Source organism: Sagittula sp. NFXS13, from assembly GCF_040148795.1.
Taxonomy (GTDB): Bacteria; Pseudomonadota; Alphaproteobacteria; order Rhodobacterales; family Rhodobacteraceae; genus Sagittula; species Sagittula marina.
In genome coordinates, this window is the sequence record NZ_JAGEMH010000008.1 from 1 (window position 1) to 54491 (window position 54491).

Genomic DNA, 54491 nt, shown 5'->3' on the forward strand with positions numbered 1-54491 from the left:
TTGGCCTGACGGCCAATGCGCCTTGGAACGTGCTTGCTATTTGAGGGCATCACGCCCCAAGGCGCACGCACCAAACTGGCCTACTTTTGCTCCGCCCCGCTGGCAGGCTTTTGCGCCGCCGTTGACAGGGTGAAGTCGGTTTGGACGCGGGACGACGGTTTTATAGCTCGTTCGAACAGCAGAAGTCCGTCTTCGCAGAAGTCTTGAGTGCATGTGCTATTGCTGGCGAAAAGATAATCTCGGTCCATAGCGTCCGCTGCGCAAAAGTCGTCCTCGACATGATTGAGGCAAAACTACCCGTCGGGAGCAGCCGCATAGTGCTTCATTGGTTCACCGGATCAGCCGCAGAGGCACGCCGGGCCGCAGAGATGGGATGTTACTTCTCGATCAATGCCGAAATGCTACGCAACGATCGATCTGCAAAGCTTGTACATTCACTCCCCAAGGGGCGTATTCTGACGGAGACAGATGGTCCTTTCACTCGTGGAGAATCGAGTGAAGGAGCGCCAGCTGACGTGAAGCCTGCGCGGGATGGTCTAGCAAAGCTGTTCAGCTTGGAGCATGAAGAGGTGGACGTATGGCTTAACGAAAACTTACGGGCACTTCTCAGCTAAGGATCATCTATTCTGTGCAGTCCGCGCTCATGAGTAACTGCCCATCACACAGCAGCATTCCTCCTATAGCACGGGCCAAACTAGACTTGCATTGAACGTGAGGGGCTCTTGGTTGTTGGCAAGTAGATGATGACTTATTCGTTTGGGAACGTCCGCTTTCGGTAATCTTCGCGTCAGAGCTCGCTCTTGCCGCAAATATCCGCCTTCCGCCCGTTTCCGTTAGACGTCCCGCAGTCCCGGCATGGATCGTGCTGCCCTGGTAACCGGCTTACTCGCGTCCGTAAGGGGATCGCTCAACGGACGTTTTGGTTTCGCCTCGCGCTCCTTCTGCTGTTGGGAAAACTATGTCTCGATAGGGTGGTACGATTTGTTTATCGCTGAAGGGGCCGCTTGCGTTACGCTTGCCCCATGACAAACCTACGTATTGGCTATGCCCGCTGCTCCACCGACGCTCAGGATCTCGCCGCGCAGCGCGCGGCGCTGGAAATGCTTGGTGTCGCCTCCGAGCGAATCTACACAGACCATGGACTGACCGGCCGCAACCGCGACCGGTTCGGGCTTGCCCAGGCGCTGGCCGCCGTGCGGAAGGGCGACACACTTGTGGTGCCCAAGCTTGACCGGCTGGCCCGCTCGGTGCCGGACGCGCGCGACATCGCCGACGGGCTATCTGAGCGCGGGGTACGGCTCGCGCTAGGAACCACGATCTACGACCCAGCCGATCCGATGGGGCGGATGTTCTTCAACGTGCTGGCGACCTTCGCCGAGTTCGAAGCCGACCTAATCCGGCTTCGCACCCGCGAGGGCATGGCGGTGGCCCGCGCCAAAGGGAAGCTGAGGGGCAAGAAACCAAAGCTTTCCGACCGGCAGGCGGCGGAGCTGACACGGATGCACGCAACTGGGGATTATTCGGTGTCGGACTTGGCCGAGCTCTTCTCTGTCTCGCGACCAACCGTCTATCGCACGCTGGCGCGGCAGGGGCCGAAACGCTGATGGCCGACGCCCCCTGCCGACCCTTTACAGCCGACCCTTCCAGCGACGGCACGGAGTCTACCGTGGGCAGGATAGGGCGGAAAGCGGTCATTCGCTGCAAGACTTTAGAATGTCCGCTTCAAAACATATATTGAAGTCATCATATCCCGCATGACAGTACCTCGTAGTGCCAATCTCAGCCGATTGTGTTGAAAAATTCGGGCGGGCTCAAAACGGCCTGGGTTTTTAGAAGGCTTTTTTTTGCCGGCGGGTATAGCACCTCATTCAAGAGATGTATCCGACCTCCGGCAGGGTAATACCCTGGTCCGACGTCTGCCGACGCGGATCGAAGGAATTTTTTTCAACACAATCAGCCCAAAGATTTCGTTGGGACCATCCGATAAAAATAGTTCAACCTAAACTGATCAGGTGCTTGCCCATATATTGAAGCTGGGCGCAAAAAACCGATATCCTAATCCTAGGTCGTGTTGACAAAAGACGTAACCAGAGGCGGATGGACGCGATGTCTATGAAGGCGAGGAAGCTCTCCGCAGTCTTGTCGTAGCGGGTTGCGACACGGCGGGCGTTCTTCAGCTTGTTGAAGCATCGCTCGACGAGATTGCGCAGGGTGTACAGCGAATGATCGATGCCGATGCGCATCTTTCGAGACTTGCGCATCGGGATTTGTGTCAGCACATCCCGCGCGTCCATCTTTTGGCGAATGCTGTCAGCATCATACCCCCTGTCTGCCAACAGGACGCTCGGCTCGGGCAAGTTATCGGCCATGACCAGATCGAAGCCCAGATAGTCCGACGTCTGGCCCGGTGTGATCTCTGTCCTCATGGGCAGGCCCGCTGCATTGACGCGGAGGTGGATCTTGGTCGTGAAGTGGAAGGTGGGTCAGAAAACTATCCAGTGGATCGTTTTCCCGCCTGACCGTCGAGAACGGCCAAAACCCTGCCGCAGAGTCCCCCACTTGCGCCCGCTGCCTGGTGATGGGTGCGGATGACGGTGCTGTCGACCATTTGCAAGGCGTCCTGCGCGACACCGCTTTGGTTCAGCGCGTCCATAATGTCCTCCCAAAGCCCCCCCCAGCGTCCATCGTCGGAACTGTCGGTAGACGCTCGACCACTTGCCGAACTCTTCGGGCAGGTCCCGCCACGGAGCACCAGTGCGTGCAATCCAGAAAACTCCATCAAGAACAAGGCGGTGGTTGGTAGGTTTGCGCCTGTTCGGAGCGCGGACGGCCAAGATGAACCGTTCAAAGAACGCCCATTCCTCGTCCAGCATCAGGTGTCGCGCCAAGCTGATTTCCATCGCAGATACAAGCTTGAATCACGACTGAACCCTCGTGTGAATCCCTTTTGTCAACACGTCTTAGGTGATCTCCATCAACCCTTTATCAATGAGCGGTAGCATTAGACTTTGGAGCTCCCAAAACGGCTCATTTAAGATCTCTGCAATGTCAAGAATGCTGTGTTCTCCATCACAATAAGAGATCATGTTCATCATTACGCGCACACTGTCCGCAGATCCCTTCGCAGAAATGTTTGGGTACAGGCCCCGTTTGCCGAGTTGCGGTTCTCCAAGGGTCGTTACGCGTGGCTTCACATTCTGTTCTAGGATGTTGATTGCACGTTGAAGCGCGTTGAAACCACCAGCTAACCCTCTGGGCGTCACGACATTGACGAGATCATCTAGTGAAGTGTGATATTCAGGGTATTGCCCATATTTAGAACGCATAATTGTCGCGACGGGGAGGTCAACTCCGGGCGCACAGTACTGGCGTTCGTCGCTACCGCGATCCAGCCACGTGTATGACTGATAATCTGGTTCAATGTGGGAAAGAACGTGTTTCGCAACGCGGTCTGAAATCGTGCGGCCATTGCGCGATGGCAAGTAAGAGTAGCACCGGTCATCCCCAATGCAGGTCACGTTAAAGCCCGCGTAGACTTTTGACTGCATGGTTTCGAGATTCCGGCTCAGATAGATGATCGACCCGATGGTTTCTGGTATGAAGACGATCCGGTAAGTATAGCGCCGGTCGGGCATCGAAGTAATCCACCTTGCCAAGGCAGCGGTAACCATTGGCCCGGACAATTCGTTATTTGCCATGGACGGATGGCAAATATAGGTGGACAAGAATATCTCTTCGTCTGTTTCGCCTGGAATTATCAGATCTGCATAGTTTAGAACACCTGGGGACAAATCGGCATCAATACAAACATGGTATTGCCCCGGCTTGAGTTCATCGCGCATGACCTGTGATAGGCAAAAGCCCCAGCGTCGTTTGTAGTAGCTTGTGACATATGGAATTGCGTTTGGCTGGTCCGGCAAAGAATACAAATGCGTGTCCAGTTCTTCGAGCGATAGCCACGTATCAACGGGTTCCGAATACCCAAGGACATGAAGATTATTCACTTTGAAATCGACAATACGAATTCCGTCTTGATCCTCAATATAGGCGTCACGAATTGTCCATTCATCTGGAACAGTCCAATCGAAGGCGTCCGTCCCAGACGTAATGCCATGTACCGTCAGGTCGGGCAGCTCTTCGCTCAATAGGCGCAACGTTTCCCGCGTTCCCGCTCCGGTCAGAGACCGTGCAATTGGCCATAAACGTCGTGCGAAGGCATGGCACCACTCACCAACCCCGTTTGGAAACAGCGCATCGTCTTGCCCGTTTCTATTCGATTGCATAAAGAAACTCCCCGGCCTGACCGGCTTCAATAACTGATGCCACTTCGTCAAAAAGAGCGCGTGCGCTGATGGTCCGCATTCCGTGCCCAACACCGGGGCGATCACCTGTGTAAAGGCCCTGATCCCAGAGGCGCTCACCCATTCGGTCGACACTGGTTACGACTCCATTTTCAATGTCGCGAACGAAGATCGAATACGTTTGTGTTGACGTCTCACCATCTTGGTTTGTGTATGATGCTGAGAAATTCTTGTGATAGCGGTACGGTACAGCCAGAGTTTCCTCAACGTGATGATAAAACGTCATCGCATTCTGATCAGGTAGGTCAATCACGGCGATCTGGCCGTCCAACTCCCTCAGCATAGCAAAGGGCGAGTCCGCGCCGTAGCCGGAGCGATTGTTTACCCCTGAAAATCTTTCGGCCTGCGCCCCGATGGCTGCAAATCCGTATATTGGGTGACAAGTCCGAACTGCGCCCGGCCACGTCCGGCCGAATTCCGACAAAGCGCCCATATGGCTTGGCGTCGTGGCGAAATCAAACGGCGTACCCTTGGTGAAGTCAAAGTTGAAGAGCGGCAGCAGAAGTGTGCCATCTGGACCAAGCTGCGCCAAAAGATCGTCGATAACCTCTTTGGGGCCACAGCGTTCTCTATTGAACGTTCGAGCCATTGAACTGTGAACCAAAAGCACGCTGCCGTTTATAATTCCACTCCCTGAAAACATTCTGCTTTACCCTCTGCGTTCCATTAAGCTTGAGGTAGCATGAACTTCATGGTCTTCACAATGCTAAGGAGATTTTCAGTTATTAAGTCAAATATATTTCAGTACTGAAATTTTAGCGCCCCACTCCTGAATTACTTGTCGCCGGTGCGGTTGGCAGCATCCTACATGTCGGGATCTCAAAGCAGGCGTTAGCGTTAAGTCCGTCGAGTGACCGGTTTGGGCCGCGAGCGACAGCCGGCCCGAGCTCCCATGGTCTGCAGCGCGAGGGGCGACCAGGCGCTTGGCCCCGCGCAGCGAAGGTCGGGAACGAGCCCATTTTGACCTAATACTTGTCTGATCTGTTCGACATCCAAGTCCGATACCGGCTTTCAAGATCACTTATCTTGCCTGGTCGTAGGCTTATTACATCGAAGCCTCCGTCATAGGGCGCTAACACCGTTTTAGTGTTCACTGAGAATAGAACTGCCCTTTCTTGGTCGTTTGCAATCTCACTAAACAATCCGTCAAGAGATCGTGGTTTCCAATCATGTACCGTCGCAAAGAACGTTGTCTCGGATTGATCTGCAGTATCTTCGCTGCCGTCGATCCAAGTCATGGCCTTAGTCATTAGCATGCGGGCTGGTAAGTCATTGTCTCTATGCGTCGAGTCAGTGAAACATCCAGTTACCACCCATACGCTTGCATGATCTCCAAAACACTCGCGAGCAAGTGTGTTGGCCCTAGATAAAACAGTGTCCCACTCTTTATCGGTATCGGCATATCGCTTACTTTTGGGGAGTGCATGAAATCTCGTCCAGTAGTCGAAAAAGTCATATCTTAAAACGTGCCCGAGCGGCGGCGTCTCACCGAATGAGCGCCGCCAAACTTGCGAGAATTCGGCTGAAGGTTGTGGTGAAGTAAAATTAGACATGTTCGTTTGATAGCTCAGAAGTGCCAACTGCAGCAATGTCCGCTCAACAGACCTTACGAACCCGCTAGGGTTCGAACGCGCGGCGAACGGCAGCTTTGACGGACTGGGCTGCAACATTAGAATCCAAGACTGAAGGTCGGCTCAGGCCCGGGAGTGACGACCGCTGGAGCCTGCCAAGTGTTCGGCTCACCGCACTGCCGCAGGTCCGCTTCGAGCCCATACCTAAAGCAACGGCTCAAGCTCCTTGTCACTTATTGCGAAGAAACAGCTGCGTTGCTAGCGTTCTACCAAACAATAAGGAGGACAGGCGTGTGGGATTTCGAATTTGTTATCTTGCCACCAAGGCATCACCAGAAGAATTATCAGAGGCTTTGAACTTGGTCATTGGTGACCCCGCTCCTGAAATGCCAGATGGCGAATGGTGGATCGCAAAATTAAAAAGAAGCGGCTGGACAATTTTGTGGTCTGAAGACAAAGGATTCGGCGAAAGCACTGTCGAGAAAATCGCTGAGCTATCGAGAAAATATGCCACATATATTTGTGAGGTGAACGAAACGGTTATGTGGAGTTCGGCAGCGTTTTGGAAGGACGGCCAACAGATTTGGAAGGTCACCCATGCAGGCGATGGTGAGGACATTTTCGACTTGTCAGAAACTGGCGCGCTGCCTGATGGCTATCTAAACCTGAAACAAACGCACACATTAGCCCAACAGAATGATGGCGATGATGTCGACCACATATTTGAGGTTCCGCTTGACCTAGCCGCATTGGATTTCGGCTTCAGGCACGAAAGCTATTTGAAACAGAAGGACGTTGAATCTTTTCTGACCATAAAGGTCCCAAAGAAAAAGGGCTTACTTTCGCGTATTTTTGGACGCTAGATTGAACGGCAAAAAAGTCCCGCACTGCCGACCTTCACCCACGAAAAATGCTGCGCGATGCGCGAATGGCTGCTTCGGTGACAGTGAGTTGCCGCATCGACGGTCGCTTCGAACGGCCGGTCTGGGCCGCGAGCGACGGCCAGCCCGAGCGCAGGGCCTGCCGTGCGAGGGGCGACCAGGCGCTTGGCCCTGCCGCGCAGCGGAGGTCGGGAGCGAGCCCATTTTACTGAAGCTGCGCGATGCTCGAACGGCAGCTTTCCTAAAACGATCTGTTTATCATGAAGACACCCAAGCCACCGAACAGAGAGCCGAAGACGGCCTCACTTGCTCGCTGCAAACGGCGGTAGATCCCTCGCGCTTGGCCGGTCGAGAATATCCATCCATAGGTTCCGTAGATCACGAATATGATGACGGCAGAGCCTGTCGTGAAGAGGATGAGATAGGACCATTGGGTAATCGCTGGGCCGACGAATGTCGAAAGCGAAGCCCACAGAAGTGCGACCTTTGGATTCGTCGAGGTCACAGTCAGGCCATGCAGAAAATCTCCCAACGGCCCTTGCCGGGATTTTGGTTCGATCTGCCCGCCTTTACCGGTGAGCGCTGCGCGCCAACCCTTGATGCCAAGCCATGTAAGGTAGGCCCCACCCAAAAGCCCCAGGATTCCGAGGAGTTGGGGGTAGGTGCCAAAGAGGCGGCCCAAGCCGACAGCCGTCAGGAAGGACCAGAGAAAGGCGCCGCACGCCAATCCGCTGGCAACGATCAACGCAGACTTCCTGCCGGAACCAAGACCCCGAGAGGCCACCGCGACAAGGTTCGGTCCTGGCGAGATCGCCGCTGTTGCCAGCGCCAGCCAAGTGGTTGCTATTAGAGAGATCATGCGTGCTCCTTTCGGCTGTCTGTGGGCGCTTCGTCCCGGTCGAACATGCCGTAGTCGCGGATCACGCTGGCGATCCTCAACCGGTAGTCATCGAAGACACCGCTGCGCCCTTTCGCCTGCGCGCCTCGATGAGCATTGAGATTGCGCCAACGTGCAATCGCATCTTCATCCTCGAAGAACGACAGAGACAGGATTTTACGCGGGTCGGTGAGGCTCTGGAACCGCTCGACGGAAATGAAGCCGTCGATCTCATCGAGCATCGGGCGCATCTCGGCAGCGATGTCGAGATAATCATCCTTGCGGCCCTCTGCGGGTTCAACTTCGAAGATCACTGCAATCATGCGCTGTCTCCGTGCGGTGCAGAGGCGAGCTTGAGCCAGGTTCGATCTTCTCGGAGCAGAAACCTCTCTTTCTGGGCGAACTCATAGTTCTCTCGGCCAAGCGGATCGGCGGCGAGGCGCGCGCGATAGGCTTCGTAGTCCGCCAGGCTCGCAACATTGTAGATGCCGTAGGCAAGCGTCGATGACCCCTCATGCGGGGAATAGTAACCAATCAGATCAGCGCCGCAGCGCGGAATTGCTTGGCCCCAGTTGCGGGAATACTCCTCGAACTGGGCCTTCTTTGTGGGATCGATGTGGTAGCGGATGACACAGGTCAGCATCATGGATTCCTTTAAGTGTGTTTTCCCGATCCTAGACGTTTGCCAACCGTAGATGCTTCGATTAGGGTCGAACTATGAGAGAAGGTCCAGACATTGCACATATCGCTGCTCTGATTGGCGACCCGGCCCGCGCCAACATGCTGACCGCGCTTATGAGTGGAAAAGCCCTGACAGTAAGCGAACTAGCCGAAGAAGCTGGGGTGACGATCCAGACGGCCAGCTCGCACCTGTCCAAGCTCGATGAGGGCGGCTTGCTGCGACCCCGAAAGCAGGGACGGCATAAGTATTTTTCGCTCGCTAGCGACGAGGTGGCACATGTCCTTGAGGGGCTGATGGGGCTCGCGGCAGGTTCGGGATACCTGCGGAAGCGCACTGGCCCCCGAGATGCGGAACTGCGCCAGGCGCGAGTTTGCTACAACCATTTAGCTGGGGACATGGGCACGCAAATGTTCGACAGCTTAATTGCGCAGGGCCATTTGGTTCTGGATGGTAAAGAGCTGATTCTGACTGATTCAGGTGCTGCATTCGCCTCGGAATTTGAGATCGACGTAGAGGGTCTGTGTAAGGCGCGCGCTCCGGTTTGTCGGGAGTGCCTCGACTGGAGTGAGCGCAGATCACATTTGGCGGGCAGCTTGGGCCGTGCATTCCTCAACCGGTTCGAGAAGTTGGCTTGGGCCAAAGGCGATCAGAAAACGCGAGTGGTGACCTTCTCTCGAAATGGCGCAGAAGAGTTCAAAAAGCTCTTCCCGGTGAGGTAGAACCGTGTCTGCTTCTTCAAAGCCGTCATTGGCGCAGTCGCAGCGAATTGGCGCTTTGTCCCGCAGTGCTGCCCTCTGACCAACAAAATGCTGCACAATGTGTCGAACGGCTGCTTCGGGGAAGCTGCAACGCAGCGATTAGAGGTCTGGCCTGCGGCGGCAATGGGCCGCGAGCGACGGCCTGCCCGAGCGGCCAGGGCCTGCCATGCGAGGGGCGACCAGGCGCTTGGCCCTGCCGCGCAGCGAAGGTCGGGAGAGAGCCCACTTTTCTGGATGCTGCACATCGCGCGAAAGGCCTCTACCCATCTTGGCGTGTTTCAGCGCAAATTTGAACCTTCCAAGTCAGTGGCGGCCTGTTTCGCTTGCATGTCCGCCAGCATCCGAACGCGCGGTTCATGGCGCTTGCGATACAGAAACCGTGCCCAGAGCGCGAAGGCCCACGACATCCAGCCCGCGTCGATTTCAATGACGTCACGCAGCCGGGATCCCGATGGCTGCGGTTCGACGGTCAGCGTGTGGCACCACGCCTTGACGCCTGCGCCCTTTTCGAAAGACCGTAATATCATGGCTTTGTCATCACATTCCAAGACTTCCATGAAATACGGCTGAGGTGGCAACTTGCCGAACAGCGACACCTGCACAGTGATCTTCTGGCCCTGATGCACGCGACCGCTCGGCAAGCCTTCGAAGGTGACAACGCCTTTCATGATCTCTTTGAGAGCATCGAGGTCCGTTGCCAACGCCCAGACCTCCTTTGCCGGGGCTGCGTGTTCGTGCTCTAGGATCACGGTCTTCATAGATGCTCCAATAGCCTATAAAGTTTTGCCCCCTGGATAAAACGAAACCGGATATCGAAGCAACGAATTGAATGGCTTCTTCGTCCCGCACTGCCGACCTTCACCCACGAAAAATGCTGCGCGATGCACGAATGGCTGCTTCGGTGACGGTACGTTGCCGCATCGACGGTCGCTTCGAACGGCAGGTCTGGGCCGTGAGTGTCGGGCAGCGGGAGGCCGGAGGGACCATGCGGTTTGTCTGCTTCAGCAGTTTCGCCACGGCATCTAGAGATGACGGTCAATTTGCCAGTTGCTTACAGACAAAGTCGGCGCGTGTTACAATGTCGGCGCGCGGCAGCTCCGTGATTTCGTATCCGAGGGCGGTGTAGGTCTCGCGCATGACGGCGCAGGTTGCCTCGGCCTCGGCGCTGGTCTGTTTGCGTTCGGCGTCTTGAGTGAAGATTTCGTCCCAGTAGGGCGCAAGGAAGACGCGGGCGTTGTAGCGGGCTGCCTTGGCCGCTGCGGCAAGGTGCGGCGGCACGGGGAGGCCGCAGAGCGTCAGGTAGCCCAAGGTGTCGGGAATGCCTCGGTCGAAGATCACGGGCCCTGTGAGCGTCTGTGCGGTGCTATAGGCGCTCAGGTCGCGCTCAAGCATCCGTTCAGCATAGGCCCTGCGATCCGCCCAAGGCAGGGCGTCTCCGCCGCGGGCCACCTCCTCGCGGATGATCGCGCGGCCGGATTCGGGGATTGTGTGAAAGCCGCGGCGGGCAAGCTCGGTGATCAGGCTGGTCTTGCCCGCACCGGGGCCGCCCGTCACGACGAAGAAACGGTCGCTCATGGGCCATCCTCGGGTTTGACAGGGGAGGGGCTGCGAAGCGATCGACACGCCAGGAGCGGCGATCAAGGCAGCATGGATGCTCGTAGGAAAAACAGCACCGGTCTGCGCGGCAGAGGCAAAACCTCTGACGAGAAAGGCAGAACTATCTGGTGCTTTTCAACACGGATGCGAGCTGCCCTTGCGAGATCGAACCTCCGAGCTCTTGCTCACCATGCGATCGCTCAACCAGCTGGTCCGAGATGCCACCCGCTCAATTGGTCTACGGAAGCTCGTTTCCATGTTCGACATCTGCCCAATGCTTGTTAACCGGCATACGGGCTGCCCGCTTTGCCATTTCCTCAATCTGGATCGGTCGAAAATCCCACTGGTCGACGCCGACATTTATGCTGTTTCGCGAGCCTGCCCATTGGTCGTGGACGTGGCCGAACAGCTGCAGGGCGCCTCTGCGTGCGCCGTTCCAGGTGATCATCGGATAGTGGCACAGGACGAGGCTATGATCTCCGTCTTGGATCTCGGCCATGTACTCGGTGCTGGCCCAAGGGAGCGAGATTACTGCTTCGTCGTCGTGGTTGCCAATGATCAGATGCTTGCGGCCGGGCAAGCTGTGAAACCAGCTCTCGAACTGTGCCGTATCATCAGCACGGCCAAAGGCGAAATCTCCCAAAATCCAGAGGTCATCATCGTGCGCGACGCAGGCCTGGAAGTTGGCAATCAGGGTCGCGTTCATCTCTGCCGTTGAGGCGAAGGGGCGCTTGCAGAACTCGATGATGCGGTGGTGGCCGAAGTGCAGGTCGGCCGAATACCAGTTGGCCATACCTGTGCCCTCCGTGTTCGTCAGACCTCAGTTTAGGGACGAGATCATACGGGCGCAAATGCCTGTCAGTTCGAAAGGATTCGTGACGGTGAGGTGTTCGGGATGTCAGCAGATGCCAGTCTTGCCCGAGCAAGATGCCAAGTTGGACCGAATAGGTTCCAATCTTCGGCGAACATTACATTTGAGGGTACTGGCTGGGGTGGTAGGATTCGAACCTACGGTACACTGTACCAAAAACAGTTGCCTTACCACTTGGCTACACCCCAACCGTGGGGCGTTCTCTAATAAAGCTCGCAGAGACGCGCAACCCCTCTTTCTGCAAAAATCTCATTTCTTTTCACCAATCGCTTTGGGCACCTCCGGATCGCCCTCTGCGTAAAAACTGTATCGTGCACGACCAGCCCGTTTTGAGGCGTAAAGTGCCTCATCCGCGCGTTCCACGACAGAGGCAGGCGTGACCTCTTCGCCCATGCAAATCGTGATCCCGATGCTCGCAGAGATCCGGCAGACCGCGTCATCGTAGGTCACCGGCTCTTCAATCCGTTTGATCAAGTGTACAGCCAGCTCCGCCAGCCGGGCCGGGCTGGTCAGGTTGGCGAAAACGATGATGAACTCGTCACCGCCAACGCGCGCAACCAGGTCGTCTTTGCGCGTCTCTTCCAGCATGACGCGCGCAGCCTGACGCAGAACGTGGTCGCCTGCCGCGTGACCATGCGTGTCGTTCACTTGCTTGAACAGATCGAGATCCAGGTGCATCAGCGAAAACGCCTGCCGTTGGCGGATAAGCTTGTCCAAATGGCCGTCAAGCGCGCGCCTGTTTCGCAGGCCTGTCAGGGTGTCCGTGAAGGCCCGCTCCTCCGCCAGGATCATGGCGTCCTGCAGACGTGTGTTCAGGCTGCGCGAGGCATTGATCGCAAGCGCCTTCGCTTCCATTAGCCACAGCATTTCAATCGACAAATCGGTTGATGCGAAATCCGTGCTGGTCAGACGATAGCGGCGCACCGCATCCACCACCGCAATGCCGAAGCTCAGGTTTACCACCGCCCCACCATCACCTGTGCCGACGACAGTGCCCTTCAGCTCCATATCCGTGTCGCGCACCCGAAGGGACAGTTTACGCCCCTGCGCCTCCAGCAACGCGGCCATGGTGCGAATAAGGCGCGGACGGTAGACCTCGAACTGCTCCAGAAAACATGCGCCCTCCAGTGGCGTATCGCTCAGCTTGTGCAGCGTCGGCCCGGCCTGCCGGATACACCCCAAGGGGGACAGAACCGCGTGCATGGGCAACAGCGCATGCATGGCCTCTTCAGGCAGCGTCATCCGGCGCCTCCCCTTAGCGGCGTTCGTCCCGCCAGGTCGAATTCTCGCCCCTCAGCGAAGGCTGTTTCGAACAAGGAGATTTCGACCACCTGCACCTCGGCTGCAGTCTCCGCACGACTGTCGAGCAGCACCAGCGCGCCATAGTCATCCGCAATGGCACGCAATACGCCGACCATCACATACCCAAATCCCGGCAGACCCGGCCCGACCAGCAAGCGATACTGGTTTTGCCCGTCATCGTGCATCTCGAGAGAGGGCAAATTCAGGTCGGCAACCACCAGACGCGCCCGGTCCGGCAGATCATCAAGCGAATGCATGAAATCAATGTAATCCACGCCGCCAAAGCGCAGCAGACGCCGCAAGCCTTCGCTGTTGGGGTGAGACACCAGATAGGTGCCCACATCCTCCAGAAAGACGTCCCGGGGCTTGTGCATCACGTCCTCTGACGCAGTTATCACCGCATCATATGTCTCCGGAGGGTAGATCAACATCGCCTCGAAATCGACGATTTCGAGATTTGCCCGGCCGGATATATCCAGCCAGGCCTCCGGCCCATATGTGTCTTGCACGAAAACCTGAAAGGTTCTCAGGATCAGCCCATGCATTGCGTTGCTCCGTCAGTCCGGACCATCTGACCCGGCGGGTCTTAACGCAGGCATAACAGTTGCAAATTGTATGTATTTTCCGCTTAGCTTGCGCCGTCCAGCCAGGCAGGCAGATGGCCGATGTCAGGCAGCACGGTTTCCGCATAGCGTCCCAGCGCCGCGCGATCCGCCATGCCCGTCAAAACCGCCACGCGCCGCATGCCTGCCCTTTCCGCCGCGATCAGGTCATGGCGGCTGTCTCCCACCATCACCACCTCCGCCGGGGCCAGGCCCATGGCGTCGGCGAACGCAAGCAGCGGATCCGGCGCTGGCTTTGCCCCGAAACCGCTGTCGGCGCCGGCAATGAAATCGAAATGATCCTTTACGCCGACGGCGGCCAGGTGCGTGTACGCAACCGCTTCCGAGTCGTTGGTCATCACCCCCAGCTTCAGGCCACGCGCGCGCAACCCCTCCAGAAAAGGGACAAGCGGCACGGCCTCGACCAGCGGTGCCGCCTCGGCTTCCGCGTCGATGGCCGCCACCAAGGCGCCGACCTTTTGCGGCAGGACCGATGCCAGCAACAGCGCCACCTCCCGGTTGGTGCCCGCAATGGCCGGGCTGTCAGGCCGGTAGCGCCCCAACCGCAGGTCAAAGCCGATCACTTCTGCCGCGCGCGCCGTCAGCACCGCATCCCCGCGCCCCAGCCGCTTTAACAGCCGCGTGGCAAAGGCGTTCCACGTGCCGCCAAAATCGAAAAGGGTACCGTCCTTGTCAAACAGCACCGCGCGCACTTCAGTCATGTCCAATGCAGTTGCTCCCCGCCCGGCAACGCCGCGCGCGCCTCTGCCACTACGGTATACGACAGGCTGACCGAATCGCAAAAGCCCACGATCCACGCGTCATCCATCATCAAGAAATCCAGCACCGATCCCTGAAACACCGGATCTTGCACGCCCTCGCGAAAGTCCGCTTCAGACGCGCCTGTTGCGCCCATGAAGACCGGCAAAAGCTCGTCGTTCGCGGCCAGCCAGGCCACGGCCTGCACACCGATCATTTCAGCACGATCTTGCGTAAAGCTCATGTTCTCATCACCTAAAGAAAGGGTTTGTTAACCAATTTCGACCAAACATTACGTTAATAGAAAGTTCAACTCGTGGACGCCTTTTCCATTTCAACCTCGCCAACGACTGCAGGAGGCAGCGCAGCGCATGACAAGCCGGATTTTGGTCGTCGACGCCGTGCCAACCAACCGCATCATCCTGAGGGTGAAGCTGTCGGCAGCCTACTATGACGTTGTGCAGGCCTCCTCCGGCACCGCCGCGTTGGACATGATGCGCACATCTGCACCCGACCTTGTGATCACGGCATCCGAGTTGCCGGACATGTCAGGGCGCGATCTGTGCGCGGCTATCCATGAAAAATCCGCTCGCCGGCGCGGTCCGGCCACGCCGGTGATTATCACCCACAACGCCAATGACAAGGCAGGGCGCATGGCCTCTCTTGCCGCAGGTGCGGATGATTTGCTTGAACGGCCCATTGATGACCTCGTGATGCTGGCGCGGTTGCGGTCCCTGCTGCGCGCACGTGACGCCGAAGCGGAACTGCGACTGCGCGATGACACCCGCCGCGCGCTTGGGCTTGAAGAGCAAGCCGCGGAATTCGCCACACCGGGTCGCATCCGGATCATCAGCACCGGCCATCAGCCCGAGATGAGCACGCTCGTTCACCAGCTTCAGCAACGCACCGAGCATCGTATCGAACTGGTGGGCACCGATGACCCGCTCAAGAACGCAGTCCGCGCGCCGGATGTTGTCGTCGTGGCCGAAGCCCAGGGCACGGAGGGCACCGGGCTCTCGCTGCTGCCCCAACTGCGCGCGAACCGCTCCACACGCCATTGCGCGCTGATCTATGTCGCCCAGTCCAACCAACGTAGAGAAGCGGCAACCGCCCTAGACCTGGGCGCGAATGACCTGATGGTCAGCGGCTTCGACGTCGAGGAACTGTCCATCAGGTTGAAGAAGCAGATCACCCGCAAACGGACCAACGACCGTCTGCGCGCCAATATGCGCGACGGCCTGCGGGCCGCGGTCATCGACCCGCTCACCGGGCTGTACAACCGTCGATATGCCCTGCCCTATGCCACCCGCCTGGCAGAACGCACCGCTGTGAGCCGCAAGCCCTATGCCATCCTCCTCGCGGATCTCGATCACTTCAAGCACATCAATGACGATTACGGCCATTCCGCAGGGGATGTCGTGCTGGCGACCGTCGCGCGCAGGATCAAGGACAACCTTCGTGCCGGGGATCTTACCGCCCGCTGGGGCGGCGAAGAGTTCCTTGTCGCCATGCCGGACACAAACCGTCAGATCGCCCAGCGCACCGCTGAACGGGTGACGGCGCTGATCTCCGACACTCCGATCACTTTGCCCGACGGGCAAAACATTCCCGTCACACTCTCCGTCGGCGTGGCCATCGGTTATGGCGCAGACGACCTGCCGGAGGAGTTGATTGCCAGAGCGGACAATGCGCTTTACGCGGCCAAGCATCAGGGCCGAAACACCGTGGTCATGGCAGACACGGTGACCGCCCTGTCCCCCCGCGAAGCCCCCAAGGCGGAGTACGGCCCGATTGATGATCTGCCGCAGACCGGGACCTACGGTCCGGCACTTCCGACGTTGCGCCAAAGCTAACCGCACGATCGGCTCAGTCGCGCCCCTTGTGATCCCGGTCGGGCGCGCCCCGACGCTGAAACCGTTCCAGGGATTCTTCCAGCCGATCCGCATAGGCCGCGCGCTCCTCGGCCGTCATGCCCGCCACATACTCGGACAAGACCGACTGCCCCCGGGCGCGAATCCCTGCACTGCGCTCCGCCTGCGCCGCCAGCACGGCCTCCAGCGCCGCCGGATCATAGGGGTCCGACCGCAACACCGCCGCAGCCGCCTGATACTCCTGTATCATCTGCGCGCGCAGACCGCGCATGTCACGCCGATCTTTCGGGCCGGCGCCGCCACGCCAGGTGTCCCGCAGTTCGTGCCGCTGGTCCTGCGTCAGCGCGCGGATGTAGGGCATCACCGCATCGGGACCGCCCGACCTTTCATGCGGCGGGGATGTCGGCCCCATCCAGACAAACCCCGCAACAGCGCCCACAACCACAAGGTTCACGGCCAGCGACGCCAGCAGCGCCAGCCGCACACCGCGCCCCACCTTGCCGGTCCGGGCCCCGGATCCCTGATCGCTCATGCCTTATCCTTCCAGCAATGCCAGCTCGAACCCGGACAGCGGGTCAACGCCCATCTCCCCCAGATCCGCGTTGCGGCCCCACAGATCGTCCAGCCCAAGGCCCGTTGTCATGGCAGCAGGCGGGCTGACCCCCAGCCAGACGCCAACGGCACAGGCCGTCACCAAGCCCGACAGACCGCGCCAGCCGCCCAGCGCCGGCCACAGCTGCGCCCAAAGACCCGGCCGCGGCTCTGGCAAATGCGCGCCGGCCATCGGCATCTCGGCCAGCGCCTGTTCGGTCAGACGGGCCATGAAATCGCCGGACGGCACCGGCGCATCGTCACGCGCTGCGGCAAAGAGGCCCTCCAGCCCCGCATCATCCGTCCGCTCTGTGTGTCCGTCAGTCATCGTCTTCATACCCCAGTTCAGCCCGACGCCCGGCCAACACGGCCTCAAGCGCCCGTTTCCCGCGCGCGGTCAAAGATTCCACGGCGCGCGCGCCAATGTCCATGATCTCGGCAATCTCCGGGTTCGACAGCCCCTCGATGTGACGCAGGATCACCGCCTGTTTCTGGCGATCCGGCAGCGCGTCCAGCGCCCCCTGCAAGGCTTCGGCTCGCGCCCTTTGCTGCATCTGCGTCGCAACGGAAGGCGCCGCATCCGCCATCTCGGGCACGGCGTCGATGTCCGCGCCGATGCGTTTGCGTTTGCGCATCCGGTCGATGCACAGGTTCGCCGTCACACGATACAGCCAGGTCGTCACCCTGGCCTCGCCCTTGCGCCACTCCGGCGCGGCCTTCCACAGGCGCAACAAAGCCTCCTGCGTCACGTCCTCCGCGTCCGCCCGGTCGCCGCCAAGCATCCGGTACGCATGGGCCAGCACACGCGGAGCGAGGCGCTGGGTCAGCGCGCGCGCCGCCGCGGCGTCGCCTCTGGCATAGGCGGCCAGCAACTCCTCGTCAGCACGTTCGCTCATGGCGTCGTAAGGCATCCCGTGTTCATCGCCCTTGCGCTACCGCGTCCCGGCCCGCAGCACAACGCTGCGCGCCGCAGGGGCCGCCCCGTCACACGGTTCGGCCCCCTGTCTGGCAATCCGGCTCAGTCGGTCTGCTCGGGCTGTTCTTGCCCGTCGCGCGCGCCATGATCGCCCCGGCGCATATCGTCGCCACCGCGCTTGTCGTGCTTGCCACCGTGACGCATCATCCGGGCCTGCTTCATCTCTTCGATGCTCAGCGCACCGTCTTTGTCGGCATCCAGACGCTCCAGCATCTTGGCAAATCTGTCCGCAGGGCGCCGCGCGCTCATTTCCTCCTGGCTCAGCAAACCGTCACCGTCGGTGTCGAGCCGCTCGATCATGGCGGCGCTGCGCGCCTCACGGCGGGCGGCCTCTCGTGCGGCTTTGCGGGCTTGCGCCTGTGCGGTCAGTTCTTCGGCGCTCAGATTGCCGTCGCCGTCGGTGTCTGCATCGCTGAACCGCTGCGCCGCTGCGGCCGCCATTTCCTCCTCGGTGATCTTGCCATCGCCATTTGCATCCGCCTCGGCGAACATCTCCTGCAGGAACATCCCACGCGGGCCCGCACCGTCACGGCCCTTGCCGCCACGCTCATGCGCCATGGCCGCGCCGGAGGCGCCCATCGCCACGAGAAGGGCACCGGTGATCCAGAACGTCTTGGTTTTGGTCGTCGTCATTGTGTTGTCTCCGTGGTGGTCTCAAGCTGTTTCATGAAACGCCGTCCTTGCGGTCCTTCGGGCCTGCCGTTCGGCACCGCCCATCTCCCCGGCGTTTCTGCAGATTTCCACGAACCAGCTCGCCGCTTCCGTCGCACGTTCGCGATAATTTTCGCTCACAACGGCATCACGAAACTGGCATCACGCCCGGTCCTGCCCCTGGCGTCCCTTGGGCGCCCCGCGTGTGACACGCCGCCGCAAGGACACTGCGACCCCTTCCGAAAGTCGTAGACAACGGTCATCCTTCGCTCTCGTGTGAAGGAAAAGGACGCATGGCACATCAGGGTAACATCCCCGAAGACACATCTATCTGGCCAACGGTCTGGCGCGGCTGGCGTCGGCGCTGCCCGCGCTGCGGCTCTGGCCCAATGCTGTCGGGCTACCTGAAGGTGCGCGACAACTGCCCGGTGTGTCGTCAGGAACTGAATCACCACCGCGCCGACGATGGCCCCGCGTATCTGACGATTCTCATCGTCGGGCACATCATGGCGCCAATGTTGCTGTGGGTGTTCGAGGTATGGCGTCCGGAACCGCTCATGCTCTTCACCATATTTGCAATTGGAAGCGTCACGCTTTCCCTCTACCTTCTGCCTCGACTGAAAGGCGGCATGGTCGCGTTCCAATGGGCGCGCGGCATGGGCGGTTTCGCCAGCGCCGACAGTCGCCCACAGCCGAGGCACGACGACCAATGACCACCCCCGCCCCCATCGACAAGACCGCCATACGTGACGCCGCAACAGTCATCGTGATGCGCGACCGGACCACCCGGCCAAAGGTTCTGATGGGGCAACGCGGGTCCAAAGCGGCATTCATGCCGAACAAGGTCGTCTTTCCCGGCGGGGCCGTCGATCCCGCCGACGCACAGGTCCAGCTGTCCCGCCCGCTGCCGCCGCTCTGCGCCGCCCGCCTCGAAGAAGACGCCAAACCCGGCATCGCCCGCGCGTTGGCCGCTGCCGCCGTGCGCGAGCTTTGGGAGGAAACCGGCCAGATTGTCGGCCACCCCGCGCCCTGGCCCGGCGATGTTCCCAACGACTGGCTGACCTTCGCGGGCACCGGCCATCGCCCCGTGGCCGACGGGCTGCAATTCGTGTTTCGTGCCATCACGCCGCCGGGCCGCCCGCGCCGCTTCGACGCCCGCTTCTTCCTGCTCGACGCCGAAGCTCTGGCCACCGATCCCGATGACTTCAGCCGCGCCACGGATGAGCTGTCCCACCTTCAGTGGATCGCCGTGGACGAGATTCGCAATCACGACCTGCCTTTCATCACCGAAGTCGTGCTCGCCGAAGTCACCGCCCGCGCGCATGACATCACCCCCCCGGATTCGGTCCCATTCTTTCGCAACGACGATGAGGAAAGCCTGTTTCTGCGTCTGCGCGGGCACCCGATGGCCGACTGACAAGCCGCACGCAAGCCGTCGGCAACCGGATCGCCCGCCCCGATCAAGTGCCTGTCCCGCGCTGTCTGACGATGGCAAAGCCTCTGGCCCTCCGCCCGCCAGCGTTCTATCACTTGCGCCATGTTGAACACGCTCGAATACGGCGCCGATCACGGCGGCACGCCCGTCCTCATCGCCCATGGTCTCTTTGGCTCCGGTCGCAACTGGGGCGTCATCGCGCGCCGCCTTGCCGACAGCTATCACCTGCTGACCCCGGACATGCGCAACCACGGTGACAGCCTGCACAGCGACAGCCACGGCTACCCCGACATGGCGCAGGATCTGGCCGATCTCATCGATGCCCACGGCGGCCGCGCCCATGTGATCGGTCACTCCATGGGGGGCAAGGCCGCGATGGCGCTCGCCCTGCTCCACCCGGAAAAGGTCGCCTCCCTCATGGTTGCCGACATCGCGCCCGTCAGCTACGGCCACTCGCAACAGCAGTACATAGACGCCATGCGCGCCGTGGATCTGTCACAGGTCGAAAAGCGCTCCGACGCAGCCGCGCAACTGGCCGAGCATGTGGACGATACATCCCTGCAAGCTTTCTTCACCCAGTCGCTCGACGTGAAGGCGAAGGCGTGGAAATACAATCTCGACGCGCTGGAGGCCGAGATGCCAAAGGTGCTGTCCTTTCCTGATCTGGACGGCCTGTACGACGGCGCGACCTTCTTCCTGTCGGGCGGAAAATCAGATTACGTCCTGCCCGAGCACCGCGATACCATCCGGGCCTACTTCCCCAAGGCGCGCTTCGCCAAGATGCCCGACGCGGGCCACTGGCTGCACGCCGACGATCCGCGCGGCTTCGAGGCCTCTGTGCGCGCCTTCCTCAAAGCGGTCGCCTGACAGAGCGCACATTCAGTGTTTTCAAAACTGCAGGCCAGCGTTTTGATATCCGGGATCGCTCCGCCGGACAGGCATTAACCATGCGGCACCGCAGGCCGCATGACGCAGCGCTCAGCCTTCGAGTATCCGCAACTCCCCCTCCAGCCAGGGCAGGCTCGCCCAGGCGGGGCCGATCACCATGTCGGACACCAGCATCTTCATTGTGTGCGCCACATTGCGCGGCACATCGTCGGTCCAGTCACGTCCTGCAAACAAAGAGATCTGTCGCGCGAAAGGTGCAAATGGAACCGGGTGCACCTCCAGCCGATCATGTAACCGCACCGCCCGCATATACCCCAGGGGCGTGGTCAGCGCCCAGCCGGTGCCACGCGCGGCGAGCGTCATCAGCGACAGATGCGCGCCGATCTCGAACCGCTCCGGGAAGCTGAGTTTCAGACGCGCCAAATGCGATTCGATCTGCCGACCGATCAGCTGCGCCCGGTCATAGCGCAACAACGGCAAGGCCTGCATCAAAGCCTCAATGCCCCCCGCTTCAGCGACGGCGCCCTTGGCACAAACAAATATGTAGGGGTCTCTCACCAAAGGATATTCCACCACGCCGGGCATGACTTCCCCGCTGCTGGCCGCAATCGCCAGGTGCAGGTGGCGGGCGCGGATTTCTTCGGAAATCTCGTGGCTCGGCGCGGTGATCAGCTTGAACCGACATTTAGTCATGCTTTCCGCCAGAAGCGTCACCAGACGTGGTGTCAGATCGTTGTCGAAATCGTCGATCACGCCAAGGTTCAGCGTCGACAGATGCGCCAGGTCCATGACCGTCAGCTCCGATCCGGCAAGGCGCAACTCCCGCAGCACCGACCGCGTGCGCTGCAAAAATGAACGCCCCGCAGAGGTCAGCATCATAGGGCGCCGCCCGTGGTCCACCAGGTCGACCCCAAGCGCGGTCTCAAGGTTGCGCATCTGCTGGCTGACAGCGGGTTGGCTCAACCCCGTCACCTGGGCCGCCCCGGCGACGGAGCCATGCTCCGCCAGCGCCTCGAACACTTCGAGCCCGCGCAGCGTCACCCCCTTCATAATCATGTGCCAATCCTTTCACGCGTCACATTCAGCATTCTCAAATCCACGTGTCCGTCAAGAAGCCTGCCGTGCCGCATCTGACAAAAGCTGCCCCGGCTTGCGACGCGGACATCCGCACCTCCCTTTCAAATCATCCCCGCACGCCTGAAAACCGGCGGCGCGGCAGAAGCGAAAGTTCATGCCCCGCGCCTGAATGGCCAGACCGAATCCATCGTGGTCGTGTCAAGGACCATCGTCGCTGCCTGCGCTCTGGACCCGGACGATCTGCGCACCGCTTTGATCTGCGGCACGCCAATGTCCACAACTGTGCAAAAGCACAAGGCGCCTCCCTCTTCCAGTTCGAGACTGAGCTACAAACGACGCGTTAGCCCCCGCAGCCTGCCGTGCAAAACGCCGCAGCCTTAAGGTCCAGGTGGTCGATACGCCCATATGCCAACCCGCTCATGGCGGCCCCCACCGCCACAGCCGACGGTGTGCCGCAGATCACCGCCGCCGCATGGTTCGTAAAACATTCATCCGACACCCCTTCGGGCCATGCGTCTTGTCGGGACTGGCGCAATCCTTTGTGGCGGTGGCGTGCGGGCCACCGCAGCTTTGACTTACGGGCTGTTCGACACGCCGCGCGCCCATGTCCTCACCAACCCCGACAACGCGTATGAGCCATAGGCCACACGGCTCGGAGCATTTGCATCTGCACTGAACTGCACCGACCTCGCGCACCGGACGTGCCTGCGCACTGCATTTGCATCGCGGTTCCCCGGGGCGCTGATCCTCGTGGCATCAGACGACAACGCCGCAGGCCACGCCCGTTTGCTGCCCCAGTCAGCGCCGCGCGGCACAAGGGTGCAATATTCGTGCACAAGTTACTGAAAACCGTGACCTTCCAACGCGCCGATCCGCAGGCCCTGCCCGGTAGCGCACGCCCCGCCAGCCGTATCCGCCATGGCAAATGCAGGACAGGCCGCGCGCTTAACGCCGAAGCCCGCCTGCTGCGATCCGTTTTTGCCGCGAGCTAGATCACAGACCTTTGCAGACCCGCTCGGCTTCGCCGCTGAACCCTTTGTAGCGCTTCCAGAAATCCTCGTGATGGGGGTTGTCCGACTGGCGGATCACCTGCGCCTCGTGCGGATCGCCAAAGAAGCCCGCCGCCATCCGCTGGTCCGACCGGGAGCGCAGCGTTTCATCCGCCACCGCCTGCAAGCAGCCACACAGCCGCGTATTCGCCGCCTTGCGTCCGCTGGTCATGCATGCGCGGGAAATCTGTCCCGTGGAAAACGCCTGTCGTTCTACCGATACGCCGCGCTGATTCCGGCTGTCGGACCCGCTTCCGCAGGCCGCAAGGGCAAGGCACGCGGCCAACCCGAGCATCATTCTTGTCATTCTACCTGTCCTCTTTGACGGGGGTGGCTTTGCCATCTCACCCGAAACTGCCCTCTGCGCCTATCATGGCAGAGGGCGGGAGAACCTTCAACAATTCGCGAGCGTGGTGTCCGCATCTTCGGCCTTGACCAGATCGTCCAAAAGCTTCTGCGCGATGGCGTGATTGGACTGCGCCTCCTCCGACTCGGGACGTAAATTCAGTGCCTGCCGCAAGGCCATCTCCGCCTGCATGGGAAACCCCTCGGACATCAGCGCCGCGCCGAACAGCTTCCACAGCATGTAGGAGGCCGGAAAAGCCTCCAGCAGCTTGCCCACTTCCTCGACCACCACGTCACGCGCGTCCCGGTCATAGAGTGAAACCAAGTCATCAAGAATCCCCTGCGGGGGATCAATCTGCATCATCTCTGTCATAAGCCCTCCGATCCGGAGGCAGGTTAAGCGACCTTGGGTAAAGATCGGATTACCGTGTCACAAGAAGCACCTCTACGGCACGTCGCCACTATCGTCCCCGTCAAGTCCCACAAACCATTTCGCAATTCGCCCTCCCAGCTTGACCAGCCAGTCCGCGCGCTTTTCGTTCTTTTGCCCCTTGTCGATAAACTGACCCAGAACCGTGAGCCAGTTTACAAGCCGCGCTCGCCACATTTTCGGGGGATTGTCGGTCTTCGCGACAATCTCCACCATCTCCTCAAGCTCGGATTGCGCTTTTGGCGTGGTCAAATCCGCAACGACTGACGGGACCTCCAGGATATCCGCTCGCTCCGCCGGCGTAGGCATGCGTCGGGTCTCCAACGCAGCCAGTCGCCCGATGCGGGCGCGGATGACCTCGTCCTCACCGCAGATCTCTTCAACCGAGACGTAAAGCGTATTCTTCAATATAAGCAGCGCCGAGGTTTCAGGGTAGATATCCCCGATCTGCCGGTCCAAGCTCATCAATGCGCTCCAAAAACTGGTCGCGATCACGCTGGGCTGATCGCCGTGCCGCTCCAACGCAGTCCGGATCAAACCAGTCTCCACCGAGGTCTCGGACAAGCCGTTCCCGGCATCTGAGGCCAAAGCCGTCAGCAGTGCCACGTCGACCTGACCGCAGGCAAAAGCCAGTGGCTCCCGTCCGATGGATTGATCCATTTCGATATCTACAAGACCGGCGGCGTTTACCACCGGACGTGGACCCACTTCCGTACGGAAGGCTCGCTCGATCTTGGCAATCGCCTTGGCCACATCGTCGATCCCGGCGTCCCATGTGTCCTTCCGGATCAGCGCAACTCGTTCTTGCAGGGACCAATCGAGGGGCGTGCCCAGCAGCATACCGTTGTACCACCGGGCGAAAAAGTCAAAGCGGGGATCTGTATCGAGCAGCGATGGCCCGAGATCGTTTGGACGCAGCCCGTCGGGTGGCGCAAGCCCGTGCCAAAGAGGCTGAGCAAACGTGCCCTGCACGGAAAAATCACAATCGGCGAAGGCGGCGGCGGCGGCGGAACGGGCGGCGGCGGCGGCGGTGGAACGGGTAGTGGCGGCGGCGGCGGAACGGGTGGCGGCGGCGGCGGTGGAACGGGTGGTGGCGGCGGTGGCAGCGGATTTGATTTCGGGGGTTGGATAGTTGCTCGCAACCCCCGAAATCAGACTACGCCGAGCTGTCAAGAGGACCAAGCGTATTTGCGCCTCACGCGCTTTCTCTGTGTCCTTCCATAAGGAGAATGCCGAAAGAATGGGCATGACACGCAGCGCGGCACGCGTTGCGATCGCGACGCAGACCTCTTGGCTTTGCGTCTCCAGCCATGCTTCGAATTCGTCGTCATCTGTAAACTGGACGGCCCACTCGCAAAATTGCCCCGACGGCAGATTACCGCCCCGTTCCCATATATCAACCCCGCCTCTCCGCGCGGTCACCCGCATAGGCACCCGCGGGGCACTTGCCACCTTCGGCGCTCCGGGGCTCACCCCCTTGCTATCCTCCCCCATCCACGGCATATGCACGGATCAAACCTCAGCCCTTCCCCGAAGGACTTCTTCGCCATGAGCACCCCCCAGAACCTGATCCGCAACTTTTCCATCGTCGCCCATATCGACCACGGGAAATCCACCCTCGCCGACCGGCTGATTCAGCTGACCGGCACCGTCGCGGAACGGGACATGAAGGCGCAGATGCTTGACGCCATGGACATCGAACGTGAGCGCGGCATCACGATCAAGGCCAACACCGTGCGCATCGAATACCCGGCGAAGGACGGCAACACCTATATCCTGAACCTGATCGACACGCCCGGACACGTGGACTTTGCCTACGAGGTCAGCCGCTCCATGCGCGCGGTCGAAGGGTCCTTGCTGGTGGTTGACGCCTCCCAGGGGGTCGAGGCGCAGACACTGGCCAACGTCTACACCGCCATCGACGCGGATCACGAGATCGTCCCCGTGCTGAACAAGGTCGACCTTCCGGCGGCCGAGCCGGAGCGCGTGGCAGAACAGATCGAAGATGTGATCGGCATCGACGCCTCTGACGCGTGCCTGATTTCCGCCAAGACCGGCATCGGCATTCCCGACGTGCTGGAGGCCATCGTCACCCGCCTGCCCGCCCCGCCGGAAAAAGACCCGAACGCCCCGCTGAAGGCGATGCTGGTGGACAGCTGGTACGACCCCTACCTCGGCGTCGTCGTCCTGATCCGCGTGATGGAAGGCACCATCCGCAAGGGTGACAACATCATGATGATGCGCACCGGTGGCAAATACGGCGTCGACAAGCTCGGTGTCTTCCGCCCCGCCATGCAGGACGTCAAGGAACTCGGCCCCGGCGAGATCGGCTTCTTCACCGGCTCGATCAAGCAGGTCCGCGACACCCGCGTCGGCGACACCATCACCACAGAGAAGAAGGGCGCGACAGAAGCCCTCCCCGGCTTCAAACCGTCGATCCCCGTGGTCTTCTGCGGCCTCTTCCCCGTGGATGCCAACGATTTCGAGGACATGCGCGACGCCATCGAAAAGCTCGCCCTGAACGACGCCTCCTTCACCTACGAGATGGAAACCTCCGCCGCCCTCGGCTTTGGCTTCCGTTGCGGTTTCCTCGGCCTGCTGCACCTCGAGGTCATCCGCGACCGCCTCGAGCGCGAATACAACATCGACCTGATCACCACCGCGCCGAGCGTGATCTACCACGTCTACATGAAGGACGGCGAAAAGGTCGACCTGCACAACCCCGCCGACATGCCCGACATGTCAAAGGTCGATCACATCGAGGAACCGCGCATCAAGGCCACCGTCCTTGTGCCCGACGAATACCTCGGCGACGTGCTCAAGCTCTGCCAGGACCGCCGCGGCATCCAGCTTGACCTCACCTACGCCGGCTCCCGCGCCATGGTGGTCTACGATCTGCCGCTCAACGAGGTGGTCTTCGACTTCTACGATAGGCTCAAATCCGTAACGAAGGGCTACGCCTCCTTCGACTACCAGCTGGTCGGCTACCGCGAGGACAACCTCGCCAAGATGCAGATCCTCGTGAACGACGAGCCGGTGGACGCGCTTTCCATGATGGTGCACCGCGACCGGGCTGACATGCGCGGCCGCGCCATGTGCGAAAAGCTCAAGGACCTGATCCCGCGCCACATGTTCAAGATCCCGATCCAGGCGGCCATCGGCGGCAAGGTCATCGCGCGCGAGACCCTCTCCGCCATGCGCAAGGATGTGACCGCCAAATGCTACGGCGGCGACGCCACGCGGAAGAAGAAACTGCTGGAGAAGCAGAAGGCCGGCAAGAAGAAGATGCGCCAGTTCGGGAAGGTCGAGATTCCGCAAGAAGCGTTTATTTCGGCCTTGAAAATGGATGACTGACCAAAGCTACCGAAGAAGAATACCCGGATTGACACCAGAATTGGCGCTGACACCCACTGGTACGCTAGTGGACATTGCCATTTAGAGTTGCAAATGCGCTTGCACCATGCATGATCCAAAGAAATTTCTGAGGGGAATTCATGAGAAAGCGCATTGCCACCTTTACAGCTATCAACGTCGCAGCAAACCCTCATCCGGAAGGCACATACCGACGCTTACTCAAAGATGCTGCGCGCCTCGACGGGGCGAACTATGGAAGAAACTGGTATGCGAAGCTAACACCTCCCTCTAAAAGCAAAGACGGTTTTTTTCACGGCAGAATCGGAGTCTGGCATCACCTAGAGGGGAAGGCCATCAAGCAAAAGTCTCTGGAACAACAAGATGTTCAGGACATACTCGTCGAAGGCGCCGACGGCTTTGGATTCCCCTCCAAAGTTTTCTCATGGACCTTTCGAGAAGCTGATCATGTCCTTTTTTCTGAGCTTAAAAACAACGATGGCGATAGCATTACCGCGACAGCAATTGGCAATGCATTTCGCGAAATCCTTACAAAAGTGGCCGTTGACAGGGATATAGATATATCCGTCACGATCTTGCCCGAAAAAGGCACAGTGCAAAAAATTTTCAAAATGCAGGAGATAAAGACGCTTGAGGTGTCTTTTTCCCTGCCAAATGGGGACGATCTCTCCGGCGAGAAAAAGAACATAATCGACAAGCTGCGAGAGAGAAACATCAAGAAGCAGCAAGCGAAATACACCAAGTCTTCTGACGCTAAGACGATCACTCTGGATGATGACCTCCGTGCTGAAATTGAACTGGCCTCAGAGAATGGGAAGGCACGTGCCGTGGGCCTCAACAGAAGAGGCGAAAAAGATGACATTGACACATCCATGCGACCAAAGATCATAAAGAGAGAGATAGAGGCTGCAGAAAGCAATACGATCTTACTTCGCAGCGTTGCCGCAGAGGTGGACTAGTGAGCGCCTACAAATCATATTGGACAGCATACGGAGGCCTGATCGCTCTCTTCAAGTCACCCTATATGCTGGCTTCAATTATATTCACGCTCTCAACAAATCCGCTTTGGTTTAAGCCAGACGGCCACACAGCCTCTGAGCTATGGGCTAACATCGTTTTCTCAACACTTCCGAGTCTTACCGCCTTTTCACTTGGGGCAATCGCAATATTTATCGCACTTACAAAAGGATTGTTTTTGGAGACAATTCAAGAAGGCGGGGAAAGCAGTTTTTTCATGAAAGTGGTCGCCGCTTTTTTTCACTTTATCCTTATACAAATTTCCGCTTTGCTCTCTGCCATTCTATTCTCAGCATTTCCAAATAATCTGACAAGTGGCTTCTCATACTTCCTATTTATTTACGCCATTTTTGCGGGCCTTGCGGCTGCCGCAATCCTTGTGGATGTTGCTGAAATTAAAAACCTTGCTGATCCGCTGGAGGACGAAAAGGATGGTTAGAGCGGAGATTGAGACGACCAGTTTTCACACCACCAACACCGGGTCTCTCTCCCAAGGGTCCCGCCCCGCCTCCATCTGCCGCCGCAGCATGCGCGTCCGCAGGCCACCGCCGCAGTCCAGACCGCGCTCCAGCCGAGCCAGTTCCTCCCGCGCCTGGATCTTCTTTGCCAGCGCGTGTGCCTTGTACTCCGCCTGCATCCCCCGCGCCTTTTCCTCGACAGAGGTCGCCAGCAGCGCGTCCAGCACCTTCAGCTGATACAGCGGCACCACCGCCGACACCACGCGGCCCCGACGTTTCAGCCAGATCTGCTCGCCGCTCTCCTCGACCCAGCGCAGCTGCTCTGCCGCCGTGGCGCGGAACTCCGTGATGCTCATGGCTTTGATGTTTCCGATCATGGTTTTCTCCAAATCTGCGCGCGCATCCGGGGCCCCACGGCCCATAATATGCGCAAAGGTTACCAACCGACCGCTTTTCTCCGCCAAACCGGTCGGGACTCATCTTAAGAAAACCTTGCCCAAACCCGGTTATCCCACCGCACGCCCCATCAACCCGGCATAAAAGCGCCACCGTAGCCACGCCTCAGCGCTCCACAGATGGGCCATTCACTGGATGGTAAGACAGATTACCGGGGCGCAGCTGCCAAGGCGTCTAGCAGCCCCTCAGCGCAGCGCTCGATCAGATCCAGCGTGCCATCGAAATCCCGCGTATAATACGGGTCCGGCACCGTATTCGTTCCGCAGTCGGGCGCGTAATCGGTGAACAGCACCACCTCCGCCCCGCCCTGGGGTCGCATCCGCTCCAGATGTGCCAGATTATCCGCATCCATTGCCACAAGCAGGTCAAACGCGGCGAAATCCGGGCGCGTCACCTGCCGTGCCCGCAGGTCTGACAGGTCATACCCCCTTGAAATCGCAGCACGTTGCATCGCGCCATAGGGTGGCTCTCCCACATGGTATGCCCCCGTCCCGGCGCTGTCACAATCAAGGTTAACATCCCTCAGCGCTGCTTTACGTTTCACCACACCTTCGGCCGAAGGAGAGCGACAAATATTGCCAAGGCAGACAAAGAGGATACGCTGGGTCATACCCAAACCTACGCCGCCGATAAAAAATTCTCAAGGCCACCAACCCTATGTCAGACCACGAAAAAATCGTCATCCTCACCGGCGCGGGCCTCAGCGCGGAATCGGGCCTGTCAACCTTTCGCGACGCGGGTGGCCTCTGGGCACAGCACCGGATCGAAGACGTCGCCACCCCGGACGCCTTCGCAAAAGACCCCGCCTTAGTGCTTGATTTCTATAACAAAAGGCGCGCCCAAGCCGCCGCGGCCCACCCCAATGCGGCCCACTACGCACTTGCCGACCTCCAGCAAAACCACCCCGGCGAGGTCATCCTCATCACGCAAAACGTCGATGACCTCCTCGAAAAGGCCGGCGCCCAGCCCATCCACATGCACGGCGCCCTAGCCTCAGCGCTTTGTTTTCATTGCAAAAATCGCTGGACTTTTACGGGCGACATGCACCAAACGACGCCCTGCCCCGCGTGCGGCAGGCAGACCGTGCGTCCCGACATCGTCTGGTTCGGCGAAATGCCCTACAGCATGGATGACATCCTGACGCACCTTGAAACCTGCACCCTCTTCGCCAGCATCGGCACCTCTGGCAGAGTTTACCCAGCCGCGGGGTTCGCGCAACTGGCACAAGATATAGGGGCACAGACAATCGAGTTGAACATGGAAGCCACCTCCCCCCAATTTCACGCCCGCCGGATCGGCCCGGCGACAGACACACTGCCGAAATGGGTTTCAGATCTGCTTCAAAGGTAAAAGCGGGGCCTAAGCCCCGCCCTCTCGGATCAGTGATCCATCTTCATACCATCGCCATGATCCGCGCTATCATGCTGCATCTCGGAGCCCGGCTGGCGCTCCAGATCGACCGGTACGTCAATCTCGATGTCGCCCGCTTTCTCGAAAGTCAGCGTGACCGTCACCATGTCCCCTTGGTTCATCGGACGCTTCAGCCCCATAAACATCACATGGTCGCCGCCGCGGGCCAGCGCGTGTGTGCCACCCGCTGGCACGGCAAAGCCTTCTTCGACCTGCATCATTCGCATCACGCCTTCGCCCATGTCTTTATGGGTGTGCAGCTCGACACGGGCGGCGATGTCGGAGGCCGCACCGACCAGTCGGTCATCGCTGTCTCCGGTGTTTTCGATGACCATGAAAGCCGCGCCGGCCTTGGCAGTTGGGCCGGCAGCGCGGGCATAGGGGTCGGCCACCGAAATATCGGCAAATGCGGGCAAGGCGAGCGTCAGCGCAACGGCGCTGCTCAGGAGGGATTTCAACATGTCTCTTTCCTTTTCAATTGTTCGATTATCTTTGAGAATCAAACGGAAAGAGGCGGCCCCCGCGCCGTTGCGCGCGGCACATCGCGGCCCGATCGCACAGTCACCACGCTGACAGGGCGATCGCGCGCCCAAACCGCGAGCGGCACAAGCAAAACGTGGCCGTCGGACAAATCCGACACCAGTGTCATGACCCCATCGGGGCAGAGATGCACATGTGTGACGGGAACGCCGTCGGCATCGACCTGCACCGACACGGTCGTTAAGCCGCGACACAGTTCAACTGTCCCGACTGGGGTCGCTTGTCCGCGCGCAATGCCCGCCGACACGCTGGTCACCACCAGCGTCAACGACAGCAAGACTGCCAAGGGGAAGCGCATCACGAACATGCGCCGGATATACCTATGCCGCACAGCTCTGTCATTCCCGAAATGCAATCAGCCCCGGCCATCTCTGACCGGGGCTGTTGCAAAATCTGTAAGAAAACTCAGGCTGCAGTCTGAGCCTTGGAGATTTCTTTTTTGACCTTCAAAGCGCGGTCAGACAGTTCAATGTCTTTCGCTTTCGCCAGAAACTTGTCCAAACCACCGCGGTGGTCCACTGAACGCAGCGCATGCGCAGAGATGCGCAGCTTGACCCCACGGCCGAGAGTCTCGGACTGCAGGGTCACATCGTTCAGGTTCGGCAGGTAACGCCGCTTGGTTTTGTTGTTGGCGTGGCTGACATTGTTGCCAACCATCGGGCCCTTACCGGTCAGTTCGCAAACACGCGACATCGCTTCGTCCTCATCTTAGTCGGCCAAGGCAATGCCCACGCCGTTCCAATATCAAAAGGCGCCGCCCGTTTGTGTTCGGGGGGCGCCCGGAATCTCGTATCGACGGCTTCTAGGCAGAACCGGGGGAATCGTCAAGTCCCTTGCGACATTGCCTGTGCCCGTGTGTTTGCGCGCACCGCCAGGGCCTCTCTATCGCGCCATCTTGCCTGCTGTGCAAGGTGCTGCCAGTAGCTTTCAGACCTATGTCGCACCGCGCGATGCATCTGCCCGATGGCGCGCGGATCCGGCAGCCCTCCGGCCAATTCGGTTTTGAGCCAATCGAATCGTCCGTCCTCCCTCATGGCCCGCGTGGCCGGATGCCCGCCGTTGGGCAACATCACCAGCGTCAGATGCGGATAGAGCTCACAGATCATTCGCCCATGCCGCAGATCAAGCGGCTTGAAGGGGTCGACCAGCACCGCGCCGCGCACATTCGTGCCACGGCCCGCCAATGCCCCAAGGCAACCATCCCAGCCCCGCGCCTCCGCGCGATAGCGTTTGTCCCACGCAACCAAAGACCGATCAATGGACACCTGAGGCGAGATCGCCAGCATGCGCTGCACCTTGAGCACCGATGCGAACCGCAACGCCCCATAGCCGCCCATGGAAAACCCCATGGCAACGACCTCTTCGTACCGGCTGACGAAATGCGCCAGCTGCTCCTCCAGCGCCTCGGTATCGGAATTGATGAACCAATCGTTTTCCCGCGACTGAAGATGAAGATGGGAAAAACCCGCGCGCAGAAACCCCATGACAGAGCGCGCGTCGTCGAATTGCCCCGGCTGTCCGACCCGCTGCCGGAACGTCGCCAAAAGCTTGCGCCGCCGTGGCCGAAAAGCCGTCGCCCGCAGGCACGCCCCCTCGAACACGGCGTGCGGCTTCATGTCTGTAAATGATCCGCAAGCATGGTCTGCGCTGCGTTTCCCGGCGACAGTTTGCCCTCGGCCACCTTCTGCGCAAGCGCAGACATCGCCTGACGCGCAGACGGCGCCCGCAAGCGGGCCAACAATCCGTCGCGCACCTCGGCCTCGAACCAGAACCTCGCCTGTTCTGCGCGCCGCCCCGCGAAATGCCCCGTCTCGCGCCGCCATTCGGCCAGCGTTTTCATCTCTTCCCAGGCATTTTCCAGCCCGTCTTCTTCCACCGCCGACACCGTCAGCGCCTTCGGAAAGCCTTCGGGATCCTGAGGACGCTTGCGCAGCAGCCGCAAGGCCCCGGCGTAATCCGCACAGGTCCGCACCGCCTGCCGCTTCAGTTCGCCATCCGCCTTGTTGATCAACAGGATGTCCGCCATCTCCATGATGCCACGCTTGACGCCCTGCAACTCGTCGCCACCCGCCGGCGCCAGCAACAACATGAACAGGTCGCACATTTCGGCCACCATGGTTTCCGACTGGCCGACGCCCACGGTCTCGATCAAGATGACGTCAAAGCCCGCGGCCTCGCACAGATCAATCGCCTCCCGCGTGCGCCGCGCCACACCACCCAGATGGCTTTGCGAGGGGGATGGCCGGATAAAGGCGTTCTTGTCCCGAGACAGCCGCTCCATCCGCGTCTTGTCGCCCAGAATCGACCCGCCAGAGCGTGCCGAAGACGGGTCCACCGCCAGCACCGCCACCTTCAGCCCCTGAGCGGTCAACATCATGCCGAACGCCTCGATAAAAGTGGATTTTCCCACGCCTGGCGTGCCTGACAAGCCGATGCGCAGCGCGGGCTTGTCGGCCATGGCCACCGGCCCCTTCAGCCCCTCCAGCAATTGCAACGTCTGCGCCCGATGGTCCGCGCGCCCCGATTCCACCAACGTGATGGCACGGGCCAGCGCGCGGCGTTCCCCCGCCAGCAGGCGGTCCCTGAGATCATCCATATCCATACCGCTTTCATCCCGCGCCTTCGCGCAAAAGTCCAGCCGCACAAGCGCCGACGACGCGGCCCCGCCGATAGGCATTTCCGCAGACCACCACAGGTCAAAACCCACCCTCCGCACGCGGCAAAAGGCGCTCTGACCGCGCTTGACCCGGACATCATATCCCGACGCCGGATCGTTCCGAGGCCACCCGTAGCCCCGCTACGTACTCTCCTCGACACCAGAGAGCGCGCCGTAAAAGCTCAAAGGACCAAGAGGAACGCGGCCCAAATCCCTCAGACCGAAACAGCGCAACGGAGCCGATATCACCAAGGCGTCTATCCTTAGGGAATACCGCAACGGGCGCAACGCTGGCCAAACCTCCCCCTCGTCGCTACATCGCGACACATGACACAGGCCCGCCTCCCCATCGACGACGCCCTCCCCGCGCTGCTGGACGCGCTGCGCAGCCGTGGCCGCGCCGTGCTGCAGGCCCCGCCGGGTGCAGGCAAGACCACTCGCGTGCCGCTCGCCATGCTGGAGGCCGGCCTGACACAGGGCCGCATCATCATGCTGGAACCACGCCGCCTTGCCGCCCGCGCCGCCGCCCAGCGGCTGGCAGAACACCTGGGGGAAGTGCCCGGTCAAACCGTCGGCTACCGCATCCGGGGGGACTCCAAGGTCTCCAAGCACACCCGGATCGAAGTCGTCACGGAAGGCATCCTCACCCGTATGATCCAGTCCGACCCAGAGCTGGCCGGTGTCGGTGCGGTGCTTTTTGATGAATTTCACGAACGCTCGTTGAACGCCGATCTTGGGCTGGCGCTCTGCCTCGAAATCACCGGGGCGCTGCGGGATGACCTGATCCTGCTGGCCATGTCTGCCACGCTGGACGCAGCCCCCGTGGCGTCCTTGATGGACGCCCCCATTGTCACCTCCGAAGGCCGCGCTTTCCCGGTGGAGCCGCGCTGGCTGCCTGCGCCTTTGCCGAAGCGGTCCCGGTTCGATGATGCAATGGTCGACCTCATCACGCAGGCGCACGACGAAACGACAGGCGGCCTCCTGGCCTTCCTCCCCGGCGAGGGCGAGATCCGGCGCACCGAAGCCGCGCTGAAGAAACGCCTGCCCGCCAGCACCCACATCCGCCCCCTGTTCGGAGCCATGGATCTGAGGGACCAGCGCGCCGCCATCCGTCCCGAAACCGAAGGCCGCAAGCTTGTGCTCGCCACCTCCATCGCGGAAACCTCGCTCACCATCGAGGACATCCGCGTCGTGGTCGACGGCGGACGCGCCCGGCGCGCGCGCTTCGATCCCGGCTCCGGCATGTCGCGGCTCGTGACCGAAAAAGTCACCCGCGCCGAGGCCACACAGCGCGCCGGACGCGCGGGCCGTGTCGCTCCGGGCACCGCCTACAAGCTCTGGACGAAGGGTGAGGAGGGCGCGCTAAGCCTTTTTCCACCCGCGGAAATAGAGGCCGCCGACCTCTCCGCGCTGGCGTTGGAGCTGGCGCTGTGGGGCGCACAGCCCACCGATCTGCCCTTCCTGACCCAACCGCCCGAGAGCGCTTATGGAGAGGCCGTTGGCTTGCTGAAGATGCTGGGCGCGCTGGACGATCATGGGCGGATCACCCCGCACGGGCGGAAGTTATCCACATATCCACTGCACCCACGCCTTGCCCATATGCTACAGGTTTCGGGGAAAAATGCCGCTCCGCTCGCTGCTTTGTTGTCCGAACGCGATCCGCTCACAGGTGCGCCCACAGATCTGACACTGCGCCTGGACGCGCTCGACGACCCCAAGCGCTTCGCTGCTGAAAAGCCCTATTCCATCCACAGGCCCGCGCTCGAACGCATCCGGACCGAAGCGCGGCGCCTGTCAAAGAACACGAGGATAACGTCTGATCCGCCTGAGCAGGCTGGCAAAACACCATACGGCGCCGCCGAGATGGCCGCGCTCGCCTACCCTGACCGCATTGGCCTGCGGCGCAAAGGCGACGCGCCACGCTTTCAGCTGTCTGGCGGCAAGGGCGCGGTGATGATCGAGACCGACCCGCTCGCCAATCAGCGTCTCATTGTCGTGACCGACACCGACGGCAATCCGCGAGAGGCGCGCATTCGGCAAGCGGTGGCCATTTCCCTGTCCGAGGTGCGCGCGCTCTTCGCCGATCAGATCGCATGGATCGACAGCTGCGAGTGGTCCAAACGCGAGCGCCGCGTGGTGGCCCGCCAACAAGAACGGCTCGGTGCCATCGCTCTGGATGATCGCATCTGGAAGGACGCCCCCTCCGACGCCATTGCCCGTGCCATGCTGGACGGGGTGCGCGATCTGGGTCTCAGCCTGACGGACAAGGACCGCCGTTTTGTTGCGCGTGTGGAACTGGCCCGGGACGCTGGACACGCGCTGCCGGACATGACGGCAGAGGCCCTGCTCGACAGCATTGAAGACTGGCTGCTCCCTTTTCTGGACGGCGTGAAGACACGGGATGACTGGAAACGGTTTGACTTGCTCAACGCCCTGCGCGCCCGGCTTGACTGGGGCGAGATGCAGGCGCTGGACGCCGCAGTGCCTGCGCATTTCACGACCCCGCTGGGCCGCCAGATCCCCATCGACTACAGCGGCGACGCGCCAGAAATCAGCCTGCGCCTGCAAGAAATGTTCGGCCAGAAAACCCACCCTCTGGTCGGGCGCACGCCGCTGAAGGTCACGCTGCTCAGCCCCGCGCGGCGTCCCGTGCAGACAACCATGGACCTGCCGGGCTTCTGGGCCGGGTCCTACGCCGATGTGCGCAAGGACATGCGCGCGCAATACCCCAAACACCCCTGGCCCGAAGACCCGACAGAGGCCGATCCCACCCTGCGTGCCAAACCGCGCAAATAACGCTCGCTTTCGCGCAGAGAACCGCGCAGTCCCGGAAACGCCCCGCTTTTGCCCGCTTCGACTCGCGCTGCGTTAACAGACGCGCCGCAGTGTGCCGAAAATCTTCCGGTACAAGGACGTCGATCATGCTTGCCCCCGAATCTCCGCTGTCGCGACAGCACCGCCCCGTGCCGCGCTTCAACTCTCAGCCATACAGAGCCGCTGCAGCCACGCTGCGTCCGGATGACCGCACCGCCAACGCATCGCTTTTGGTGTGGGGCGCCGTGCTGGTCCTCGTGCCCGCCTGCTGGACCGCGACAATCGTCTGGGCCGCGGAACGCCTGTACTAGCTTCCCGCCCTGTGGCGTGGCGCAAACGTCACGGTCGGAAACAAAACACGGAAAATTAACCGCTCTTTGGCACGATCTCGGCAACGGACACCGAGACAGGAGGCCAAAATGTCCCGAACAGTGCTCACCGACTCTTTCTTGGATCAAGCGGCCATGGCGGCGATCGCACAAGATCCCGAAAGCCCAGTCCGACAGACGGCTCCGGCGCCCTTCGTCCCCTATCGCGGCGCGCGCCAATGGGAGGAGGAGCACCCGGCGCGCCCTGTGATCTGGGCGCTGGTTGGGACAATGGTGCCGGCCTTTTGGGCGGGCACGATCTACTGGCTGACGCAGGCCGTATACTGACCGCGCAACGCCGCGCAGGTCAGGCTAATACCCGACCTGCCAGAGGGTCTCACCCTTCGAGACAGTATTTCATGATCGCCTTCTGCGCGTGCAGACGGTTCTCGGCCTCGTCCCAGATCACCGAGTTCGGGCCGTCCATCACGTCGGAGGTGACCTCTTCCTCGCGGTGCGCCGGCAGGCAATGCATGAACAGCGCATCGGGTTTGGCGTGGTTCATCAAATCACGGTTCACCTGATAGGGGCGCAACATGTTGTGCCGCCGCTCCCGCGCGGACTGGGCGTCGTGCATGGACACCCACGTGTCCGCAACGATCAGATCCGCGCCATCGACCGCCTTGGCCGGGTCACGCTCGATCTCGACATTGACGCCCTGGTTGCGGGCCCAGCCGACAAATTCCGGCTCAGGGTCCAGTTGCACCGGGCCGGAGAAGGTCAGATCGAAGCCGAACTGCCCCGCCGCGTGCAGGAAGGACGCGCAGACATTGTTGCCATCGCCACACCAGACGACTTTCTTGCCCGCGATGGGACCACGGTGCTCCTCGAACGTCAGGATGTCGGCCATGATCTGGCAAGGGTGCGTGCGGTCGGTCAGGCCGTTGATGACCGGAACGGAGGCATATTCCGCCATCTCCTCCAGCACGGATTCATCGAACGTGCGGATCATGATCATGTCCACGTAACGGCTCATGACGCGCGCCGTGTCGGCGATGGTTTCGCCATGTCCCAGCTGCATGTCGGAACCGGACAGCACCATGGTCTGCCCGCCCATCTGCCGCACGCCCACATCGAACGAGGTCCGCGTCCGGGTCGACGGCTTTTCAAAGATCAGCGCGACCATGCGGTCCTTCAGCGGCAAATCCGCGTCGAGCGCCGCCTTGGGCTGGCCCTTGCGGGCGTCCTTGATGGTTCTGGCGCTGTCGATAATGCCCCGCAGGGCGTCTTTGTCAGTTTTATGGATATCGAGGAAATGGTTCATCGGATCGGCTCTTTTTGTCTGGCTGGCGTGACGGGGGCACTGCCCCCGACCTCCCGTAAATATTTGAGAAAGCAAAGACGCACAGGCGCGTCCTTGCGGTGTATGTCAGGATGCGAGGGTCGCGGCCGCGCGATCGAGGCGTGCGATGGCCTCGGTGATTTCATCTTCGGTGATGTTGAGCGGTGGCAGCAAACGTACGATGTTGTCTGCCGCAGGCACGGTGATGACCTCGCTGGCGTAACCGGCCTGAACCAGATCCGCGGGGGCGACCTTGACCTTCAGCCCCAGCATCAGACCCACGCCACGGACGCCTTCGAAAACCTGCGGATGCGTGGCCACCAGTGCTTCGAGCTTTTGACGCAGCAGCCCCGCGCGGGCATTCACAGCATCCAGAAACGCGGGATCGGTCACGCGGTCCAGCACGGCCTTGCCCACAGCGCAGCCCAGAGGGTTGCCGCCATAGGTCGAGCCGTGCGTGCCTGCGACCATGCCGGACCCCGCATCTTCTGTGGCAAGCACCGCGCCCAGCGGGAAGCCGCCGCCGATGCCCTTGGCCACCATCATGATGTCCGGGGTGATGCCCGCCCATTCGTGGGCAAAAAGCTTGCCCGTCCGACCGACACCGCATTGCACCTCGTCGAGCACCAGCAGGATGCCCTTTTCGTCGCAAATCTCGCGCAGCCCTTTCAGGCATTGATCCGGCAGCGGGCGAATGCCGCCCTCGCCCTGCACCGGCTCGATCAGCACCGCCGCTGTATTCTCGGTGACCGCCGCCTTGAACGCGTCGTGGTCGCCCCAAGGCACATGTACAAACCCGTCGAGCACCGGGCCGAAGCCCTTCACCATCTTTTCCGCGCCCGACGCAGCGATGGCTGCGGTGGACCGGCCATGGAAAGAGCCGGAGAAAGTGATGATCTCCACCTTCTCGGGCTGGCCTTTGTCGTACCAGTATTTGCGCGCCATCTTGACCGCCAGCTCGCAGGCTTCGGTGCCGGAGTTGGTAAAGAACACCCGGTCCGCAAAAGTGCTATCGGTCAGCGCGGTGGCCAGCGCCTCTTGTTGCGGGATCTCGTAGAGGTTGGACACGTGCCACAGCTTGTTTGCCTGATCGGTGAGTGCCTGCACCAGATCGGGGTTGGCGTGGCCCAGCGCGTTCACCGCGATGCCGGAGCCGAGGTCCATGAATCGGCGCCCATCCTCCTCGATCAGCCATACGCCTTCGCCCTTCACAAAATGAAGCGGCGCGCGGTTGTACGTCGGCAGGACAGAAGAGGTCATGAAATTATCCTCGCGTGGTGCGCTTGCGATGGCAGGGGCGCAGGGTGGAAGGCCGATTGGTGGCAAGGCACCGGGGACCTGTCAAGTTGTGAAGATTGGGGTTTAGACAATAGCGACTGCTCCGCAACGGTGGCGGAGACGGGGAAGAGCGTTCAGGCTCGTCGGATCTGGGTCGCTTTGGTCATGGCGGTTTATTGGCGGGCTGCGCGACAAAGATCAAGCGATTTTCACGCCTGAGGGCGCAGATCGCGCGCCCATTGGTCGACGGCCCGCAGGAAGATCTGCGCCCCGACCGCAATCAGCTGATCGGGGAAGTCGTAGTCCGGCGCGTGCAGCGGCAGGCAGCTTTCGCCCGATCCGAGCAAGAACATGGCGGAGGGCAAAACCGCGCCATAGCGCCCGAAATCCTCGGAGGCGCGCATGGGCAACCCCTGTTCCGTGCGGGCCATTCCAGCAACGGAATGCTCCAGCAGGGCCACTGCCTCGGGGTGGTTCACACAATGGCCAAAGGCCTCGTGCACCGTGATGCCGACCGACAACGGGCCGGCCGCATCAGCGATCAGGGCGCGGGCCTCGGCCTCCAACGCCGCCATCTGATCGTCGAGCAAGCTGCGCAGGGTCACGCGCAGTTCGGCCGTTCCTGGGGCCACGCCAAAGGTCGGCTCCCCCAGCCGGGCATGGGTTACGGTGGCAAGGCGAAAGGTCGGATCTTCGGTGGGCACATCGCGGCTCAACTGGCTCAAGGCCGGAATCAGCGCGGCCAGGGCCGTGCCCGGTGACAAGCCCGTTTCCGGGGCGCTGGCATGGGCCGTGCGTCCGGTGAGCGTGATCTTCAACCCCCGTGAGGCGCAGTTCATCGGCCCGGCGCGCAAGCCCACAGCCCCCAATGGCAGCCCCGGCATATTGTGCAGGCTGATGGCCATCCTCGCCCCAAGCGCGGCAAACCGAGGGTCGGCCAACACCGCAGCGGCCCCTGCCCCGGTTTCTTCGGCGGGTTGGAACAGCAAGATCACGCGGGTCTTGGGCGCTGCCTGCGCCAAGCGTTGCGCCACCGCGTCCAGAATCGCCATGTGCCCATCGTGGCCGCACAAATGAGCGACCCCCGGCACCTGCGATTGCCAATCTGGCGTGCCGGTCTCCTCGATGGGCAAGGCGTCCAGTTCACAGCGGATCATCAGCCCGTCAGCGCCGTCCCCAAAAATCGCCGCAACGCCGGTGCCGCCCAGTCCTGTGACCACCTCCGCGCCCAATGCGCGCATGCGTGCGGCGATCAGCTTGGCGGTGGTGCCCTCCTGCCCGGACAGTTCAGGCGCGCGGTGCAGCGTATGGCGCAAGGCGCGGGAGGCGGTGAGATCAGCCTCGGTCAGCGTGTCGAACATGGTCAGGCCTCCTTTGCCGTGACCTTCCCATGCAACCGACGCCCGGACAAGCCGGCACGCACGGCTCACCCCGCAGCCCAGGCTCCCGCCAATCGCCCTTGCAACCAGATCAGCGACGGGTAGGCGCACAGCCAGATCCAGAAGAACCGGTGCAACCCGAAGAGCATCGCATTCGCCAGATGAAAGGCAGCCGCCAGCAACAGGCCAGCCAGCAACGCGAGCGGATGCAGCAGAAACAAAGGGAAAGCTGCCTCCACCCCCATCACCACCCAGCCGCCCCAGAACGTCACCAGCCGTCGGTCCGCCAGCCGCCGCAAATCTTCGCTCACCGGGTAGGCGGAATAATGGAACACATCGCGCAAGGCGTCACCACGTCTCCATGCAGGGTTCGCCAGCTTCACCTGACCGGAGATCACGTAGGACAACACCAGTTGCACCCCGAGGTAGCCAAAAGCCATCTCTGCCCAGAAGACCGTCGGCGCGGCCTGCGCCACGCTCAGACACGCGAGGATCAGCAGGCTCATCTTGTCGCTGCCGCCATTGAAAGGGCCATCGTACCGGTGCAGCGCATAAAGGCCCAAGGCAAACAGCCCAAAGACCGCCCACCCCTGTCCCACCAACAGAGCGGCGCAGAGCGCCAATCGTGCCAGCAGCCAGGGCGCGTCGCGGCGGTCGATGGCGATCTGCTCAAGGCTTTGCTGCGCCAAAGCCAGCGCCAGCATCACCTCTGTCACGCGCAGGGCCAGCGAAAAGTCCATCAGGCGCGCCCGCCGGTGAAGGGCGCACTTTCATACAGCACCTCACTCTCCAGCCCCGCCGCGCCGCGCGTGACAAAGGTCAGCCGCGCCTCCAGCCGGTGTTCGCGCCCATAGTCGCGTGCGAGCCGCTCCAGCAGCTCGGCCTCCGCACGGTGTGATCCTTGCTCGACGATGCGTTCCGACAGCGACACCAGATACAGCGCGGCAGTGCGCTGCGGGTTCCAGATCAGCCGCAACAGCATCTGACCAAGCGACAGATGCGCCGGCGGCACGGCCACCTCCTGCCACGGCCCGCCGTCCACGCGCAGCTCCACACGTGGTGAGGGCGCAATGGCCCGAAAGAACCGCCACGAGGGGATCAGCGCAGGCAGCAAAAGGCTCGGAAGTCGCAAGAGGCTCATCACGCGGATCTTGCCCGCCACAGAGTTAAAACCGGGTTAGGCGTCAGCGAAGGGATCGTCCGGATAGCCCACGCCGGTCAGATACAGCCCATCGGGCGGGCACACCGGCCCGCAGGCGGCGCGGTCACGGGCTTCCAGCGCCTCGCGCACGCGCTCCGGTGTCCAGGTGCCCGCACCGACGCGCTCCAACGTGCCGACAAAGGACCGCACCTGATTGTGCAGGAACGACCGGGCACGCAGGCGAAACTGCACCTCCGGTCCCGCCAGCCCGTCGACCACATCAATATCCAGCGCGTCCAATGTCTTGACCGGGGATTTCGCCTGACACATCACGGATCGAAAGGTCGTGAAGTCATGAAGGCCGATCAAATGAGCCGCGCCCTCGCGCATCGCGTCCACGTCCAGCGCGTGATTGACCCGCCAGACCTGCCCCGCCTCCAAAGTGCTGGGCGCCCGCCGCGTCAGCAGGCGAAACAAATAGCGCCGTTCATTGGCCGAAAACCGTGCGTGCCAGTCGTCCGCCACCTTCACACAGGCCCGGATCGCCACCGGCGCGGGCTTGAGATGAAAGTTCAGCGCCTCCGACAGGCGGAACGGCTCCCAGTCCTTTATCATGTCGCAATGGGCCACCTGCCCGCGCGCATGAACCCCGGCATCTGTGCGCCCGGCCCCGCCGATGGTATGGGCGCGCGGCTCCAGCCGCCCAAGCGCCTCCTCGATGCTCTGCTGCACCGAGGGCTGGTCCACCTGCCGTTGCCAGCCTGCAAAGGGCCGTCCGTCATATTCGATAAGAAGCGCGTATCTGGGCATGGCCTGCGCAATAGCGCTCACGAACGCCCGGGTCCAGAGCAGCAACCACTGGCAGGCCCGCCCTCGACGCCCTAAGTTAACACCTGAGCAGACAACAAAGGCGCCCAATGGTCCTGACCAGCATCGCAGACAGCCTCACCCGCACCGTCGAAAGCGCCGGAAACACGATTTCCGAGACATTTTTCGAGCCGACCCTGCGGCTGGGTGTGACCGGCCTGTCGCGGGCAGGCAAGACCGTGTTCATCACGTCGCTGGTGGCCAACCTGATGGACCGTGGACGTATGCCCGGACTGGTCGCGCAAAGCGAGGCGCGCATTCTAACGGCCTTTCTACAGCCGCAACCGGACGACACCCTGCCGCGCTTTGACTACGAAACCCACCTCGGCGCGCTGATGGGGGCGACGCCGCATTGGCCCGACAGCACCCGCGCCGTGTCAGAGTTGCGGCTGTCGCTGAAGGTGCGCCCCTCCGGCCTGCTGTCAGGCCTGCAAGGGCCGCGCACCCTGCATCTGGACATCGTGGATTACCCCGGCGAATGGCTGCTCGACCTCGGGATGATGGACAAATCCTACGACGCGTGGTCGCAGGCGATGCTGACCCGCATGGCGCACCGTCCCGACCCCGATCATTTCCTGCCCATGGCCACGACCGACGCTGCCACCGCCAAGCTTGACGAGCCGGTGGCGCAGCGCATGGCCGCCGCTTACACCACCGCGTTGCACGCCGCGCGGGCCGAGGGGTTCTCCGACTGTTCTCCGGGGCGCTTCCTGTTGCCCGGCGATCTGGCAGGCTCGCCTGTGCTGACATTTGCCCCCCTGCCGCCCGTGGACAAACCCGCGCGCGGCACCCTGTACCGGGAGTTCGAGCGCCGCTTCGATGCCTACAAATCGCGCGTGATAAAGCCCTTCTTTCAGGACCACTTTTCCCGCCTCGACCGGCAGATCGTACTGGTGGATGCCCTTGGCGCGATCAACGCCGGCCCCCGCGCGGTGGAGGATCTGCGCCAGACGCTGGCCGACATTCTCACTGCCTTTCGTCCCGGCACCTCGTCGTTCCTGTCTCAGATCTTTCTGGGCAAACGCATCGACAAGATCCTGTTTGCCGCGACAAAGGCCGACCACCTGCACCACACCCAGCACGGCAAGCTGACCGCCATCATGGAGGCGCTGACCCGTGACGCCCGCGACCGCGCGCGCTTTGCCGGGGCGGAAACCGCTGCCATGTCGCTCGCCGCCCTGCGTGCCACCACCGAAGAGATGATCTCTCATCAGGGGACCACCCTGCCCTGCGTGCGTGGCACTCTGATGGACAGCGGCAAACAAGCGGCGTTTTATCCCGGAGATCTACCCGAAGACCCCAACCACCTGCTGAGCGCCGCGCGCACAGGGACGGACGCCTGGCTCGATCAGGATTACTCCGTCATGTCCTTTGCGCCCGCGCGGCTGACCCTGAAACCCGGCGAAGGTCCACCTCACATCAGGCTCGACCGCGCCGCGCAATTCCTGATCGGAGACCGCCTGTGACCAAGCCTGACCCCTTCACACCGACCACCCCCGGCCCCGACGTGCCGCGCCCCAACGATCCGCAGCCCGAGGCCCCGGTGGAAACGCCCCCCGACATGCCGCAAGAGGTGCCCGGCACCCCGGCCCCGGACATGCCCGGCCAGACCCCGCCAGAGGTGCCCGACGATCTGCCGCGCGGCCCCGGCCACGAGATGCCCGACGACGTGCCAACCCAGCCGGACGCCCCGGTCGAAGTGCCCGATGCGCCCAACCCGGACCTGCCGCCGCAGGAGCGTCCCACGGAGACGCCGGGGATTTCCGATCCCACGCCACAGGCCCCGCCACAGGAGATCCCCACCAACCCCGGCCCCACAGGCGCGGCGCCTGATCCGTCGAAAGAGATCCGGCTGCGCCCTGCAAATCCTCTCGACGCCGGGCGTTTGGGTGACATCATCACGCAGGCCACACTGGCCGCCAAATGGAAGCCACGCCTGCACAATTCGGTCGAGGACATCGCCCACGCCGGGCAGATGATCGACAAAGGCTGGATCACGGTGGCGGAGCTGGATCACCAGACCGCCGGGTTCATCGCGCGCGAAGACAGCTACGTCCACTGCCTGTTCATCGCCGAGGAAGAACAGGGGCGCGGGGTCGGCGCCGCCTTGCTGGACGACGCCAAGGCGGCGCAGGACAGGCTGGAACTCTGGACCTTTCAGACCAACACCGATGCGCAGCGGTTCTATCGGCGCGAAGGGTTCGAGCTGATCGAGGAAACCGACGGTTCTGCCAATGACGAAGGGCTGCCGGATGTGAAATTCCTCTGGCAACGCGCGACCGCAAAGACCCTGACCGCGCCGACCTCGGCCAACGTCAAACGCCCCAAGGCCAAGGCCGAAGCCTCGCCTCAGCGCCCGGCGTAATAGGCGGCGATATCGCGGATATCCTCGTCGGTGAGCGGCTTTGCCGCCGCCGACATCAAATGGGCACGCGGTGTCGTGGGCTGCGGCCCGTCGCGATACATCGTCAGCCAGTTCACCAGCCAATAGCCGTCCTGTCCGGCGATGCGCGGCGTGTCCGCACGCTTGGGGGACAGGCCGTCCGCCCCGGCGCCCTCGTGGCAAGAAGCACAGCTTGCAATGTCGAAATGTTCATCACCCTGCTGGGCCAGAACCTCGCCACGGGCGGCGTCGCCCACGGGCAGCACCCCGCCGTCCCACGTCGCCTGCATCCCGGCATAGCGTGCGGCGATCTGGGCGCGTGTTTCGGGTCTGAGACCGGCGGCCAGAGGTTCCATAAATCCGCTCTCGCGGTGGCCCTCGGCATAAGCGTCCAGCACCAGCGTCAGCCATTCCTCTGACTGGCCCGCCAGCTTGGGCGCGGTGCCGTCGCGGCCCAGCCCGTCGTCGCCATGGCAGCGCACGCAGGCATGTTCCTGCGCGACGGCGTTCGACGGCTCGCCAAAGCGCACGGCCCCCGCCTCCCACGCATCCGGCGCGCCAAAGGCCGTCTCCGCATAACTCGCCGCATCATAGCTGTCATAACGCGCCAGAAAGGCGGCCAAAGCCCAAGGCTCGTCGTCGCGCCCTTCGCCCGGCCAGGCGGGCATCCCGGTGTATTTGAAACCGTGGCGCGCGATCCAATAGAAATCCTTCTCGGTCCAGTCCTCCGACGTCAGCTTTGGCGGCATGGGCTGCATCCCCTCCACCACCGGATTGCGCGGGATGCCCGGCGCCCCGTGGCACGTGGCACAGCCCGTGGCGAAATGCCCAGCGCCAAGCCGTGCCAAGCCGTCGTCGGACAGATCCACATGGTCCGGCACCTCAACCGCGCTGGACCGCGCTTTCACCGCGCTGCGCAAATACAGATGCAGCGTTTCGCCCACACCGGGCAAATGCGCCTGCGAGGCGGCAATGTTGTACGGCGCAAAGAAGACAAACGCCCCGCCGGCCACGGCCACACCGGCCAGCCCGCCCAAGATCCAACGCCTCATGCCCATTCCTCCTGCTGCCCGCGCACCGCGTGGCCCAGCCGTGTCAGCGCCGCCACAAGGTACAGCGCCCCACCACCGCCAGCCATCAGCACGCCCGCAAGCTGTTGTTCCTGCAGCGCCGTCATCCCCAGATGTCCAGCGCAAATCTCTCCCCACAAAGGCCGGGGCGACAGCCCGATCAGCGCGCCCAGCAGGGTCATATGCATCGTTGTCGCCATCAAGACCACCGCGCCACCAAAGGCCCCCGCCGCGCGTACCACGGCCCAGAGCAGCATCCCGGCGGCGAAAAAGCTCGTCTGTTCAAAGACAAAGCCTATCGTCGTCAGCCGCCCCCACAGGTGCAGCGCAGGCAGGTGCCAGGCCCAGACCACCAGCATTTCCACCAACGCGCCCAGCAGCAGCCAGACGGCCCCCACCGCACGCACCGGCAGCGTCGGCATCAGCAGCGCAGGCACCACCGCCGTCACGCCCAGATGCAACACCATGTGCAGGACCATCGATCCGGCGGCCAGCTCTGGCAGCGGCGACAGCCACAGCGCCGCAAGCAGGATCAGCCCCAGCGCCCTCAGCATTCGTTGAACACCAGTCCGGGAATGATGGTGAACACGATGGCCACCGCCGACAGCACGCACAGCAACAGTGCCACGTGGCCGATGAACTTGTCGCGCCCGCGCTCCGAGCTTTCGGTGATTTCCTCGAAGATCACGAACACCCCGCCGTAGCGCCGCACCGCGATCACCCCCAGCCAGGCGATCACAGCGATGCAGGCAAGGCCAAGCCAGACTGCGATCCAGCGCGGCTCCATCAACCCGCCCAGCGCGCCCGTCGTCGACTTGGCGCAGTAGACCGCCGCAACCCAATAGCTGACAAGGAAATGCGCCGCCCAGATCGACGGTGCGGCCACCAGTATCCAGATCGAGCCCTGGTCCATCACGCTCGGCGCGTCATAATGCGGTGTCTCAGGCATGTCTCACACCCCCATCAACATCGGGAACAGCGCCAGCAGGGCAAAGGTCACCACCGCTGTTATGGCGTTGAAATGGCCAAACAACGTCAGGTTCATCAGGTCGGCGCGATACTCCGGCTGGCAGATGTTCGCGGCGATCCGCGCGGCGACGTACAGATGCATGACCCAACTCAGCAGCAGATGCAGGAACATCCACAAGATCAGCATCCAGACCATCGCGTCAAAGCTGTCCCGCGTCGGGTCCAGCCCCGCCGCCTGCGCCGCCCAGGCCCAGGCAGCGATGCCCAACGCCCCCACCGGCACCGCGCCGATCAGCAGCGCCATGGACAGGCCGCGCCCGCCTTTGCCCAGCGTGCTTCGCGCGAAAACCGTCATGCCCCACGCCGCCAGCAACAAGACCACCCCCGCCGTCAAAGGCAGGACCGCAGGCAGGCGCGCGGCCTCTGGCAGGAAGTTCGGCAGCGCCGTCCAGTAGAAGAAGTAGCTGAACACCAGGCCGGTGAAGGCTGTCATGTCCCCGGTCATGGTGATGAACACCGCCCACCATCCCACGGCGCGATTGCCTTGCGCGTAGGTCGGCAGGGTCAGACCTCGGCCGACATATTTCTCTGGCGCCTCCGGCACCCGTGCCGTGCCGGTCCACAGCCATGTCAGGGTAAAGGCGACAAAGGCCGCAAAGCACAACAGTGTCAGCGTCCACAAATGGAAGGTCGCGATGATGAACACCGCCCCCAGCGACACGCCCGCGCCAATCGGCAGGAAGGACGGCCCACCGACCCGCTGCACGAACAGCGGCCGCGCATCGAGGATATCGGTCACGATCATCTCGCGCTTGCCTTCCTCGGCATCCGGCAGCAGCCACTCGCCCCGGTCCATCTCGCCCAGCAATTCAGGCTGTTCCCACAAGGGATAGCGCGTGTGGATATAGGGGATGGAGCGCACGCCCCACGGCTTGTCAGGCACCTCTGCGCCCCACTCCATCGTGCCCGCGTTCCAGACGTTGCGCGTCACCAGTGGTTGCTTGCCGCGCGGCCACAACACGTTGATCGCAAACACCGCGAACCCGGCGGCAAACACAAACGCCCCGATGGTCGACACCATGTTCAGCACCGCCCAGCCGTCGGTCAGCTGGTAGGTCCAGACCCGGCGCGGCATCCCCATGACCCCGGTCCAGTGCATCGGCAGAAACGCAAGGTTGAAGCCGCCGAACATCAGCCAGAAGGCCCATTTGCCGCCCCGGTCGTTCATCATCTTCTGCGTGACGAAGGGATACCAATAGACGATCCCGGCAAAGAGCGGGAACAGCATCCCGCCGATCAGCGTGTAGTGCAGGTGGGCGACCACGAAATAGCTGTCATGCGCCTGCCAGTCGAAGGGCACCAGCGCCACCATGACGCCCGTCAGCCCACCAAAGACAAAGATCGCCAGCGCCCCGCCCGCGAACAGCATCGGCACCGAGGGCCGCACCTTGGCCACCAGCATCGTCGCGATGAAGCAGAAGATCTGGATGCCCGTCGGCACCGCCACCGCCTCTGACGCGGCGGAGAAAAACGACAGCGAGATTTCCGGCAGCCCCGTGGTGAACATGTGGTGCACCCAAAGGCCAAAGCTCAGGAACGCCACGCCCACCGCCGACAAGACGATCCACGAATGCCCCACCATGGGCCGCCCGGCAAAGGTCGGCAGCATGGTCGCGATCAGCGCGATGGAGGGCAGAAAGATGATGTAGACCTCCGGGTGGCCAAAGATCCAGAACAGGTGTTGCCACAGCATCGGATCGCCGCCCCGGTCCACGTCAAAGAACGCCCAGCCAAAGGCGCGCTCCATCTCCAGCAGCAGATCGCCCGCGATGAGCGGCGGAAACGCAAACAGGATCATCCCGGCGACCACCAGAACATACCAGCAATACAGCGGCATCAGGTTCAGGCGCATCCCCGGCGGGCGGCTTTTGAGCACGCCGACGATCAGCTCGACCGCTGCGGCGATGGACGAGACCTCGATAAAGGACAGGCCCAGCAGCCATATGTCGGCGCCAAGGTCGCTGAACCTCGGGTCCGACGACAGCGGCGTGTACATGAACCAGCCCCCGCTGGGCGCCACGCCAAAGAAGATCGAACCACAGACAAAGATCCCGCCGATCAGGAAACACCAGTAGCCAAAGCCGCTGAGCCTCGGGAACGGCAAGTCACGCGCGCCGAGAATTTCCGGCAGGATCAGGATGGCCACCGCCTCGAAGATCGGGACGGCAAACAGGAACATCATCGCCGTGCCGTGCAGCGTGAACAGCTGGTTGAACAGCGACTGGCTGACCAGATCGTTTTCCGGCACCGCCAGTTGCGCGCGCATCAGCAGCGCCAGCAGCCCCGCGAACGTGAAGAAGGCGAAAGAGGTCAGCAGATACCATTTGCCGATGAAGGAGTTGTTGACCGCCGAGACGATCTTCCACCCCTTGGGGGCGGCCCAGGCCTTCATCAGGCGGGCGCGCTGCGCCTCGTCGCGGGCCTTGTCGTAGGGTTCAGCGGGAGGCAGTTGCGACAGGTCGATTTCGTTCGTCATTCCAGCCTCATCAGGAAGTCGACCAGCGTGTCCAGCCGCGCACCGTTCAGGTGCGGATAAGGTGGCATGTCGATATCGGGTTTCATCTCGTGGGTGTCGGTGATCCAGCGCGCCATGTTCGTGGGCGTCATGTCCCACATGCCGGCGCCCAGCTTGTCGCGGCTGGCCAGATGGGTCAGGTCCGGGCCGACCGGGCCTTGTGCATCGGTGCCGCGAATGGTGTGGCAGGCTCCGCAGCCCTCTGCCTGAAAGACCTCGAAACCCGGATTGTCAGCTGACAATTTCGCAGGCTCCGCCTGCTCTGCGAGCCATTTATCAAAGGCCTCCGGCTCCATCACGATCGCATCGAAGCGCATCAAGGCATGGGCTCCGCCGCAAAATTCGGCGCACAGCCCACCCCAGCTGCCCAAGGTTTGCGGCGTCAGGGTCAGCATGGTCTCGCGGCCCGGGATCATGTCCATCTTCCCGCCCAGCGCGGGCACCCAGAAGGAATGGATCACATCATCCGCGGTCAGGCGAAACAGCGCGCGCTGGCCAATAGACAGCCGGATTTCATTGGCGGTGATCACGTCGCCCTCCGGCGTCTCGTAGATCACCCGCCACCACCAGCGCTCGCCATCGACGCGGACGGTCAGATCGCCATCATCGGCGGTGATGTCCCGCAGAATAATTAGCCCCCAGACAAGCAGAGCGCCGACCAGGACCGTGGGCAGAACCGCGCCGCCCCAAATCACGAACTGACGGGCCTCACGTTCCAGATTGGGATGCGCGCCGCGCTTGTGTGCATAGATCGCCGCGCCAACCACGGCGGACCAGATCACCCCCGCGCCGATCATCAACACGATGAACAAGGTTTTAACCTGTGCGGACTCCTCGCCCGCACCGGCCATCCAGTTGTGCCGCCCGTCGCACCCGGAAAGCATCAACAGACCTAAAGATAAAAGGATATATCGCCCCACGCAGCGCCGCCCCCGTGCCGTGCCCCTGCCGGGCTTTACCGGATGAACACATCGAGACGGCAAGGAGTTCCACGCTTTCGTGAAAAAGATGTGATCGACGCTGTTGTCCGGACACTTCGCGACATGCGCGGCCCCGTGTGGGGGGACTTTCGCGACGCGCCGGCCCATCTTTTCGGCAAAGGTGGCAGCCCGGGCGGCCCCGCCTTATGTAAGACAGACCGCAGACAAAGAGACAGCGCATGACACAGCCGCCCAAGGGCCCCATTTTGATTGACCTCGACGCGGGTCCCGGCCCCTCCCCGTCCGAGGCACCGCCGGTTCCCGACCTGACGCCCATGCCGGAGGGCGCGGCCATGGGCACAGTCGCGGCGGTGGCAGCCTACCGGCCCTCGCGGCTGGCGGCGTGGTTCTGGCGTCTGCTGGGCGCGCTGCTGGTCACGGTGATTACGCTGGCGGCGTGGAACTTTGCCGTGGGTCTGATCGTGGCCAATCCAATCCTTGGCTACGCCGTCACGGCGCTGATCGCGGCCTTCCTGCTGGTCTGCGTGCTGATCGTCATCAAGGAACTGTCCGCCTTTGCGCGTCTGGCAAAGATCGACACCCTGCACCGCGCAGCAGACGAGGCGCTGGCAGAGGACAGTCTGGAAAAAGCGCGCGCGCTGACCACGCAACTGGTCACGCTTTACAAGGGTCGTGAGGACACGCGCTGGGGGCGGGACCGCTTTGCCGCGCGGCGCGACGAGATCTTTGACGCCTCCGGGCTGATCCACCACGCGGAGACAGAGATCCTCGCCCCGCTGGACGCTCTTGCGCAAAAGGAAGTGCAGGCCGCCGCCCGTCAGGTGGCCGCCGTCACGGCCATGGTGCCGCTGGCGCTGGCCGATGTGGTCGCGGCGCTGACGTCCAACCTGCGGATGATCCGCCGCATCGCAGAGATCTATGGCGGACGGTCCGGCACCCTGGGCAGTTGGCGGCTGACGCGCGCGGTGTTTTCGCACCTGATTGCCACCGGCGCCGTGGCCGTGGGCGACGATATGCTGGAGCCGATCTTTGGCGCGGGCATTCTGGCCAAGCTGTCTCGTCGCTTTGGCGAAGGCATGGTGAACGGCGCGTTGACCGCCCGTGTCGGCGTCGCCGCGATGGAGGTCTGCCGCCCGCTGCCCTTTGCCGCCAAGCGCCGCCCGTCGGTTCGTCAGGTGATCCGCGCGTCCCTGAGCGGGCTGTTTGCGCAGGACAAGCGTTAACGCCTGCTGCGACCATAGACATCTGGGCGGCGGGTTGATCCAACGCATGGACGCCGTCCCCCTTTCTGGTTTCCTGTGTCGGTGCCCCAGCCACCGCCAGGACCAGATATGTTCGACCCAGACCACGGCCACTCCGCCGCCGAGATTGACGCCCGGCTTGATGCGCCCGCGGGGCGCGGAGACCTGCGAGACATCGTGTACGGCGCCATCGACGGGGCCGTGACCACCTTTGCCATCGTGGCCGGTGTTGCGGGCGCGGGATTGCCGCCCCTTGTCATTCTCGCCTTGGGGTTCGCCAACGTGCTGGCAGACGGATTTTCCATGGCCGCGGGGAATTACTCGGCCACGAAGGCAGAGCGCGACAACACCCGGCGTCTGCGCCGTGTCGAAGAGGATCACATCGCGCGCTTCCCAGAAGGCGAAAAGGCCGAGCTGCGCGCTATCCTGATGCGCATGGGGCTGACCGGGACGACCTTGGACGAAGCGGCAGAACAGATCAGTCACAACCGCCCCGCGTGGATCGCCCTGATGATGGAAGGCGAGTATGGCCTTGGCCCTGTGGACCCGCATCCGATGCGTGCGGCGCTGGTGACCTTCGGCGCCTTTCTGATCGCCGGGATCGTCCCGTTGCTGCCCTTCATCCTTGGGCTTGGGGGCGCCTTCGAGGCCTCGGCCGCCGTCACTTTGGCGGTCTTTTTCGTGATCGGAACGCTTAAAAGCCTGTGGTCACTGACGCCGTGGTGGCGGTCGGGGCTGGAGACGCTGGCGATCGGCGGAGCGGCTGCGGGCATCGCCTACGGCGTGGGCACGCTGTTCGGCTAGGGTGAGGTATTCCCCACTTCCGTCAGGGCAGGCAATCGCAGATAGTAAGTGCAATTGATCCGTCTAATTCACCTTAAACGGGAAATCAACATCCATTTGAGTAAGAACTTTCAGAGCCTGCACCTTTGGCCACATCATTTCATGCTGGCCGGTCTGATCCTTTGAATGCCCCGGCGACCGGCGCCGGGTTCAGGTCAGACGATACTCTCGGATCCTCCGAATGGTCCCGACCCGCTCCCCGGGAGGCATCCGGCTGCGTGATCCGAGACCCCGGACGCCGCTGTTGTTCCTTCCCGCAGCCGCGTCCGGGGCACAACATCAATCGCCCCTGACACACCTAGGCCGGAGACCCGAAGGCCCCCGGCCCTGATCCGCGCACAGATGTGGGGGATATGTGGTCCGGCAGCGTACCGGGCCGCGTCACAACTGCGGCGAAATACCAATTTCGGCTTCTGCGCCAACGTTCTTTTTCATAAGTTGCACAGTCATGTATTCCGCAGGGTCAATGCGGCTGATCTGTTGGTCGGACACGCCGGGGGACAGGGTCAGCGTCACAGCTGCGGCCACAATCAGCATCACCGCAACCGCCAGGCCCAGCCATGAGGCGACGGGCAAACGGGTGCTGCGCAACGGGGGCCGTGCGCCGTGCAGGCGACCGTATCGTATCACTTTAGCGTCTAGAGCCTCGTAGGTCATGGGGCACCTCCTGATACCAACGGGCATCCGTGGCCCGTGGAAAATAAGGTTGAGCCGATTGGTGAGTTTCTCAAGCCCTGTGACCTGAAAGCCGCAAAGGCCGGCCTGAATTCGCTCAAAACCCGCCAAGACATCAGCTGCATTTCACCGATGCGCGCATCTGCCTCTTGATCGGGCGAAAATTGGCTTTGCGACTCACCCTCAGGCTGCGCCTTTTAACGGAGAATCGGCACACCGCCCGGCCCGCGCATCCGCTCCACGACACCCGCGCGCAGACTGCTTCCGATGCGGTGCGCCAGGGCGGACCATGCCTGCGCCTGCGTCTCGGTCAACTCCTGGGCCAGGACATTGTCAAAAAGCGCCAGCCACGTCTCGAACATGCCGGGGCGCACGTTACCCGCGTCGCGATGCACCGCGACCGGATTGCCATCGTAGGACCGCTCCATCAGGATCGCGTTGGCCCAGAAATCCGCCACCCGCGCCTCATGCGCGGGCCAGTCATCGACATGGGCCGCAAAAACCGGAGCCAGGCCGGGATGCCCGCGCACCCGTTCATAGAACCGCGCCACGACGCGCTCGATCTCGTCCCGTGTGATGTCGAATCTCGCCAAAGCCGTCATGGAGCGCCCCTTCTGCCTGACCTTTTACCTAACAGCGCGGTCCGCCGAAAACCATGCAGCGCACCGCCGCAGCACAGGGTGCCGCTGACCACTGGACCGCGCCGCACACCCGTCCTATAAGGCGGCCATGATGACGTATGTTTCCATCATTCGAATTACCGGCCCGGCGCTCTGATCAGAGACGCCGGGACAAGGCGCATGGCCTCTCCGCGCCGCGACACCCCTTCCGAAAATTCCGACAGATCGACAGGACGCCCCCCATGTGCGCCGACACCACCGACACGAACACGATTGACTACAAAGACACTCTCGCCCTGCCGCAGACGGATTTCCCGATGCGCGCCGGTCTGCCCAAGCGCGAGCCCGGCTGGCTGGAGCGTTGGGAAAAGATCGACGTCTACGGCACGCTGCGCGAGAAGGCCAAGACCCAGACGCGCAAGCCCTTCACCCTGCACGACGGCCCTCCCTACGCGAACGGCCACCTGCACATCGGCCACGCGCTGAACAAGGTGCTGAAGGACTTCATCGTGCGCTCGCAGCAGATGTTGGGCCGCGACGCCCGCTACATCCCCGGCTGGGAC

Annotated in this window: 62 protein-coding genes, 1 tRNA gene and 1 pseudogene (1 of these 64 running past the window's edge); 21 read left to right on the forward strand and 43 right to left on the reverse strand. The window is 62.0% G+C overall.

Annotated elements, in window-relative coordinates; all coding sequences use genetic code 11:
- Positions 1-140: 140 nt before the first annotated feature.
- Positions 141-614 (forward strand): TatD family hydrolase, encoded by a 474-nt coding sequence (locus tag J4E08_RS15450; RefSeq protein ID WP_349539262.1) that lies wholly within the window; start codon positions 141-143, stop codon positions 612-614.
- A gap of 408 nt (positions 615-1022) precedes the next feature.
- Entirely contained in the window at positions 1023-1604 is a 582-nt protein-coding gene (locus J4E08_RS15455; protein ID WP_349539263.1) for a recombinase family protein, read from the forward strand.
- A 465-nt stretch (positions 1605-2069) separates the two neighbouring features.
- Here the strand turns inward: J4E08_RS15455 and J4E08_RS15460 are convergent.
- The 4 genes and pseudogenes from J4E08_RS15460 to J4E08_RS24575 form a co-directional block, all read right to left on the reverse strand.
- Positions 2070-2900, reverse strand: a pseudogene (locus tag J4E08_RS15460) (IS5 family transposase); the annotation flags it as partial.
- 60 nt (positions 2901-2960) lie between these two features.
- Positions 2961-4283 (reverse strand): DUF4910 domain-containing protein, encoded by a 1323-nt coding sequence (locus tag J4E08_RS15465; RefSeq protein ID WP_349539264.1) that lies wholly within the window; start codon positions 4281-4283, stop codon positions 2961-2963.
- Entirely contained in the window at positions 4270-5004 is a 735-nt protein-coding gene (locus J4E08_RS15470) for an AAC(3) family N-acetyltransferase (protein WP_349539265.1), read from the reverse strand. Before J4E08_RS15470 ends, J4E08_RS15465 begins: the two co-directional genes overlap by 14 nt.
- Positions 5005-5326: 322 nt before the next feature.
- Positions 5327-6031 (reverse strand): DUF3885 domain-containing protein, encoded by a 705-nt coding sequence (locus J4E08_RS24575; RefSeq protein WP_502949285.1) that lies wholly within the window; start codon positions 6029-6031, stop codon positions 5327-5329.
- Positions 6032-6225: 194 nt separating this feature from the next.
- On the opposite strand from J4E08_RS24575, the gene J4E08_RS15475 reads away from it, so the two are divergent.
- On the forward strand, positions 6226-6795 hold the full coding sequence (locus tag J4E08_RS15475; protein ID WP_349539266.1) for a hypothetical protein: 570 nt from the start codon (positions 6226-6228) through the stop codon (positions 6793-6795).
- Positions 6796-7054: 259 nt separating this feature from the next.
- Here the strand turns inward: J4E08_RS15475 and J4E08_RS15480 are convergent, their stop codons facing one another.
- Genes J4E08_RS15480 through J4E08_RS15490 form a run of 3 tightly spaced genes read right to left on the reverse strand, consistent with a single transcriptional unit; the run spans position 7055 to position 8333 of the window.
- Positions 7055-7672 carry a LysE family translocator gene (locus J4E08_RS15480; RefSeq protein WP_349539267.1) on the reverse strand — a complete coding sequence of 206 codons (618 nt, stop codon included), beginning with the start codon at positions 7670-7672 and terminating at the stop codon, positions 7055-7057.
- The gene (locus J4E08_RS15485) at positions 7669-8013 is read right to left on the reverse strand and encodes an antibiotic biosynthesis monooxygenase family protein (RefSeq protein ID WP_183970250.1); all 345 of its coding nucleotides are present in this window, start codon (positions 8011-8013) and stop codon (positions 7669-7671) included. The genes J4E08_RS15480 and J4E08_RS15485 overlap by 4 nt, the downstream gene beginning before the upstream one ends.
- Positions 8010-8333, reverse strand: coding sequence for an NIPSNAP family protein (locus J4E08_RS15490; protein ID WP_349539268.1), 324 nt, complete (start codon positions 8331-8333; stop codon positions 8010-8012). The genes J4E08_RS15485 and J4E08_RS15490 overlap by 4 nt, the downstream gene beginning before the upstream one ends.
- 74 nt (positions 8334-8407) lie before the next feature.
- Here J4E08_RS15490 and J4E08_RS15495 point away from each other — a divergent pair, with 74 nt between their 5' ends.
- A complete protein-coding gene (locus J4E08_RS15495; protein ID WP_349539269.1) occupies positions 8408-9091 on the forward strand; it encodes an ArsR/SmtB family transcription factor in 684 nt (227 codons plus the stop codon).
- 317 nt (positions 9092-9408) lie between these two features.
- Here J4E08_RS15495 and J4E08_RS15500 read toward each other — a convergent pair whose 3' ends face one another.
- From J4E08_RS15500 to J4E08_RS15535, 8 genes are all read right to left on the reverse strand, one after another.
- Positions 9409-9888, reverse strand: coding sequence for an SRPBCC family protein (locus J4E08_RS15500; RefSeq protein ID WP_349539270.1), 480 nt, complete (start codon positions 9886-9888; stop codon positions 9409-9411).
- 277 nt (positions 9889-10165) lie between these two features.
- Positions 10166-10705, reverse strand: coding sequence for an AAA family ATPase (locus J4E08_RS15505; RefSeq protein ID WP_349539271.1), 540 nt, complete (start codon positions 10703-10705; stop codon positions 10166-10168).
- A gap of 259 nt (positions 10706-10964) precedes the next feature.
- A complete protein-coding gene (locus J4E08_RS15510) occupies positions 10965-11519 on the reverse strand; it encodes a metallophosphoesterase (protein WP_300435862.1) in 555 nt (184 codons plus the stop codon).
- A gap of 191 nt (positions 11520-11710) precedes the next feature.
- Positions 11711-11785 (reverse strand) — tRNA-Gln (locus J4E08_RS15515).
- Between the two features lie 61 nt (positions 11786-11846).
- A complete protein-coding gene (locus tag J4E08_RS15520; protein WP_349539272.1) occupies positions 11847-12839 on the reverse strand; it encodes a GGDEF domain-containing protein in 993 nt (330 codons plus the stop codon).
- Positions 12836-13444 (reverse strand): heme NO-binding domain-containing protein, encoded by a 609-nt coding sequence (locus J4E08_RS15525; RefSeq protein ID WP_349539273.1) that lies wholly within the window; start codon positions 13442-13444, stop codon positions 12836-12838. Before J4E08_RS15525 ends, J4E08_RS15520 begins: the two co-directional genes overlap by 4 nt.
- An 83-nt stretch (positions 13445-13527) precedes the next feature.
- Positions 13528-14223, reverse strand: coding sequence for an HAD family hydrolase (locus J4E08_RS15530; RefSeq protein WP_349539274.1), 696 nt, complete (start codon positions 14221-14223; stop codon positions 13528-13530).
- Positions 14220-14504 (reverse strand): DUF3572 domain-containing protein, encoded by a 285-nt coding sequence (locus J4E08_RS15535; protein WP_349539275.1) that lies wholly within the window; start codon positions 14502-14504, stop codon positions 14220-14222. The genes J4E08_RS15530 and J4E08_RS15535 overlap by 4 nt, the downstream gene beginning before the upstream one ends.
- A gap of 127 nt (positions 14505-14631) precedes the next feature.
- On the opposite strand from J4E08_RS15535, the gene J4E08_RS15540 reads away from it, so the two are divergent.
- Positions 14632-16113: a diguanylate cyclase gene (locus tag J4E08_RS15540; protein WP_349539276.1), complete on the forward strand. Its 1482-nt coding sequence runs from the start codon at positions 14632-14634 to the stop codon at positions 16111-16113.
- A gap of 13 nt (positions 16114-16126) precedes the next feature.
- On the opposite strand, the gene J4E08_RS15545 is transcribed toward J4E08_RS15540, so the two are convergent.
- The 4 genes from J4E08_RS15545 to J4E08_RS15560 all read right to left on the reverse strand — a co-directional run bounded on the left by J4E08_RS15545 (position 16127) and on the right by J4E08_RS15560 (position 18331).
- Entirely contained in the window at positions 16127-16663 is a 537-nt protein-coding gene (locus J4E08_RS15545) for a periplasmic heavy metal sensor (protein ID WP_349539277.1), read from the reverse strand.
- A gap of 3 nt (positions 16664-16666) precedes the next feature.
- Positions 16667-17059 (reverse strand): hypothetical protein, encoded by a 393-nt coding sequence (locus tag J4E08_RS15550; RefSeq protein ID WP_349539278.1) that lies wholly within the window; start codon positions 17057-17059, stop codon positions 16667-16669.
- Complete coding sequence (locus J4E08_RS15555) at positions 17043-17633, reverse strand: RNA polymerase sigma factor (RefSeq protein ID WP_349539279.1); 591 nt, start codon at positions 17631-17633, stop codon at positions 17043-17045. The genes J4E08_RS15550 and J4E08_RS15555 overlap by 17 nt, the downstream gene beginning before the upstream one ends.
- A 107-nt stretch (positions 17634-17740) precedes the next feature.
- A complete protein-coding gene (locus tag J4E08_RS15560; protein ID WP_349539280.1) occupies positions 17741-18331 on the reverse strand; it encodes an EF-hand domain-containing protein in 591 nt (196 codons plus the stop codon).
- Between the two features lie 311 nt (positions 18332-18642).
- Here J4E08_RS15560 and J4E08_RS15565 point away from each other — a divergent pair, with 311 nt between their 5' ends.
- The 3 genes from J4E08_RS15565 (at position 18643) to J4E08_RS15575 (ending at position 20651) form a co-directional block, all read left to right on the forward strand.
- Positions 18643-19062 (forward strand): DUF983 domain-containing protein, encoded by a 420-nt coding sequence (locus J4E08_RS15565; protein WP_183967907.1) that lies wholly within the window; start codon positions 18643-18645, stop codon positions 19060-19062.
- Positions 19059-19766, forward strand: coding sequence for an NUDIX hydrolase (locus J4E08_RS15570; RefSeq protein WP_349539281.1), 708 nt, complete (start codon positions 19059-19061; stop codon positions 19764-19766). Before J4E08_RS15565 ends, J4E08_RS15570 begins: the two co-directional genes overlap by 4 nt.
- 120 nt (positions 19767-19886) lie before the next feature.
- Positions 19887-20651, forward strand: coding sequence for an alpha/beta fold hydrolase (locus J4E08_RS15575; protein ID WP_349539283.1), 765 nt, complete (start codon positions 19887-19889; stop codon positions 20649-20651).
- 111 nt (positions 20652-20762) lie between these two features.
- Here J4E08_RS15575 and J4E08_RS15580 read toward each other — a convergent pair whose 3' ends face one another.
- Positions 20763-21728, reverse strand: a complete 966-nt coding sequence (locus J4E08_RS15580) for a LysR family transcriptional regulator (RefSeq protein WP_349539284.1) — start codon at positions 21726-21728, stop codon at positions 20763-20765.
- 531 nt (positions 21729-22259) lie between these two features.
- On the opposite strand from J4E08_RS15580, the gene J4E08_RS15585 reads away from it, so the two are divergent.
- A complete protein-coding gene (locus tag J4E08_RS15585) occupies positions 22260-22391 on the forward strand; it encodes a hypothetical protein (RefSeq protein ID WP_349539285.1) in 132 nt (43 codons plus the stop codon).
- Between the two features lie 351 nt (positions 22392-22742).
- Here J4E08_RS15585 and J4E08_RS15590 read toward each other — a convergent pair whose 3' ends face one another.
- The 3 genes from J4E08_RS15590 to J4E08_RS15600 all read right to left on the reverse strand — a co-directional run bounded on the left by J4E08_RS15590 (position 22743) and on the right by J4E08_RS15600 (position 24746).
- Positions 22743-23105 (reverse strand): arginine transporter, encoded by a 363-nt coding sequence (locus tag J4E08_RS15590; RefSeq protein WP_349539286.1) that lies wholly within the window; start codon positions 23103-23105, stop codon positions 22743-22745.
- Positions 23106-23192: 87 nt separating this feature from the next.
- Entirely contained in the window at positions 23193-23516 is a 324-nt protein-coding gene (locus tag J4E08_RS15595) for a hypothetical protein (protein ID WP_349539287.1), read from the reverse strand.
- Positions 23517-23588: 72 nt separating this feature from the next.
- Positions 23589-24746 (reverse strand): hypothetical protein, encoded by a 1158-nt coding sequence (locus J4E08_RS15600; RefSeq protein ID WP_349539288.1) that lies wholly within the window; start codon positions 24744-24746, stop codon positions 23589-23591.
- A gap of 375 nt (positions 24747-25121) precedes the next feature.
- On the opposite strand from J4E08_RS15600, the gene lepA reads away from it, so the two are divergent.
- The 3 genes from lepA to J4E08_RS15615 all read left to right on the forward strand — a co-directional run bounded on the left by lepA (position 25122) and on the right by J4E08_RS15615 (position 28401).
- Positions 25122-26927: a translation elongation factor 4 gene (gene lepA / locus J4E08_RS15605; protein WP_183967892.1), complete on the forward strand. Its 1806-nt coding sequence runs from the start codon at positions 25122-25124 to the stop codon at positions 26925-26927.
- Positions 26928-27067: 140 nt separating this feature from the next.
- The gene (locus J4E08_RS15610; RefSeq protein WP_349539289.1) at positions 27068-27904 is read left to right on the forward strand and encodes a DUF4747 family protein; all 837 of its coding nucleotides are present in this window, start codon (positions 27068-27070) and stop codon (positions 27902-27904) included.
- On the forward strand, positions 27904-28401 hold the full coding sequence (locus J4E08_RS15615) for a hypothetical protein (RefSeq protein ID WP_349539290.1): 498 nt from the start codon (positions 27904-27906) through the stop codon (positions 28399-28401). The genes J4E08_RS15610 and J4E08_RS15615 overlap by 1 nt, the downstream gene beginning before the upstream one ends.
- Positions 28402-28425: 24 nt before the next feature.
- Here the strand turns inward: J4E08_RS15615 and J4E08_RS15620 are convergent, their stop codons facing one another.
- Together J4E08_RS15620 and J4E08_RS15625 are read right to left on the reverse strand one after the other, a co-directional pair.
- Positions 28426-28797, reverse strand: a complete 372-nt coding sequence (locus J4E08_RS15620) for a hypothetical protein (RefSeq protein ID WP_349539291.1) — start codon at positions 28795-28797, stop codon at positions 28426-28428.
- A 227-nt stretch (positions 28798-29024) separates the two neighbouring features.
- A complete protein-coding gene (locus J4E08_RS15625; protein ID WP_349539292.1) occupies positions 29025-29486 on the reverse strand; it encodes a low molecular weight protein-tyrosine-phosphatase in 462 nt (153 codons plus the stop codon).
- 47 nt (positions 29487-29533) lie between these two features.
- Between J4E08_RS15625 and J4E08_RS15630 the strand changes: the two genes are divergently transcribed.
- Positions 29534-30226 carry an NAD-dependent deacylase gene (locus J4E08_RS15630; protein WP_349539293.1) on the forward strand — a complete coding sequence of 231 codons (693 nt, stop codon included), beginning with the start codon at positions 29534-29536 and terminating at the stop codon, positions 30224-30226.
- A gap of 29 nt (positions 30227-30255) precedes the next feature.
- Here the strand turns inward: J4E08_RS15630 and J4E08_RS15635 are convergent, their stop codons facing one another.
- The 5 genes from J4E08_RS15635 to meaB form a co-directional block, all read right to left on the reverse strand.
- Positions 30256-30747, reverse strand: coding sequence for a copper chaperone PCu(A)C (locus J4E08_RS15635; RefSeq protein WP_349539294.1), 492 nt, complete (start codon positions 30745-30747; stop codon positions 30256-30258).
- 38 nt (positions 30748-30785) lie between these two features.
- Entirely contained in the window at positions 30786-31133 is a 348-nt protein-coding gene (locus J4E08_RS15640) for a hypothetical protein (protein ID WP_344716943.1), read from the reverse strand.
- A 98-nt stretch (positions 31134-31231) separates the two neighbouring features.
- Entirely contained in the window at positions 31232-31519 is a 288-nt protein-coding gene (gene rpmB, locus J4E08_RS15645; RefSeq protein ID WP_349539295.1) for a 50S ribosomal protein L28, read from the reverse strand.
- A gap of 131 nt (positions 31520-31650) precedes the next feature.
- A complete protein-coding gene (locus J4E08_RS15650) occupies positions 31651-32442 on the reverse strand; it encodes an alpha/beta fold hydrolase (protein ID WP_349539296.1) in 792 nt (263 codons plus the stop codon).
- On the reverse strand, positions 32439-33428 hold the full coding sequence (gene meaB, locus J4E08_RS15655) for a methylmalonyl Co-A mutase-associated GTPase MeaB (protein WP_349539297.1): 990 nt from the start codon (positions 33426-33428) through the stop codon (positions 32439-32441). Before meaB ends, J4E08_RS15650 begins: the two co-directional genes overlap by 4 nt.
- 381 nt (positions 33429-33809) lie before the next feature.
- Here meaB and hrpB point away from each other — a divergent pair, with 381 nt between their 5' ends.
- From hrpB to J4E08_RS15670, 3 genes are all read left to right on the forward strand, one after another.
- On the forward strand, positions 33810-36278 hold the full coding sequence (gene hrpB / locus J4E08_RS15660) for an ATP-dependent helicase HrpB (RefSeq protein ID WP_349539298.1): 2469 nt from the start codon (positions 33810-33812) through the stop codon (positions 36276-36278).
- A gap of 125 nt (positions 36279-36403) precedes the next feature.
- Positions 36404-36607 carry a hypothetical protein gene (locus J4E08_RS15665; RefSeq protein WP_349539299.1) on the forward strand — a complete coding sequence of 68 codons (204 nt, stop codon included), beginning with the start codon at positions 36404-36406 and terminating at the stop codon, positions 36605-36607.
- A gap of 108 nt (positions 36608-36715) precedes the next feature.
- Positions 36716-36952 (forward strand): hypothetical protein, encoded by a 237-nt coding sequence (locus tag J4E08_RS15670; protein ID WP_349539300.1) that lies wholly within the window; start codon positions 36716-36718, stop codon positions 36950-36952.
- A gap of 49 nt (positions 36953-37001) precedes the next feature.
- Here the strand turns inward: J4E08_RS15670 and argF are convergent, their stop codons facing one another.
- The 6 genes from argF to truA all read right to left on the reverse strand — a co-directional run bounded on the left by argF (position 37002) and on the right by truA (position 42554).
- Entirely contained in the window at positions 37002-37928 is a 927-nt protein-coding gene (gene argF, locus J4E08_RS15675) for an ornithine carbamoyltransferase (RefSeq protein ID WP_183967874.1), read from the reverse strand.
- Between the two features lie 105 nt (positions 37929-38033).
- On the reverse strand, positions 38034-39206 hold the full coding sequence (locus tag J4E08_RS15680; protein ID WP_349539301.1) for an aspartate aminotransferase family protein: 1173 nt from the start codon (positions 39204-39206) through the stop codon (positions 38034-38036).
- Between the two features lie 227 nt (positions 39207-39433).
- Entirely contained in the window at positions 39434-40585 is a 1152-nt protein-coding gene (locus J4E08_RS15685) for an amidohydrolase (RefSeq protein WP_349539302.1), read from the reverse strand.
- A gap of 65 nt (positions 40586-40650) precedes the next feature.
- Positions 40651-41343 carry an HTTM domain-containing protein gene (locus J4E08_RS15690; protein WP_349539303.1) on the reverse strand — a complete coding sequence of 231 codons (693 nt, stop codon included), beginning with the start codon at positions 41341-41343 and terminating at the stop codon, positions 40651-40653.
- The gene (locus J4E08_RS15695; RefSeq protein WP_349539304.1) at positions 41343-41744 is read right to left on the reverse strand and encodes a hypothetical protein; all 402 of its coding nucleotides are present in this window, start codon (positions 41742-41744) and stop codon (positions 41343-41345) included. Before J4E08_RS15695 ends, J4E08_RS15690 begins: the two co-directional genes overlap by 1 nt.
- A 36-nt stretch (positions 41745-41780) precedes the next feature.
- A complete protein-coding gene (truA, locus tag J4E08_RS15700) occupies positions 41781-42554 on the reverse strand; it encodes a tRNA pseudouridine(38-40) synthase TruA (RefSeq protein WP_349539305.1) in 774 nt (257 codons plus the stop codon).
- A 107-nt stretch (positions 42555-42661) separates the two neighbouring features.
- Between truA and J4E08_RS15705 the strand changes: the two genes are divergently transcribed.
- Positions 42662-44077, forward strand: coding sequence for a YcjX family GTP-binding protein (locus tag J4E08_RS15705; RefSeq protein ID WP_349539306.1), 1416 nt, complete (start codon positions 42662-42664; stop codon positions 44075-44077).
- On the forward strand, positions 44074-44976 hold the full coding sequence (locus J4E08_RS15710; protein WP_349539307.1) for a GNAT family N-acetyltransferase: 903 nt from the start codon (positions 44074-44076) through the stop codon (positions 44974-44976). The genes J4E08_RS15705 and J4E08_RS15710 overlap by 4 nt, the downstream gene beginning before the upstream one ends.
- Here the strand turns inward: J4E08_RS15710 and J4E08_RS15715 are convergent.
- From J4E08_RS15715 to J4E08_RS15735, 5 genes are read right to left on the reverse strand one after another with little or no spacing between them, the layout of a single operon-like run.
- Positions 44961-46046, reverse strand: a complete 1086-nt coding sequence (locus tag J4E08_RS15715; RefSeq protein WP_349539308.1) for a c-type cytochrome — start codon at positions 46044-46046, stop codon at positions 44961-44963. The two genes, J4E08_RS15710 and J4E08_RS15715, sit on opposite strands and share 16 nt — an antisense overlap.
- The gene (locus J4E08_RS15720) at positions 46043-46618 is read right to left on the reverse strand and encodes a cytochrome c oxidase assembly protein (protein WP_349539309.1); all 576 of its coding nucleotides are present in this window, start codon (positions 46616-46618) and stop codon (positions 46043-46045) included. The genes J4E08_RS15715 and J4E08_RS15720 overlap by 4 nt, the downstream gene beginning before the upstream one ends.
- Positions 46612-47013, reverse strand: coding sequence for a hypothetical protein (locus tag J4E08_RS15725; protein WP_349539310.1), 402 nt, complete (start codon positions 47011-47013; stop codon positions 46612-46614). Before J4E08_RS15725 ends, J4E08_RS15720 begins: the two co-directional genes overlap by 7 nt.
- Before the next feature lie 3 nt (positions 47014-47016).
- Positions 47017-49569 carry a cbb3-type cytochrome c oxidase subunit I gene (locus J4E08_RS15730; RefSeq protein WP_349539312.1) on the reverse strand — a complete coding sequence of 851 codons (2553 nt, stop codon included), beginning with the start codon at positions 49567-49569 and terminating at the stop codon, positions 47017-47019.
- Positions 49566-50492, reverse strand: coding sequence for a cytochrome c oxidase subunit II (locus J4E08_RS15735; RefSeq protein ID WP_349539313.1), 927 nt, complete (start codon positions 50490-50492; stop codon positions 49566-49568). The genes J4E08_RS15730 and J4E08_RS15735 overlap by 4 nt, the downstream gene beginning before the upstream one ends.
- A 275-nt stretch (positions 50493-50767) precedes the next feature.
- Between J4E08_RS15735 and J4E08_RS15740 the strand changes: the two genes are divergently transcribed.
- Together J4E08_RS15740 and J4E08_RS15745 are read left to right on the forward strand one after the other, a co-directional pair.
- The gene (locus J4E08_RS15740) at positions 50768-51772 is read left to right on the forward strand and encodes a YcjF family protein (RefSeq protein ID WP_183967852.1); all 1005 of its coding nucleotides are present in this window, start codon (positions 50768-50770) and stop codon (positions 51770-51772) included.
- A 108-nt stretch (positions 51773-51880) separates the two neighbouring features.
- A complete protein-coding gene (locus J4E08_RS15745; RefSeq protein ID WP_349539314.1) occupies positions 51881-52594 on the forward strand; it encodes a VIT1/CCC1 transporter family protein in 714 nt (237 codons plus the stop codon).
- A gap of 420 nt (positions 52595-53014) precedes the next feature.
- Here J4E08_RS15745 and J4E08_RS15750 read toward each other — a convergent pair whose 3' ends face one another.
- Both J4E08_RS15750 and J4E08_RS15755 read right to left on the reverse strand, forming a co-directional pair.
- Positions 53015-53290, reverse strand: coding sequence for a hypothetical protein (locus J4E08_RS15750; RefSeq protein ID WP_349539315.1), 276 nt, complete (start codon positions 53288-53290; stop codon positions 53015-53017).
- 215 nt (positions 53291-53505) lie between these two features.
- The gene (locus tag J4E08_RS15755) at positions 53506-53910 is read right to left on the reverse strand and encodes a group III truncated hemoglobin (protein ID WP_349539316.1); all 405 of its coding nucleotides are present in this window, start codon (positions 53908-53910) and stop codon (positions 53506-53508) included.
- Between the two features lie 260 nt (positions 53911-54170).
- Here J4E08_RS15755 and ileS point away from each other — a divergent pair, with 260 nt between their 5' ends.
- Positions 54171-54491, forward strand: the 5' end (the start) of a protein-coding gene (gene ileS / locus J4E08_RS15760; RefSeq protein WP_349539317.1) for an isoleucine--tRNA ligase. It continues 2664 nt past the right edge of the window; 321 of the gene's 2985 nt are visible here — the first part of the coding sequence; it begins with the start codon at positions 54171-54173; its stop codon lies off the right edge, out of view.

Coding starts and splice junctions, on each gene's coding strand:
- J4E08_RS15585 (WP_349539285.1), top strand. CDS start 22,260: ATGCGTCTTGTCGGGACTGGCGCAATCCTTTGTGGCGGTGGCGTGCGG.
- J4E08_RS15535 (WP_349539275.1), bottom strand. CDS start 14,504: ATGAGCTTTACGCAAGATCGTGCTGAAATGATCGGTGTGCAGGCCGTG.
- J4E08_RS15650 (WP_349539296.1), bottom strand. CDS start 32,442: ATGAAGCCGCACGCCGTGTTCGAGGGGGCGTGCCTGCGGGCGACGGCT.
- J4E08_RS15565 (WP_183967907.1), top strand. CDS start 18,643: ATGGCACATCAGGGTAACATCCCCGAAGACACATCTATCTGGCCAACG.
- J4E08_RS15470 (WP_349539265.1), bottom strand. CDS start 5,004: ATGTTTTCAGGGAGTGGAATTATAAACGGCAGCGTGCTTTTGGTTCAC.
- rpmB (WP_349539295.1), bottom strand. CDS start 31,519: ATGTCGCGTGTTTGCGAACTGACCGGTAAGGGCCCGATGGTTGGCAAC.
- J4E08_RS15665 (WP_349539299.1), top strand. CDS start 36,404: ATGCTTGCCCCCGAATCTCCGCTGTCGCGACAGCACCGCCCCGTGCCG.
- J4E08_RS15750 (WP_349539315.1), bottom strand. CDS start 53,290: ATGACCTACGAGGCTCTAGACGCTAAAGTGATACGATACGGTCGCCTG.
- J4E08_RS15720 (WP_349539309.1), bottom strand. CDS start 46,618: ATGCTGAGGGCGCTGGGGCTGATCCTGCTTGCGGCGCTGTGGCTGTCG.
- J4E08_RS15695 (WP_349539304.1), bottom strand. CDS start 41,744: ATGAGCCTCTTGCGACTTCCGAGCCTTTTGCTGCCTGCGCTGATCCCC.
- J4E08_RS15575 (WP_349539283.1), top strand. CDS start 19,887: ATGTTGAACACGCTCGAATACGGCGCCGATCACGGCGGCACGCCCGTC.
- J4E08_RS15560 (WP_349539280.1), bottom strand. CDS start 18,331: ATGACGACGACCAAAACCAAGACGTTCTGGATCACCGGTGCCCTTCTC.
- J4E08_RS15550 (WP_349539278.1), bottom strand. CDS start 17,059: ATGAAGACGATGACTGACGGACACACAGAGCGGACGGATGATGCGGGG.
- argF (WP_183967874.1), bottom strand. CDS start 37,928: ATGAACCATTTCCTCGATATCCATAAAACTGACAAAGACGCCCTGCGG.
- J4E08_RS15690 (WP_349539303.1), bottom strand. CDS start 41,343: ATGGACTTTTCGCTGGCCCTGCGCGTGACAGAGGTGATGCTGGCGCTG.
- truA (WP_349539305.1), bottom strand. CDS start 42,554: ATGCCCAGATACGCGCTTCTTATCGAATATGACGGACGGCCCTTTGCA.
- J4E08_RS15730 (WP_349539312.1), bottom strand. CDS start 49,569: ATGACGAACGAAATCGACCTGTCGCAACTGCCTCCCGCTGAACCCTAC.
- J4E08_RS15520 (WP_349539272.1), bottom strand. CDS start 12,839: ATGACGCTGCCTGAAGAGGCCATGCATGCGCTGTTGCCCATGCACGCG.
- J4E08_RS15530 (WP_349539274.1), bottom strand. CDS start 14,223: ATGACTGAAGTGCGCGCGGTGCTGTTTGACAAGGACGGTACCCTTTTC.
- hrpB (WP_349539298.1), top strand. CDS start 33,810: ATGACACAGGCCCGCCTCCCCATCGACGACGCCCTCCCCGCGCTGCTG.
- J4E08_RS15640 (WP_344716943.1), bottom strand. CDS start 31,133: ATGTTCGTGATGCGCTTCCCCTTGGCAGTCTTGCTGTCGTTGACGCTG.
- lepA (WP_183967892.1), top strand. CDS start 25,122: ATGAGCACCCCCCAGAACCTGATCCGCAACTTTTCCATCGTCGCCCAT.
- J4E08_RS15500 (WP_349539270.1), bottom strand. CDS start 9,888: ATGAAGACCGTGATCCTAGAGCACGAACACGCAGCCCCGGCAAAGGAG.
- J4E08_RS15635 (WP_349539294.1), bottom strand. CDS start 30,747: ATGTTGAAATCCCTCCTGAGCAGCGCCGTTGCGCTGACGCTCGCCTTG.
- J4E08_RS15495 (WP_349539269.1), top strand. CDS start 8,408: ATGAGAGAAGGTCCAGACATTGCACATATCGCTGCTCTGATTGGCGAC.
- J4E08_RS15620 (WP_349539291.1), bottom strand. CDS start 28,797: ATGATCGGAAACATCAAAGCCATGAGCATCACGGAGTTCCGCGCCACG.
- J4E08_RS15455 (WP_349539263.1), top strand. CDS start 1,023: ATGACAAACCTACGTATTGGCTATGCCCGCTGCTCCACCGACGCTCAG.
- J4E08_RS15740 (WP_183967852.1), top strand. CDS start 50,768: ATGACACAGCCGCCCAAGGGCCCCATTTTGATTGACCTCGACGCGGGT.
- J4E08_RS15610 (WP_349539289.1), top strand. CDS start 27,068: ATGAGAAAGCGCATTGCCACCTTTACAGCTATCAACGTCGCAGCAAAC.
- J4E08_RS15570 (WP_349539281.1), top strand. CDS start 19,059: ATGACCACCCCCGCCCCCATCGACAAGACCGCCATACGTGACGCCGCA.
- J4E08_RS15625 (WP_349539292.1), bottom strand. CDS start 29,486: ATGACCCAGCGTATCCTCTTTGTCTGCCTTGGCAATATTTGTCGCTCT.
- J4E08_RS15545 (WP_349539277.1), bottom strand. CDS start 16,663: ATGAGCGATCAGGGATCCGGGGCCCGGACCGGCAAGGTGGGGCGCGGT.
- J4E08_RS24575 (WP_502949285.1), bottom strand. CDS start 6,031: ATGTTGCAGCCCAGTCCGTCAAAGCTGCCGTTCGCCGCGCGTTCGAAC.
- J4E08_RS15580 (WP_349539284.1), bottom strand. CDS start 21,728: ATGATTATGAAGGGGGTGACGCTGCGCGGGCTCGAAGTGTTCGAGGCG.
- J4E08_RS15490 (WP_349539268.1), bottom strand. CDS start 8,333: ATGCTGACCTGTGTCATCCGCTACCACATCGATCCCACAAAGAAGGCC.
- J4E08_RS15725 (WP_349539310.1), bottom strand. CDS start 47,013: ATGCCTGAGACACCGCATTATGACGCGCCGAGCGTGATGGACCAGGGC.
- J4E08_RS15590 (WP_349539286.1), bottom strand. CDS start 23,105: ATGACAAGAATGATGCTCGGGTTGGCCGCGTGCCTTGCCCTTGCGGCC.
- J4E08_RS15715 (WP_349539308.1), bottom strand. CDS start 46,046: ATGAGGCGTTGGATCTTGGGCGGGCTGGCCGGTGTGGCCGTGGCCGGC.
- J4E08_RS15595 (WP_349539287.1), bottom strand. CDS start 23,516: ATGACAGAGATGATGCAGATTGATCCCCCGCAGGGGATTCTTGATGAC.
- J4E08_RS15630 (WP_349539293.1), top strand. CDS start 29,534: ATGTCAGACCACGAAAAAATCGTCATCCTCACCGGCGCGGGCCTCAGC.
- J4E08_RS15685 (WP_349539302.1), bottom strand. CDS start 40,585: ATGTTCGACACGCTGACCGAGGCTGATCTCACCGCCTCCCGCGCCTTG.
- J4E08_RS15525 (WP_349539273.1), bottom strand. CDS start 13,444: ATGCATGGGCTGATCCTGAGAACCTTTCAGGTTTTCGTGCAAGACACA.
- J4E08_RS15485 (WP_183970250.1), bottom strand. CDS start 8,013: ATGATTGCAGTGATCTTCGAAGTTGAACCCGCAGAGGGCCGCAAGGAT.
- J4E08_RS15745 (WP_349539314.1), top strand. CDS start 51,881: ATGTTCGACCCAGACCACGGCCACTCCGCCGCCGAGATTGACGCCCGG.
- J4E08_RS15555 (WP_349539279.1), bottom strand. CDS start 17,633: ATGCCTTACGACGCCATGAGCGAACGTGCTGACGAGGAGTTGCTGGCC.
- J4E08_RS15735 (WP_349539313.1), bottom strand. CDS start 50,492: ATGCTTTCCGGGTGCGACGGGCGGCACAACTGGATGGCCGGTGCGGGC.
- J4E08_RS15480 (WP_349539267.1), bottom strand. CDS start 7,672: ATGATCTCTCTAATAGCAACCACTTGGCTGGCGCTGGCAACAGCGGCG.
- J4E08_RS15705 (WP_349539306.1), top strand. CDS start 42,662: ATGGTCCTGACCAGCATCGCAGACAGCCTCACCCGCACCGTCGAAAGC.
- meaB (WP_349539297.1), bottom strand. CDS start 33,428: ATGGATATGGATGATCTCAGGGACCGCCTGCTGGCGGGGGAACGCCGC.
- J4E08_RS15465 (WP_349539264.1), bottom strand. CDS start 4,283: ATGCAATCGAATAGAAACGGGCAAGACGATGCGCTGTTTCCAAACGGG.
- J4E08_RS15510 (WP_300435862.1), bottom strand. CDS start 11,519: ATGGCCAACTGGTATTCGGCCGACCTGCACTTCGGCCACCACCGCATC.
- J4E08_RS15505 (WP_349539271.1), bottom strand. CDS start 10,705: ATGAGCGACCGTTTCTTCGTCGTGACGGGCGGCCCCGGTGCGGGCAAG.
- J4E08_RS15670 (WP_349539300.1), top strand. CDS start 36,716: ATGTCCCGAACAGTGCTCACCGACTCTTTCTTGGATCAAGCGGCCATG.
- J4E08_RS15540 (WP_349539276.1), top strand. CDS start 14,632: ATGACAAGCCGGATTTTGGTCGTCGACGCCGTGCCAACCAACCGCATC.
- J4E08_RS15680 (WP_349539301.1), bottom strand. CDS start 39,206: ATGACCTCTTCTGTCCTGCCGACGTACAACCGCGCGCCGCTTCATTTT.
- J4E08_RS15755 (WP_349539316.1), bottom strand. CDS start 53,910: ATGACGGCTTTGGCGAGATTCGACATCACACGGGACGAGATCGAGCGC.